This is a genomic window from Bradyrhizobium sp. cf659, from assembly GCF_900113725.1.
Classification (GTDB): domain Bacteria; phylum Pseudomonadota; class Alphaproteobacteria; order Rhizobiales; family Xanthobacteraceae; genus Bradyrhizobium.
In genome coordinates this window covers 173,015-218,667 of sequence record NZ_FOQJ01000014.1, presented here as the reverse complement: position 1 = coordinate 218,667, position 45,653 = coordinate 173,015, and the positions used below count along the sequence as shown (strand labels likewise).

The following is a 45,653-nucleotide window of genomic DNA, read 5'->3' as shown; positions in this document are numbered from 1 at the left end:
TGTGGTCTTTCAGGAGGTTGTCCATCTGGTCTGAACCGAGGAAGCTGAGGTTGCGAAGCTTCAGTGTTCCAAGGAGAGACCAGATGAACGTCCACAAGAATGCGCCTTTGACGCCCAAAAGGTCGAGAGGCGATGGTGCGAAGCGTGGTCGAGGGCGGGCTGAGCCAGGCCGACGCGGCTTTCCAGTTCAACACGACGCCGAAGACCGTTGCCAAATGGGTCAAGCGGTTCCGCGAGGAAGGCGTAGAAGGGTTGCGCGACCGCTCCTCCAGACCCCACTCATCGCCGAGCCAAACCCCGCCAGCCACGTGCACGGTTGTCGAGGTCTTGCGCCGCCAACGTCATACCGGCAAGCAGATCGCAGCTAAGGCCGCTGTATCACCGGCCACTGTCAGCCGCATTCTGCGCCGCTTGGGACTAAACCGGATCCGAGATCTCGAACCGGTCGAGCCGGAACGCCGCTATGAACGCGAGACCCCAGGCGAGATCATTCACATCGACATCAAGAAGCTCGGGCGTTTCAAGCGTGTTGGCCACCGCATCACTGGCGATCCGAGTGGTCCGAACAAGAGCCGCGGCGCCGGCTGGGATTTCGTCCACGTCTGCATCGACGACCATTCCCGCGTCGCCTTCTCCGAGATCAAGCCCGATGAGACGGCGGACAGCGCTGTTCCCTTTCTCAAGGCCGCTGTGGCTTATTACAAAAACCTCGGCGTCACCGTCACGCGTGTCATGACCGACAATGGGAGTTGCTACCAGTCCTTCGCCTTCCGCGACGCTTGCCGGGACCTCGGCATCAAGCATATCCGCACCAAGCCTTACACGCCGAGAACAAACGGCAAGGCCGAGCGCTTCATTCAGACAGCGCTTCGCGAATGGGCTTATGCCAAAGCCTATCCCACATCAGATCGGCGCGCCCGGGAGCTGCCGATCTGGCTGCACCAATACAACTGGCACCGGCCCCACGGTGGTATAAAATCTCAAACGCCGATCAGCCGGCTCGGTTTGACCGAGGACAACCTCTTGAGGCTCCACAACTAGGCCGGGACGACACCGAGCTTGTTGAGGCGGCGGTTCACACGCTCGTCGTCCTGGACCAGCGAGCAAAGCGAGCGCCGATCCAGGACCCATAACCACAGGCTGCGGTTTGACGAGGGCTGTAGCTCCAAGCCGTTGCAGCAACTCAAAGCTGGGGTAATGGGTCCTGGCCTTCGCCAGGACGACGGCTTGGCAGGCGCTCCCCCCCAAACAAAAAGCCCGGCCAAACGGCCGGGCTTTTGATCTGTTGCGATCGACGCGACGAGAGGCTTACGCCGCCTCGTCGGCGACGGTGGTGTCGTCGCCATCGGTATCGTCGGCATCGCCCTCGGCATCCGCCTCGCCCTCGGCGGCTTCCGCCTTGGCGTTGCGGCGCGGGCTCTTGGCGAGCTGGGCCTCGATCTCCTTGACCGCTTCGGTCTCGGTCGAGTGCTGCACCACCGCGATCTCGCGGGACAGACGGTCGAGCGCCGCTTCATAGAGCTGGCGTTCAGAGTAGGACTGCTCGGGCTGCGACTCGGAGCGATAGAGGTCGCGCACGACTTCCGCGATCGCGACGATGTCGCCCGAATTGATCTTCGCTTCGTATTCCTGGGCGCGGCGCGACCACATGGTGCGCTTGACGCGGGCGCGGCCCTTGAGCGTCTCCAGCGCCTTCTTCACCAGCGCGGGCTCGGACAGCTTGCGCATGCCGACATTGGCGACCTTGGCGGTCGGCACGCGCAGCGTCATCTTGTCCTTGATGAAGTTGATGACGAACAGCTCGAGCTTCGCGCCGGCGATCTCCTGCTCCTCGATGGCCAGGATCTGGCCGACGCCGTGAGCGGGATAGACGACGAATTCGTTGGCCTTGAAGCCCTGACGCTGGGTCACGACCTTCTTTTCCTCGACCTTCGGCGCAGCAGCCGCCGGCTTCACGGCCGGCTTGGCAGCAACAGGAGCCTTGGCAGCAGCAACAGGGGCCTTCGGCGCAGCGGACTTGGCAGCGGGAGCCTTGGCAGCAGGCTTGGCAACGGTCGCTTTCGCGGCCGGTTTGGCAGTCTTGTTAGGCATTGCGCTTCTTTTGTTCTTCGAGGACTTTGCAGCCGGCGCCTTCGTCGCGGTCCGACCCTTGGATGCGCTACGGCTGGCCGCGGCGACTTTTTTGGCCTCCTTATGGGAAGCCCTCGCTGAAGTACTCTTTTTACGCGTTTTCTGTGACACAGCCTGCGCGCGGAAACTGCCACGCCCCTGTTCGACATTTGGTTTCACGGGAACCCAGAAGGGCCAACGGGGCTGACGGGGTTCGGCTTAATGTGCCCAATATAGCACATTTCCCGCAAAAATCAATGATTTAGGGGTCTTCAGGCCTGGTTTTCGGCGGTCACGCCGCTATTAGGGTTAAGTTTGCGGCCGAATTAGTCTCCGGAGCCGGGGTTCGGAGAAAAATATTTCTCGAACTTTCCCTCCATGCCGTCGAATTCCTTGGCGTCGGCGGGTGATTCTTTCTTCTGGGTGATGTTCGGCCAGCTCTTGGCGTAGTCGGCGTTGACCGACAGCCACTTTTCCAGGCCCGGTTCCGTGTCCGGCTTGATGGCGTCGGCGGGGCATTCCGGCTCGCACACACCGCAGTCGATGCATTCGTCGGGATGGATGACGAGCATGTTCTCGCCCTCGTAGAAACAGTCGACCGGGCAGACCTCGACGCAGTCGGTATACTTGCACTTGATGCAGGCTTCAGTGACGACGTAAGTCATCCAACGCTCCGAAAAGCTCTTTCAAAAGTCGCGGCTTGCGTAGCGCGGATGGCCCGGCGCCGCAAGGTCGGGGACGGTCGATCATGACGGCTTTGCGCGATTGATCGACCAAGAAATGAATTCAAAGCGCAATTAATTGCGCTTTCCTTCGCCGAGCTCCTCGTAGAGCACGCGCGCCGAGGCGGCATCGCCGCGGCGCTCGGTGAACGCGATGACTTTCAACACGCGCACAGTGCGGTCGAGCGCGATGGTGAGCACGTCGCCGGCCTTGATCGCATGCCCCGGCGAGGTCTCGCGCACGCCGTTGACGCGGACATGGCCGGACTCGACGAGTTCAGCGGCGGAGGTGCGCGCCTTCACCACCCGCGCGTGCCACAGCCATTTGTCGATGCGCTGCCGCTCGGTCGTGGGCTACTCCTTGCGCCCCGCGAGCTGCTCCTTCAACGCAGCGAGCTTTGCGAAGGGCGAATTGGGATCGACCGGCCGATCGCGCTCGCGCGGGTTCGCGCTCGAGGCGTAGGGGCGCAGCGACGGCCCGCCCTGGCGGTCACGGCCCTTGTCGCGGTCGCGGCCGCGATTGTCGCGGCCCTTGTCGCGATCGCCGCCGAACTTGCCCTTGTTGCGATCGCGATCCTTGTCGCGGTCCTTGCCCTGGAAGCTGCGGTTCTTGTCGTCGCGCCCTTCGGGACGCGGCGCGCCCTCGGCACCACCTTCGCGGCCTTTGCGGAAATCTCTGCCGCCATCCCTGCGACCGCCATGGCGATGACGCTCGCCGCGCTTCTCGCCGTCGGCTGCTTGCGCGGCCTCGCCTTCCGCGGGCGCAGCACCCGCCTCGGCGCCTGCCTGGGGACGGGGCTGGTGATGGTGACGCTGGTGGCGATGACGCTCGTGGCGCGGCTTGCGATCCTCGTGACGGCCGCCGGGACGCCAGACCTCGACCAGCTCGGGCTCGGCGGGTGCGGCCTCGACAGGCGCAGCAGCATCGGGCGATGCAGCGGCTTCGACCGCGGCGGCTTCGGCAGGCGCGGCTTCAAGGCCGGCAGCCTCCGCAGGCGCAGCGGCTTCTTCGGCCGGCGGCGCGATGCCGGGAGCATCTTCGGGCGTGACGGGAGCCTCGGGCGATGCTTCGAGCGCCGGCTCGTCCTGCGCGGGCTCGTCGTGCTGCTCCATGCCGGGCGCGTCTTCGACGGTGACTGCGACCGCAGCGGCTTCGATCGGCGTGTCTGCGGCGGCGGAGTCCTCGACCGGTGTTTCGGTCGCCGGCGTCTCGGCGGGCGCCTCTGCGCTGGAAGCTTCCGCAACAGGCGCCGCCACAGGCTTCGGCGGCAACGGCGGACGCTTCTCCATGCGATAGCCGAGCGCACGCAGCACCGAGGCGAAATCTTCGCCGGCGGAGCCCGTGAGCGAAGTCATCGCCTGGGTCACCACGAAGCTGCGGCCGTCGAACGCGCCGGCGGGCTTTTCGCCGGGCGAGTTATCACGCCACGCCAGCGCCGGACGGATCAGATCGGCAAGGCGCTCCAGGATGTCGACGCGCACGGCACGCTCGCCGGCCTGCTTGTAGCCGAGCACGCGATAGGCATCGCGCGGCAGCTGCTTGTCGACCGGGAACGAGGTGCGGCCCGAAGATGCCAGATGCTGCGCGCCCGAAAGCGAGGACAGATCGACATTGTCCTGCTTCAGCGCCCACAGCAGCGCGGCGAGCGCGCGCGCGGCGGGCTTCAAGAGGCCGGGGAAATAGAGGTGATAGGCGCCGAAGCGGACGCCGTATTTGCGCAAGGTCGCGCGCGAGGGCTGGTCGAGATCCTTCAGCTCGTTGGCGATCTTCGGCCGCTCCAGCACGCCGAGCGCCTCGACGAGCTGATAGGCGATGCCGCGGGCAATGCCGGTGACGTCCTCGGCCTTGCTGAGCTCGAACATCGGCCCGAGCAGCTTTTCGATATGCGTCTTGAGCCAGAGGTCGAGCCGCGTCTGCACCTTCTCGCGCGGGCTGCCGGTCAGGCGCTCGTCGGAGATGATGCGGATGCGCGGATGCAGCGCGTCCTCTGCGGCGGACAGTCGCGCCACGGCATCGCCGGTCCAGCGGATGGTGCCTTCCGAGGTCAGCACGAACTGCTCGTCCGGCGCGTTGCCCAGTTTTTCGGCGCGCGTGTTGATCTCGCCGGCGAGCACCGCTTGGGCCGCAGCCTGCAAGGCTTTCGCATCGGAACCGGCTTCCGCCGCATCCGGTGCAAAGGTGAAGCCATCGAGACGGCCGATGACATGGCCTTCGACGATGACTTCGCCGGTCTTGCCGATTTCAGTATTCAAGCTCGTGTTCTCCCGCAGGCGGCGCATCAATACACTGGTCCGGCGATCAACGAAACGCTCAGTCAAGCGTTCATGGAGCGCATCTGACAATTTATTTTCGACCTCCCGCGTAATCCCCTGCCAGTGTTCGGGGTCGGCGAGCCAGTCCGGCCGGTTGGCGACGAAGGTCCAGGTGCGGATCTGCGCGATCCGGCCCGACAGCGTGTCGATATCGCCGTCGATGCGGTCGGCCTGGTCCACCTGGGCCGCGAACCAGGCATCGGGAATGCGGCCTTTCTGCATCAGGAAGCCGTACAGCGTGGTGACGAGCTCGCCATGGGCCGCCGGCGACAATTTTCGGTAATCGGGGACCTGGCAGGCCTCCCACAGCCGCTCCACGGCCAGCTTGCCATGTGCGGTATCGCGCACATCGGCGTCGCGGGCGACGTGGTCGAGCACGCGCATGTCCTCGGCGATCGGCGCCCGCGTCAGCACCTCATGGCCGGGGGAGAGGTTCAGCGACACCTGGAGCGCGCCGAGCGAGGAGAAATCCAGCCTCGAATTGCGCCATTGCAGCATCTTCACGCTGTCGAAGGTGTGGTTCTGGAGCGCGTTGACGAGCTCGGGCTCGAACGGCGCGCAGCGGCCGGTGGTGCCGAACGTTCCATTCCGCGTGGCGCGGCCGGCACGGCCGGCGATCTGCGCGAATTCGGACGGCGTCAGGCGGCGGAACTGGTAGCCGTCGAACTTGCGGTCGGAGGCGAAGGCGACGTGGTCGACGTCGAGATTGAGGCCCATGCCGACGGCGTCGGTGGCGACGAGATAGTCGACGTCGCCGTTCTGGAACATCGACACTTGCGCATTTCTGGTGCGCGGCGAGAGCGAGCCGAGCACGACGGCCGCGCCGCCATGCTGGCGGCGGATCAGCTCGGCGATGGCGTAGACCTCGTCGGCCGAGAACGCGACGATGGCGGTGCGGCGCGGCTGCCGCGTGATCTTGCGGTCGCCGGCAAATTCAAGCTGCGACAGCCGCGGCCGCGTGATCATGGACACGCCGGGGAGCAGCCGCTCGATGATCGGGCGCATGGTGGCAGCGCCCAGCAGCAGCGTCTCGTCACGGCCGCGGCGGTTGAGGATGCGGTCGGTGAAGACATGGCCGCGCTCGAGATCGGAGGCGATCTGGACCTCGTCCACGGCGAGGAAGGAGACGTCGAGATCCCTCGGCATCGCCTCGACGGTGGAGACCCAGTAGCGCGGGTTCTTCGGCTTGATCTTCTCCTCGCCGGTGATCAGCGCGACGCTCTCCACACCCTTGCGAGCGGCGATCTTGTTGTAGACCTCGCGCGCGAGCAGCCGCAGCGGCAGGCCGATCATGCCGGAGGGATGCGCGAGCATCCGCTCGATGGCGAGATGGGTCTTGCCGGTGTTGGTCGGCCCGAGCACCGCAGTGACGCCGGCGCCGGGTGCGCGCTCGGAGGCGAAGGGGAAAGGGGGAAAAGCCATTCTGGGGATTAGGTAGTGCCGATTTGGGCGAATGTCAGTGCTGTTTGGGGCGGCGCGGCGGCTGGGCGCGGTCAGGGCAAGGCGCGAAGCGCTTGGAAGTCACCTCGCCCCGCTTGCGGGGAGAGGTCGGATCGCGAAGCGATCCGGGTGAGGGGGACTCTCCGCGAACCAGCTATCACCGAATCCGCGGAAGCAGCCCCTCACCCCAACCCTCTCCCCGTAAGAACGGGGCGAGGGAGAAGAAGGAGCCGCCCGAACCTCGCGCAACTGTCTCACTTTGCGACGCTTTTCCCTGTGTCCTTAAGCATCGGAACGACTCTAGAACGAATCGCGGCCGAATCGCTGACTCCTGCCAGAGTCCTGTTCCGTTCACGCAACATGTCGCGGCGCCCCGTGTTTGATTGCACTAGATGGAGTTTTGGGCTGCCGCACAAGCGACGTTTCGGTGGCGGGTTCCTTAAAATTGGGGACGGCGCGGAGTCGAATCAGAATCGGGGAGGAGTCAAATGGATTCACGGGCCCCGTCATGCGCGGGCCTGAGCCGCGCATCCATCGACAGACGAGCTTTTCCCAAGCGGGATGGATGGCCGGATCAGGCCCGGCCATGACGGGCATGGGCACCCCAAAACTCATTTTCGCGAAAACAACCCCATGCACAGTAGAAACGGCGCGCGGGTGAGTGGCGGGGTGGCGGCGGTTAAGGTGTTGAGGTTGTGCGCCGAATCGCTCCGCTCGTCATTCCCCGGCGCGACGCTAGTCGCGTGTCCGGAATCCATCAGGGCGCAGCGTTTGTCTCACGATGGATTCTCAGGTGCGCAATTGCGCACCGTAGTTCGCGCCGAGGGGCGCGCCCCGGAATGACGGAGAGAATTACTGCGTCTTCGCGACCCGTGGCGGCTGGGCTGATGTGATGAAGCTGGTCGCTTCCAGCATCGCGGGTCCCAGCGGCGTCGGCACTTTCAGCCAGAACGGGACCAGGATGCGCGTGCCGGCCACGGGTGCGAAGGCGATCTCGATGTTGCGCTGGGCGGCGAGATATTTGATCACGGGGCGGTCGGGGATGTAGCCCGCCACAGGCACGAAATAGAGCGCGCAGACGACGACGGGGCCGTGATAGCCCTTCTCCGCCTTCACCGTCTCCATGCGCTTGAAATCGAGCTTGAGGTCGTAGCGCATGCGGCCGTCGAACACCGGCGCGGCGTTGTGGCAGGCGTCCGGCGTCACGGGGTCGCCGGTGCCGGGCACGCGCAGCAGCGAAGCCGTCATCGGGTCCCAGACGCCGCGTCGATGCGCGTCGGTGACGACGATACGATCAGGGTCGACCGGCGGCTCCGGCACGATGCCGAACTCCTTCACATTGCCCTTGTCGAGCGTGATGCGGATCTCTTCGGTCTTCTTCGAGGTGGTGGTGGAGGCCTGGTAGCCGGTCGCAACCAGCGCGCCGTTGACGACCCGCCCCTGCGAGGCGCCGGTGCCGGACCCGCCCGCGAACGACTTCAGCAGCCCCGTGGTGCCGCCGGAGGCGGCCGCGGCGAACACGTCGTCCTGGATGTCGATGTTCCAGGCGCCCCTGCCGACCGGAATGCCCGCCAGCGTCGCCTCATACTGCGCCTCGAGCTTGCCTTGCGCCGCAGCCGGCTTCGCCTCCCAGGCGAAGGCCAGCCCGCACAGGGCCGCCATGGCCAGCCGGGCGGCAAACCGCGGACTGGCGATGCGCGGCCTGGGCGCAAGTCGGGGGAAAATGAGCACGAAACAATCCAATCGGGGCGCGACGGTTGTTATTTAAGCCAAAAACCGCGGCAAACAATGTGTCCGGGCGTAACAGGCGCGGAACTCCACCGGAGTCTTCGGGGGCGAATACGCCCTTTATGTGATGGTAAGGCACTTCAAACACTGCCGTTTTGGTGATCGTCTTCGCCTCTCCCCGCATGCGGGGAGAGGCCGGAATGCGCGCTGCAAGCGCGGATTCCGGGTGAGGGGGAGTCTCCGCGGGGGCGCTGCCAGACAGTCGCCCGCCAATTCTCACCACCCCCCGCGGAGAGCCCCCTCACCCCGACCCTCTCCCCGCAAGCGGGGCGAGGGGGAACTGTCAGCCGCGGGGCCCAAAACCCCGCCCCAAAAACTTGACGTCCCGCCGCTTCCCCCCTATACGTCCGCCGCTCCCTGCAAGGACAGAGAATTTGCCCCCGTGGCGCCCCGAATGGCGGCCGCAACTCGTTGGGGGCTTAGATTGAGGATTTGTGACATGTCTCGCCGCTGCGAACTGACGGCCAAGGGCCCCCTCGTCGGCCACAAGGTCAGCCACTCCAACATCAAGACCAAGCGCCGCTTCCTGCCGAACCTCGTCAACGTGACGTTCATCAGCGAAGCCCTGGAGCGCAACGTGCGCCTGCGCGTCTCCACCAACGCGGTCAAGAGCGTCGACCACAATGGCGGCCTGGACGCCTTCCTGCTCAAGGCCAGCGCCGACGCCCTGTCGCCGCGCGCCCTCGAGCTGAAGCGCGCCATCCAGAAGAAGGTCGGCGACACCGCGCCGGTCAAGAAGGCCAGCTAAGCGAATTTTTTCGAATTGGGCGGGGGCTAAGTAGCGTCGCGTGGCGTAGGCTTAGCCAAGTAGAGTTTTGTGTAGCGGCCGGATCGAAAGATCCGGCCGTTTTGTTTTTGGGGGGCGCGCCCATGCACTCCCGCTTTCACAAACCTGTGCCTAATCGCCTCGCCCTAAAGTTATACCGCACCAACTCGCTCGAAAAGGTTGTACTCGTCCTTATTGCTCGTTTTTCATTTTGTGAGCTGAGGATTTGCATCGATGTCAGCTTCGTTTTCGGAAGTGACAAAAAAACTCCTAGCCGGCCAAAGCGTGGCTTGGCAGAAATTCGGCGAGCACAAAGCAGGGAGTATAAGGCTAGAAAAGCCTGAACAGCGCCGCCTGCTTGAGCTCCTATTAAGCGCTGACACTGACAAAGTTGCTAGCGGTGACGAAAGTCTCTTCACCGGCCTAGTCGCGGCGTGGGAGAACAACCAACACGATCCGGCGAATGTGGTGGCAGCAGCGCCGACCTCATCCGGCCATAAGTCTTGGCGTCTCACCCGCGTCGAGGCTTCTGGCTTCGGCGGCCTCACTATTTTTGGCGGCAAACCTTTCGATCTATATGTCGGCGGGTACAATTGGTGTCTAGAAGGCCAAAATGGATCCGGCAAAACATCGCTAGTGAGCGCAATTCTGTGGGCACTGACGGGCTATCGCATTCGAGAGCACGAAGGACCCGTGCTCGAACAGGGATTGCGCGAAGACGTCGACGGCGACGACGGGAAACGGATTGGGACGTGGCCTCCTCTAGCGGCTTACCCGACCGAAGCCGCAGACCTGCAGAAATCTGCTGATGTTTCGGTTCGCCTAACCTTCGCTTCCAACGATGGCAGTACCGCAACGGCTTTTCGTCGCATCGTTAGCCCAACCCAAGGAACTCCAACATTAGAAGAGCAACTCGATCCTGCGATTGTTGATGCACTTCGACTCGCCGAAATCGGCATACTTATGCCAGCACGCATCACCAAAGTCGGCTTCGGCAAAAGCAGCCTAACCCTCTATGAGGCCGTCAAACAACTTACTGGCCTCGATCGGTTATCTGACATCGCGGATGGCTGCGCGGCATTCGGAGCTGCCAACCGAAAATTCATGAAATATGCAAAAGATAATCGCATCGATCTGCACGAAAATCGATTCTACGAAAACATCGAGAAGGCAAAGCAACTCGCAGGCGAGTTTGATTTTGCGCTGCCATCTCCGTTGACGCTCGAGGATGAAATAGATGTTTCACTCAAAGAGTCGGCGCGATTGGCGTCCGAATCTGCGGGCAAACATCTCGAGACGTTGAAAAGTGAGATATCACCGAACGTAGATATCAACACTTCTCAAGGACGCACTACCGTCAAGACAGCCGTTTCCGATGCGCGGGGGCTCGTTACCCAGGGAACCAAAGCGATACCCTTGTTTCGAATATGGAGGGCTTTAACTAGTGCCCTTAGCGATCCTAACTTTTCCAAATTTGTCGATGCTATTCCTGCGGCAAGGGCCAGCCTTGACCAGGCCCTAGGCTGGCACGAACGTCAGACTGCGGACGGCAAACTGCGTTTGAAGGCCATAGCGGCCCAGAGCTTCTTACCAGTGCGCTCGGGTGACGCCGAGTGTCCTCTCTGTGAGTCTCCGCTCAATGACGAAAGCAAGAAAGCGTTAGCCAGCGAACTTGAGGAGCTAAAGACAAATTCCGATGCGGCCGAGCGCAAGCTGGGCGATGCGTGCCTAAACATCCAAGAAACCACGGCCGCCTTTCTGCCAGCGGAGGTGTCCGCTTCGCGCGGCATCATCGATCAAATGAATCCGAGCGATTCATATTCAAAGGCTATGTGCGACGCGTTTACATCCGACAACTCGTTCGCAAGCATTCTCGTGGGCCTTACAAAGTCCGTCAGCTCGACGATTTCTGAGCAATGTAAGAGCCTCCCCATCTTCGCCTACCCGGACTTCAAAGCTCCCGATGGTGAACCGGAGGCGGCAATCAAATTGAGGCAAGAGCTCCATCTGTTAGAGCGGCTCATCGCACTTGTCGGATGGTGGGAGGCGAACCGACCGAAATTCTTGGAAGCTTGGATCAACCTAATTGGGAAGCAGTTGGAGGACGGCTCGTTTCCAAGAGGAAGCGTTGAGGGAAAGCTCTTTGAGTTAGAGCAAGCATTGAACCACGCGCGCCCCCTAGATGATCTATCCAGAAACTTGACCAGCGCAGCTGACGCGGCAGGGACCTGGTTAAATATCCAAAAAGTCCAACAAACCCGAGAAGCGATCCGCGATTCATTAGAGCCACTTAAGAACCTGAGAGCCCTCGTTGCAACTGAGACCACGAGCTCAATTGCCGCACTATCTCAGACAATAAATTCAATATGCGAGCGGGTCGTCCTGAGAGAGCGCTTAGCCTACCAGCAGACGACCATCAGCAGAAAGGAAGTAAGTGTAAGTGGTAGCTTCAGTCCCGGCATGCAGATTGACGCGGCCCTGGTTGCGAACACGTCATGGTTGCGGGCCATTTTGTGGTCTTTCATCCTCGCCTTACGAGAGGAAACACTTCGAGCGCTAGGATGGAATCCGCTTCCAATTGTAATCCTTGATGATCCACAGGCAACTTTCGACCCACGTAACAAGCGAAGATGGGCACAAGAGCTTGTTCGCTGCGCGAACCTGGCTGAATCTGAGTTGCTCCACTCGCAACTTGTCGTGACAACGCACGAACGCAGCTTCTACCAAATGCTTGTGGACCACGAGAAGTTTAGGGCGCAACAGGGATTAATCGGGGCGGTAAACAAGGTTTCAGGGGTAGCCACCGTCGCCAATGGCGGCGAGCTTCGTCGAATTTACGACGATGCAAAAGCCAACAATGACGACGCAATAGCACGCGATTACATTCGGAAGGTCCGCATATATTGTGAAGACCTGATCAAGTTCATGCTTAGAGGCATTAGCAGCCAAGTACCCGACTTGACCCTCAGCCAACTGAAGGAGGAGCTCAAGAGACTACGCCAAGATCACGTTGCTCCATTTGATCGAAGGCCGTTCGAGGCACTCATCAACGCCCTCAATGAGAGCCATAAGGCTATTCAATACATGAACGACCCTCATCACAAGGACGATGAGAGCTTCGGTGTCGCAGAGGCTGACGTTGTTAAAGAGTACTGGGATAAAACATTACTCGACAGAATACATACCGCATTCGGCGTATTCGACACGTTTGAGCGATACACCGGCGAGCCCCGGACGTTCCCCTGGGCAAAGAACGTCATAGACTTTCCAACGGGCCACAAAGATCGCGTCAAACAATGCGTCATGCGTCAGACTGGCGTCGCAGCTGCCGCAAAAACAGACGGGCGCGTCGGAGACGGAATTATCACTGTTACCGAATGGACTACAGGTGAAGAAGTCAGGCTACCCAATCACGACGTCTTCCAACTTGCCGCTGGGACGCTTGATCCCGTCGCGAGCATTGGCGATCTGATTATCGTAAGTAACTACGCAAAGGTGAATGCTCGAAACCTTGTGATCGCCGCATCCGGAAACACGTTGTTAGCTCGCCGCCTAAATCGACCCGAGAACCACGCCGAAATTGCCGTTTTGACGGGGCAAGCCGTGGACCCCTATTCTATTCCTGAACCTGTAATCGTGCCACCCGACACTGGCTTCCGAAAGATCGTTGGCACCCTATTTACGTCGCATCTTTTGCCGCTCCCGCCTGCCGATATCGAAAAGGAATTCCTGGAAATACCGGATCTAGACATCCTAGGCCGGACGCTGAAAGACTCGCGTCTCTTTAAAGTTAAAGGTCGCTCAGCTGAGCCCGTCGCACTCGACGGTCAATTTCTCATGACGAACAATAAGCCAGTCAAGGCAAACGAGATAGCGACGTTAGATGGGAGACTCATTGTGGCCATCGACGAGGATGGCGCGCGCTACTTCAAGCGGCTGCGGTGTCATGGCGCTCTAGTGGTCTTGGAGAGCCTAAATCCAGATGGACTGACACCCGCTGAACTACTCAGTTTGGATGGATCTCATTCCTTACCGAGATTAGCGGAAGTACTCGAAGTTGTCGGCATCCTCTTCGAATTACCAAACAACTAGTTCACGCCCGATCAGCATTCTTTGCGAGGCAGAACAAAATGGCCAACGAGGATGAACACAAGGTCATCTTATTTCAGGAAGCTCTTGTATTATCCGAGAATGTTGAGCGCTCGGTACTGATCGGCAACGGCTTCTCATACGCCTATTTCAACTACGCTAACCTTCTTAAGAATGCAGGGCTCGAGACGAATGAATGTTTATTGAGCTTATTCGATGCTCTCAAAACAGTGGACTTTGAATATGTAATAAAAACCTTAGAAGACGCTGCACTTGTCGAGGAGAAATACAACAAGGCTGCGCGGGCCCACGCATTGCGCAAAGAAGCTCAGAAGCTCCGACGCGCTTTGGTCCACGCGATACGCGCTGTACATCCGAACTTCCACACAGAGGTAGCGGGTCTCGCGCCTGCTCTTGAATTCATCGACCATTTCTCCAATTTGTTCACGTTGAACTATGACTTCTTACTTCATTGGATTCGGTTACAGGATACTGAATCATTCACTGACGGATTTGGCCTCGGCGAGGATGATGGGGAATTTCGGGGCCCTTTCAGCGAAGAGGCATGGTGCAATGTATACAACCTTCACGGTGGGCTTCATTTATTCTCAGATGCGGATGGAGCTGTACGCAAGCGCATTGGAGAACCAGCAATAATCGAGGCTATTGGCAAGACCATAGTCGAAGGCAAAAGGCTACCGCTCTATGTAGCTGAGGGAACTTCCTCGCAAAAGCTCGCAAAGATATTCGGTTCTCCGTACTTGCGGCACTGCTACGAACAAATCAAACTGTGCGAAGGCGCGTTTTTTGTTTTTGGCCATTCGGCAGATAGAAATGATGAGCACATCTACCTGCAGATTTTCCGAACCGGCATAGATCATCTATACTTTTGCGTCCATAACCCGACACCTGCCGGGCTTGCACAATTGAATGCAGAACTCGTTCGCTACAGGGCGCTTTCAGAATCCAACGTGGGATTCACCTTTGTGGATTCGGCTTCTGCCAATGTCTGGGGCGCGGCTCCGTAAGCCCGTCCCCCTACCCCCGAAAATCAATGCTCCGCAGCACGATCCCCGGCGGCTTGCCCTCGAACTCCGTCGCCCTGTACTTGCTCGCGGCGCGCGCCTCGATGCGGTCGCGCAGGCGGGTGAACTGGGCTTCGCGCTGCTCGGGCCTCGCCTGCGGGCCGCGCTCGAGATAGTCCATCGCGGAGGTCGAGATCGCGCAGGCGATCTCCTTCGATCCGTCCTGCATCAGGAACTGGACGATGCCCCGGTCCTGTTCGTAGCCGACGAAGCGGCTGCTCGTGAGTGTCATGGTTTACTCCCTTACGCGATTGCACCCTGGCGCGGTTGGCGCGTGGTTTCGGCGCCGCCGCGGCCCGTGAATTCGTCTCGTTGCCCGGCCTGATGCGCAATTGCGCATGGGGGCCGGGACTCATGAGTCCGGTCAGCGTTGTGGAGGCACGCTGTGGCCATGCTCATTCACAATAACTCAATTCGGTGGTTATGGGTCCTGGCTCCCGTGCGCAATGGCGCACTAGGCCAGGACGACGGCTGTGTTCCACGTGCACACCGTTGCTGCCGCGCTCCGGCCGGGATGGCCTTCAACTGTCGCCACTGAGCCTGGCAAAATCGTCGAACAGCGCCGTCACCAGCGCGCGGTGGCGCGTGTCCTCGGTGGAGAGGCTGGCGGCATAGAGGTTGAGCAGGTAGCGCGCCTTCACCGCGGCTTCGGGCCACGAGGTGGCGGGTACCGTCATCAGGCGGTTCTCGAGATCGGCCTCGCGCTCGCGCAGCTCCCTGACATTGTTCTCGACTTCGGCCAGCGCGCGGCGCAGATCGGTCGCCTTCTGGGCGGCCATGCCGCGATGCCTGTCGAGATCGACCGGGGTATCAGTCATGGGAGACGCTCTGGGCGACGCTCGCCTGCGCGGCCTGCGCATCCGCGGCTTGCGCGTCCGCGAGGTCAACCGAGCCGATCGACAGCATTTCCGTGATGCCGCCGCGCCCGCCTTCGGCCGGCACCGTGATCATGGTGGCGACGCGGCGCCAGCACGGGAATGACAGGCCCTCGATCATCTCCTCGTCGGTGACGACGTCATAGTGGCCCGCGGGCAGCACTCGGTCGATGCCGTGGATGCGAAACGGATGCCTGAACGTGACGGTTTCTCGCCGCGAACGGATGGTCATGCACGCCTGCCTTCCTGCGAAGCGGAGCCCCAACCGACGCAGGGTTGTTGCGAGCATGCGCTCCTTGGGCGGCAATAGCCAGCAATATCGTCGCCGCGCCGCGCGCGGCTAGGGCCGCAGCGCGCGGCGTTTTAGTCCTCGCTATTGGCGGGGGGCAGGCGTAGGCTCGACCCTATCACCGCACTTCCTGCAACGGCATCGACCGGTGACTGAGGGTCACGTGCGCTCCCGCCGATAGACCAGCTATCAGGGCATGGTGTTGTCATGCTCTGGCAGGAGCGTGCGATGCCGCGGTTTCGCGTCTCGGAATGGATCGTTCCACAGGTCGACGTCGCGCTGTTCCTTCTGCTTCTGGTCTGCGCGGCGGCCATCCTCAATGGCTAGGACAATGCGCGTGCCCTATCTGGTCAGCGGTACCAACGAATATGGCTGCTCCAATCTCGGCCGCGGCAGCGCGACCGTGGCGCTGCGGCTGGCGCGGAAGCTGCTGCGCGAGGGCTACATGGACGTGCGCGTCTGCACGCCGCGCGGACGCGTGCTGCAATCGGACGAACTGGACGAACTCAAACCCTCACAGGAGACCTGCGCCATGGCCAAGGGACAGCAACGCGGCAATCGCGAAACCAAGAAGCCGAAGAAGGACAAGGCCAAAATCATCGCCGCGGCGCCGAGCCGCAAGGACGCGGTGTGGCAGCCGGACTTCGGACCGACGAAGAAGAAGTAGGCGGCGGCGAACCCTGCCTTCCCTTCTCCCCTTGTGGGAGAAGGTGCCTTGCCGAAGGCAAGGCGGATGAGGGGTGTCTCTCCGCACATTCGAAGAGAGAGATGAATACGCGGAGAGAGACCCCTCACCCGTCTCAATCGCGCTGAGCGCGATTGATCCACCCTCTCCCACAGGGGGAGAGGGTAAGAACCCCACCGTCTCCTTCCCGTCGCGCTTTTTTGCTATACTCGCCCCGGTAGCATTACCGGGAGGGGCCGACCTGTGGAGCACGAGCGCAAGATCGAAGCGAAGACCGAACCGAAGAACCTCGTCATCTGCTGCGACGGCACCGGCAACGAGATCAGCGAGAACATCTCCAACGTCCTCAAGCTCTATCGCTGCCTGCGCAAGACCGACAAGACCTCGCCGCGGCAGATGGTGTTCTACGATCCCGGCGTCGGCACGGTGACGGAGCCGACGACGTGGCACCGCCTCAAGGCCAACGTCAATCTGGTGCTGGGGCTCGCCACCGGCTACGGGCTCGATGACAACGTGCTGTCAGCCTATAGCTTCCTGGTCGAGCACTACGCGCCCGGCGACAAGATCTACCTGTTCGGCTTCTCGCGCGGCGCCTACACCGTGCGGGTGCTGGCGGGGCTGATCCACAAAGTGGGCCTGATCTCGCCGGAGCAGGCCAACCTCGCAGGCTCGGGCCTCGTCGCCTACAAGCAATATTCCGGCTCGGGGCGCGGCAACGACATCGCGGACCTCAGGGACGCCGGCTCCGACGACGACGGACCGCTGCCGCAGGACAAGTTCGACCTCGCCGCGCAGTTCGCGCGCATCACCTCCTCGCGCTGGCCGACCATCCACTTCATCGGGGTGTGGGACACCGTGGCGAGCGTGATCGTGCCGCGCGCCGACCGGCTGTACTGGCCGAGCATCGAGGAGCTCGCCTTCACGCTGCGCAATCCGAGCGTGAAGATTTTTCGGCAGGCGATCGCGATCGACGAGCGGCGCTGCATGTTCCGCCTCAAGCAATGGCGGGAGCCGCAGGAATATTGGAGCAACCGCTTCGTGCCCGACGACAAGAAGGAGCCGCAGGACATCATGCAGGTGTGGTTCGCCGGCGTGCACAGCGACGTCGGCGGCGGCTATCCGGAGACCGAGAGCGGGGAGTCGAAATATCCGCTGATCTGGATGATCGACGAGGCGGGGAAGGCCGGCCTCAACTTCAACCCGCGCACCGTGAACCAGCTCGCCTGGGGCGTCCAGCGCAAGAACTCACCGTTCCAGTATGTTGCGCCCGCCTACACCGGCAAGACCGGCGAATTGCACAATTCGATGACGGCGGCCTGGCGGCTGCTGGAGTATGTCCCGAAGAGCGCGAAGTACAAGGAGTGGCCGGAGCGAAAAGTGTTTCTCGGCTTCTACATCCCCGATTGCGAGCCGCGTCCCATCCCCGAAGGCGCGCATGTGCACGAGAGCGTGGTGAAGCGGATGGCGGTGGAGCCGGACTACCGGCCGGTGAACCTGCCGAAGACGTACGAGACAGTGCCGATGCCGGTGCCGCCGCATGTGAGGGTGGCGGCGGAGGCGGAGACGGTGTGAGGGGCTGCGCTCAAGACGACGGTGATGGAGCGGCAGGCTCGCGCAACACTTTCCGCCGTCGTCCCGGCGAAGGCCGGGACCCATAACCCCAGGGAGTGGTTTGGCGAAGACTCGCCGTTCGGGACTGCCACCGTCCACAGCCGACAGATCACGCGGTATGGGTCCTGGCTTTCGCCAGGACGACGGCGGAGCTTGAGGCAACGCCGCCGCACCCCGCTACCGCCGCTTTCTCCAGTCGCCGCTACTTTTCATTAAAATTCTCGCGCCGACCTTAGCCGGATCGCATCATCTCCCGTGGATCATCGGAACCTACCACCGCGCTATCCGCGGAATTGGAGGAGATGTGCCAATGCATCCGCGAAAGTTCGCCCGTGTGAAGCCCGCAGGACTGGTGTCGCGCCAGGCCAAGATCATCACCGACCCGCGCGCGCCGGTGATCCCCTGCACGCTGATCGACTATTCGCCCGGCGGCGCCTGCGTCGATCTCGGCGGCCAGGTGAGCATCCCCGACCGGTTCGAGCTGCTGCACGTCAACACCAAGAAGCGCTGCCGCATCGCCTGGAAGCGCGGCACGCGGGTCGGCGTGGTGTTTTGAGGGGGATCGCATTCAGCCGTCTAGACTGAACGCCGGCCGCGCCCTCCATCGTCGTCCTGGCGAAAGCCAGGACCCATAACCACAGGGAGCAGTTTGGCGAAGACTGGTTGTTCGGTACGCCTGCCGTCCGCAATCGATAGACCTCGCGGCATGGGTCCTGGCTCCCGTGCGCAATTGCGCACTAGGCCAGGACGACACCAGAATTTGCGGCGACGACTTTGCCTACTTCCGCATCCGCGCCTTCGCACCCGCGACGATCTGCATGGCGACGCCGGCGATCCAGCCGAACAGGACGAGCCAGGTCCAGGTCATGTGCGGCTCGAGCCGCAGCACGATGACGGCGACGGAGGCGAGCGCGGTGAGCGTGGCGCAGAGCGTGCCGGCGGAGCTCAAAAATTCCGCAGCGTCGATGGCGCTGTGCGCCTCGTCGAAGGGCTGCTGCGGCGTGTCGATGCCGAGATAGAAACCGACCGCACCGAGCCCCATCATCACCAGCAGGAAACCCTGCGTGGTGAGCGGAGCGATCGCCGATCCGACATAGGCGCCGACGAACAGCCCGCACGCGGCCCCCGCCATCGCGAGGCCCACGCGCTCCAGCACGTGAGCAGCGTTGCGAATACGAAAATGCATGGCGGGCCTCCGTGAGGCGTTGAACGTGGAAAGGTTAGGCCAGTTTTGCGGGAGGTGGAAGCTGAGGGAGGTTACGGATGCGTGAGGGCGCGGCTGCGATCTCGCAACTTAAACCTATCGGGTTACTCCCTATGATCATGCCGCTGTCCTCGCGCATCACCCTCAGTCGTCGTCCTGGCGAAAGCCAGGACCCATTACCCCAGGGAGTGATTTGGCGAAGACTTCGTCATCCGGTACTCCTACTGCGCGCTATCGATAGACCTCGCGGTATGGGTCCTGGCTCCCCGTGCGCAATTGCGCACTAGGCCAGGACGACAGCGGTGGTTATGACGTCGTTCTCGCACTCACCTCGCCCCGAACGTCGTCTTGCCGAACAGCGCCTTCTGCGTCGACGGCTGCGAGCGCCAATATTGCGGCGGGGCTTCGACCTCGCCGCCGAGCTCCGCGGCGGCGTGCCAGCCCCAGCGCGGGTCGTAGAGCATGCCGCGGCCGAGCGCGATCATGTCGGCCTTGCCGGAGGCGACGATCTCCTCGGCGTGCTTGGCATCGGAGATCAGGCCGACGGCGATGGTGGGCAGTCCCGTCTCGCGGCGAATGGCGTCTGCGAACTGCACCTGATAGCCGGGGCCGAGCGGAATCTTCTGCAGCGGCGAGACGCCGCCGGAGGAGGCATCGATCCAGTCGATGCCGCGCGCCTTCAACGCGCTCGCGAATTCGATGGTCTGCGCCAGATCCCAGCCGCCCTCGACCCAGTCGGTCGACGACACCCGCATGCCGATCGGCTTGTCGTGCGGAAACACCGCGCGGACCGCGTCGTAGATCTCGAGCGGGAAGCGCATGCGGTTTGCGAGCGAGCCGCCATACTCGTCGGTGCGCCGGTTCGAGATCGGCGACAGGAACTGATGCATCAGATAGCCGTGCGCGCCGTGCAGCTCGATGGCGTCGATGCCGATGCGCTCGGCGCGTTGCGCAGCCTCGACGAAGGCCTCGCGGATGCGCATCAAGCCCGCGGCATCCAGCGCCAGCGGCGCGGCCTCGCCCTCCTTGTGCGGCAGCGCCGACGGCGCCACCGTCTGCCAGCCGCCTTCACTGACCGGGATCAGCTGGCCGCCGTCCCAGGGCCGCGCGCTGGAGGCCTTGCGGCCGGCATGGGCGAGCTGCATCGCGACCGCGGTGGAGGAATGCTTGCGCACGGAGGCGAGGATCTGCTTCAGCGCGGCTTCGGCGGCATCGCTGTAGAGGCCGAGGCAGCCCGGCGTGATGCGGCCGATCGCCTCGACATGGGTCGCCTCGATGCAGAACATCGCAGCGCCCGACAGCGAAAGATTGTTGATGTGGGTGAAGTGCCAGTCGGTCGGAACGCCGTCCTCGGCCGAATACTGGCACATCGGCGACACCACGACGCGGTTCTTCAACGTCAGGCCGCGCAGCTTGATCGGGGAAAACAGGGCGCTCATGCGGGGGAGTTCCGGGGGATAGAGGGATGAAAGCGATTGCATGGAGTTTAGTGGGCCGATGGCGAATTGCCAGTTGCGCAGGCGGCATGGCGGCCCGCGGCGCCATGCATTGCGGGCGTTATATGATCACGGGATCGGGATACAACCTCAACTGTCGTCCTGGCGAAAGCCAGGACCCATTACCCCAGGGAGATGTTTGGCGAAGACTGGTCGTTCGGGACGAGCACCAACCGCAATCGATAGACCTCGCGGTATGGGTCCCGGCCTCCGCCGGGACGACGACTGAGTGTGAGGCGCCGCCCTACTCCAGCTCCTCGAACTGGCCCGCCTTGGGCTTGCCCATGCGAAGGCGGCCGTCGGGTAGCAGCTCGCCGTCGGCCTCGACGGAAAACTGGATGGTGGTGCGGCCATCCTTCATCGCTGTCGCCTTGCCGAGCGGCCCGAGCTTGTCTGCGAGCGCGGTGTCGTCGAGCACGAACACGCGGTAGTCGGTGAGATGGAAGCGCCGCGGCGCCTGCCATGTCAGCGCGGGGACCGATGTGCGCATATCGCCGTCGGTCTTGCGATCGATGCTGCGGCCGGTCACGTCGCGAAACAGGTCCGGCGCATCGACGAGGCGCGCGCGGCGGCCGTCGATGGCGTAGAGGTTCAGCGTGACGATATGGCGCTCGCTGCGGAAGGAGACGGCGACGGTGCGCGAATCCTGCGACCAGGCGGCGTGGAACGCATCCGGCGCGGTGTCGAGGATGTTGTCGCTGCTGACGTCGTCGAGCACCGCAAGGCGGCGGTGGCCGGGCTCGGCCATCAGATAGAGGTGGAAATCGTCGTTGCCGAACTCGCCCTCGCCATGGGCCGCGATCGACAGTTTTCCACTCGGCGCGCGGCCGCCCGTGATGATGGCGTATTCACCCTTCGCGTATTGGTGCTCGGCCGTCGCAAAGGCCGGCGACAGCGCGGCGAGCGTGAGGGCAAGGGCGAGGATGGCGCGGCGGAAGGGCATGAGGATGTGTCGCGGCATGATGCTCGGACGTTCACTTCATCGTCGTCCTGGCGAAAGCCAGGACCCATTACCCCAGGGAGCAGTTGTTGCGCAGATTGATAACTACGACTCCTCGCCAAACTCCTCCCTGGGGTAATGGGTCCTGGATCGGCGCTCCGCTCTGAGCAACGCTACGCGTTGCCAGGAGCTCCGCTTGTCCAGGACGACAGCGGAGATTGAGGCGCCACCAGCGCGCCCTACTCCACCAGCGTGAACTGGAGCAGCAGCGTGCGCTGGAGCATTGAAAAATTGTCGTCCGAGACCAGCGTCAGCACCGTCTCGCCCGCGGGCGTGACGTGGGCGTCGATGCCTTCCATGTTGTCGATCTCCTGGCCGAGATCGGCCCTGAACAACGCAGGGCCGTCGACCACCGCGCCCGGCGCGATGGATTTCAGGGGAATCGAGCGGATGCGGATGTCGACGCCGGTGAACCAGGAGAATTTGCGTTCGAGGATGAGCAGCTCGCCCGAGGGCAGCAGCACCGCGTCGCTGATGTCGAATTTCTCGGTGCGGCGGACGCTGAACTGGCCGGGCGTGGGACCGCCGATCAGGAACGCGACCAGATTGCCGTCGGCGTCCAGCCCACGCTCGGAGAAGGCGATCAGGGTGCCCGCGAGCGGCTGGCCCTTCGGGACGAAGACCAGCCCCTCGAGCCCCTTGTTGTGCGGTAGCCTGCGCAACGCGGGCGGCACCTCGATCACCTCGCCGCGGGCGCGCGTGCCGCCCTTCGAGAAATCGTAGCGCAGGATCTGGTTGACGCGCTCGAGCCCGACATAGACGACATTGCCGTCGCGCGTCAGCGACTCCGAATCCCACCAGAGGCGCTTTTCCGTGATCGGCCGCCCCTCGGCATTGAGCAGCGGCGCGGCCTCGACGTCGTCGAGCCCGGCCATCCTGCTGCCGGAATAGCGGATGGCCCCGGTGAACCAGCCGCCCTGGTCGGAGATCGCGAGGAAGCGCTCGCCTTTGGCGTCGAGCCGGATGCCGGACAGGCCGCCGAAGCCGCGATAGGGCGAGGTCAGCACCAAGCCGCCGCGATACTCCAGCGAACCGAAGCGCGTGCGCGAACGGTCGCGCGGCTCGAAACTGGCGATCGGCCGCGCGTTGACCTCGATGCTGACCGGCTCGGCGACGGCGCGCTCGACCTGGAGCGGGCGCGGCGGCGGCTCGGTCGTGGCTTGCGCCAGCGCCAATCGGGACAGTGCGAAAGTGGAAAATCCCGCCGCCGCGTGGCCAAGGAAGCTGCGGCGGGATGAAGCTGCGCTCACGAATGCAGTTTGCGACGCGGCCGGCCGGCCGGCTGGCTCGGCGCGGTGTTGGTCTCGCTGAACAGCTCGGCGAGCTTTTCGGTGATGGCGCCGCCGAGCTCCTCGGCGTCCACGATCGTCACCGCGCGGCGATAGTAGCGCGTGACGTCATGGCCGATGCCGATCGCGATCAGCTCGACCGGCGAGCGGGTCTCGATCTCCTCGATGATGTGGCGCAGGTGCCGCTCGAGATAGTTGCCGGGATTGACCGACAGCGTGGAATCGTCGACCGGCGCGCCGTCCGAGATCATCATCAGGATCTTGCGCTGCTCGGGCCGGCCGAGCAGGCGCTTGTGCGCCCAGTCCAGCGCCTCGCCGTCGATGTTCTCCTTCAGCAGCCCCTCGCGCATCATCAGGCCAAGGTTTTTTCGCGCACGGCGCCAGGGGGCGTCGGCCGACTTGTAGATGATGTGGCGAAGATCGTTGAGGCGGCCGGGATTGGCCGGCTTGCCGGCGGCAAGCCACGCCTCACGCGACTGCCCGCCCTTCCAGGCGCGCGTGGTGAAGCCCAAAATCTCGACCTTGACGCCGCAACGCTCCAGCGTGCGCGCGAGAATGTCGGCGCAGGTCGCCGCGACCGTGATCGGGCGGCCGCGCATCGAACCGGAATTGTCGAGCAGCAGCGTCACCACGGTGTCGCGGAACGTCGCCTCCTTCTCGTGCATGAAGGACAGCGGGTGATAGGGATCGGTCACCACGCGCGACAGCCGCGCGGGGTCGAGGATGCCCTCTTCGAGATCGAATTCCCAGGCGCGGTTCTGCTGCGCCATCAGCTTGCGCTGCAGCCGGTTGGCGAGGCGGGCGACGATGCCTTGCAGATGCGCGAGCTGCTTGTCGAGATAGGCGCGCAGGCGCTCCAGCTCGTCATGGTCGCAGAGGTCTTCGGCCGCGATGATCTCGTCGAATTTCGGCGCGAAGGCGTGGTATTCGGGCCCGCGCGGCTCGTTCCTTCCGTGCGAATTCGGACGCGTCGCCTCGCCCGGCGTCTCGTCGTCGCCGAGCTCGCCGTCGTCGAAGGTATCGGAGGTCGAGGCCTGCGCGCTTTCCATCGCGCTCTCGCTCATCTCCTCGCTCGACGCCTGCGCCTGGTCGGCGCTCATCTCCTGGGCGGCATCGGAATCGGGCGAGCCGTCGGCGCCGGACTGGTCGTTATCGCCGTCGCGGTTTTCGTCGTTTTCGTCGTTGTCCTCGCTGTCGGCGTTGCGCTCGTCGCCGAGCTCGAGCGCCGACAGGAGGTCATGCACGGCGTCGCCGAACCTGGTCTGGTCCTCGACCACGCCGTCGAGCCGGTCGAGCCGCTTGCCGATCTTGTCCTCGAGAATCGGCCGCCAGAGATCGACCATCTTCTTCGCAGCCGTCGGCGGCGCCATGCCGGTCAGGCGCTCGCGCACCAGCATCGCCAGCGCATCGGCCAGCGGCGCGTCGGCGCGGTCGGTGATCTCGTCGAACTTGCCACGATGGAAATGATCGTCGAGCATCGCGGTGAGGTTTTTCGCAACGCCCGCCATGCGGCGCGCGCCGATCGCCTCCACCCTCGCCTGCTCGACCGCCTCGAACACGCCGCGCGCCTGCGGATTGCCCGGCATCAGCTTGCGATGCAGCTTCGGATCGTGACAGGCGATCTTCAGCGCGATGGAGTCGGCGTGGCCGCGCACGACCGCGGCGTCACGCTTGGTCATCTTGCGCGCCGGCTCGGGCAGCCGCGCCTTGCCCGGCGCAAGGCCCGGCCGCTCGGCGGCAAAGGAGACCTCGAGCTCGGGCGATTTCGCGATCGCCTTGAGACAGGAGGCCACCGAGCGCTTGAACGGCTCGGTCGGCGCTTCCTTGCTGTTACGGAATTTGGAATTGGATGATGATGTGCTCATAGCGACTTCGTAAACGAATGGCGCGTCACGCCGCCGGGATAGCCCTTGAGAGTGCCGAATTCCTCGTACCCGCAGGAACGATAGAAGCCCGGCGCCTGGAAACTCATCGTGTCGACGTGGGCCTGGATCGCGCCCTGCCGTCTTGCCTCGTCCTCGATCGCCGCGATCAGCTTCGTGCCAAAACCCTTGCCACGCTGCTTCTGGTCGATCCAGAAATACTGGATGAACAGAACAGTGGCCCAGAGATGCCCGACGATGCCGCCGACGACCTTGCGGCCGTCCTTCAACGAGACCGCGATGCTCTTGACCCTCTGCTTCCCGAACTGCTCGTCATTATAGGCGCCGAGCCCGGCGAGCACAGCCTTCTTGGTCGTCCCAATGGTGCGCTCGACGGTGATGGTTGGCATGGCCTAGCTGAGCGCCACGTTGACCGCCGATTCCGGCAGCTCCGCGTTGAAGCAGCGCTGGTAGAACTCGGCGACCAGGGGACGCTCGAGCTCGTCGCACTTGTTGAGGAAGGTGACGCGGAAGGCGAAACCGATATCGCCGAAGATGTCGGCGTTCTCGGCCCAGGTGATCACCGTGCGCGGGCTCATCACCGTCGACAAATCGCCATTGGCGAAGGCGTTGCGGGTGAGATCGGCAAGGCGCACCATCTTGTTGACGATGTCGCGGCCTTCCTGGGTGCGATAATGCTTGGCCTTCGCCAGCACGATCTCCACCTCCTCGTCATGGCTGAGATAGTTCAGCGTGGTGACGATCGACCAGCGGTCCATCTGGCCCTGGTTGATCTGCTGGGTGCCGTGATAGAGGCCCGAAGTGTCGCCGAGGCCGACCGTGTTGGCGGTCGCGAACAGGCGGAAGGACGGATGCGGCTTGATCACCTTGTTCTGGTCCAGGAGCGTCAGGCGGCCGGAGACCTCCAGCACGCGCTGGATCACGAACATCACGTCCGGGCGGCCGGCATCGTATTCGTCGAACACCAGCGCGACGTTGTGCTGGAGCGCCCAGGGCAGGATGCCGTCGCGGAATTCGGTGACCTGCTTGCCGTCGCGGACCACGATCGAGTCCTTGCCGACGAGGTCGATACGGCTGATATGGCTGTCGAGGTTGACGCGCACGCAGGGCCAGTTCAGGCGGGCGGCGACCTGCTCGATATGGGTGGATTTGCCGGTACCGTGATAGCCGGTCACCATCACACGGCGATTGCGGGCGAAGCCGGCGAGAATGGCAAGCGTGGTGGCGCGGTCAAAGCGGTAGTCGGAATCGACTTCGGGCACGTGAGGATCGACTTCGGAATAGGCCGGCACTTCGAGATCGCTGTCGATCCCGAACACCTGGCGCACCGACACCTTCATGTCGGGCAAACCGGAAACTTCCTCAACTTTGGACAGAGCGGCGGTCGTCATCAATCCTCCGAGGTCCCGGGCGATCCCGAGACCAGTTATTGCACGGTGGCTGCGGCTGGGTGCACTTGCGAACCTATCAGAGACAACGTGCGGGCAGAAGCCCGCCCCGCAATCAAAGTTCCGTTGTCTTTTCATTTAGATAAGCAAGGAACGCGATTTTTGGAAGGCTGCCCTGCGAATCCCGCTCGAATTTCGGGCGGGTCAGCTGGCCTGCCCACGCAAATGGCAGTTTTGCCGCCGCACCTTACTTATGTAGGGTCTGAACTCACCTGGCCCCGCTCAACACGAAAGACGACGTGACGTCATTCCTCGATCCCTTCATCTCGTTCGTTGCGGCCCATGCGTGGCTGGCTTATCTGACCCTGTTCCTGGCGGCGCTTCTGGAAGCGGTTCCGGTGGTGGGATCGGTTGTCCCGGGCTCGACCATCATCCTGGCGCTCAGCGCCCTAATCCCGGGCGGCGAGCTGAAACTCGGCTGGGTGCTGCTGGCGGCAGCGACCGGGGCCATGCTGGGTGACGGCTCGGCCTACTGGATCGGGCACCGGCAGCAGCGCGAGATCCTCAACACCTGGCCGCTGACCAATTATCCGCGCGTGGTCGAGGAGAGCGAAAGCTTCTTCCACCGCTTCGGCACCTGGGCCGTGTTCTTCGCCCGCTTCGTGCCGCCGATCCGCGCGTTCGTGCCGGTGACCGCCGGCGCACTCGGGATGCCCCCTGCTCGCTTCTACGCGATCAACATCCCGGCCATCCTGGTCTGGGCCCCCGCGCATGTGCTGCCGGGCGTGCTGGCGGTGTCGGCCCTGCACGAATATGCCGGGCTGCATCATCACGCGCATGTCGGCAAGCACATCTGGATTTTGACCGTGGCGGCCGTGGCGATCGTGCTGGGCGTCGGGCTCTGGTTCATTCGCCGCCGTCACGTCGGCGGTGCCGCGGAAGCCAAGCCGCGGGCGTAGGTCGCCGCCACACACGTCGTCCTGGCGAAAGCCAGGACCCATACCGCGAGGTCTATCGATCGTGGACGGTCGCGTACCGGGCGACGAGTCTCCGCCAAACGGCTCCCTGGGGTAATGGGTCCTGGCTTTCGCCAGGACGACGGCGGAGAGGGCCGCGTGCACTGATGTTCTAGACTGACTAACCACCCCCCGCCCGCCGCCCCGGCGCCGGCCCCACATACCTTGCCCGTGGCCTGATCAGCTTGCCGTATTGCAATTGCTCGCTGGCATGGGCGATCCAGCCGACGCTCCGGGCCATCGCGAACAGGGCGAGCTCGCTGCCGGCGGGCAGCCGCAGGGCGCGCACGAGGACGGCGAGCGCATAGTCGATGTTGACGAATTCGCCGGTCGCCTCCGCAATCCGCTCCGGCACTTCGCGGGTGAATTTGCGCGGCGCGCCGGCGCGCGAGAGCGCATTCAGCAGCGATTGCGCGCGGGGATCGCCGCGCTTGTAGACGCCATGGCCGAAGCCGGCGAAGCGCTCGCCGAGCGCGACGCGTTCGCGCACCACGGGAGCGACGTCGCGGTCGACCAGCGTTTTCACCAGCTGCGAAGCCAGCACGCCGGCGCCGCCGTGCTTCGGCCCCTTCAGCGCGGCGAGGCCGGCGATGACGGCGTCGTAGAGATTGAGGCCGGTCGAGGCCGCGCAGCGCGCGGTGAAGGTCGAGGCGTTCAGCTCGTGATCGGCGAGCAGAACCAGGGCGCGGCGGATCAGATCGGGCGCATGCTTGTTGTCCGCCGCCCAGACGCGCGCGACCTGCTGGTGCAGCGGCTCGGCCGAGGCTTCCGCATTGAGCATGGTCGCAACCAGCAGCCGGACGATGCGCGCGCCGACCATGGCGCGGCCATCGGGGGCGCGGGTGAAGGCGCGGGGATCGGCGCTCGCGGCCAGCGCCAGCACGGCGATGGCGCGGTCGATCGGCGCCGCCCGCCGCGCGGCCCCTGCGATCGTGCGCATCTCCTCGGATATCTCGGGCTGATTATCAGGCGCAAACGGATCGACGTCGGAGACGTCCCAGAGCAGCGTCGCCGTGTGCTCCAGCGTGTCGTTCTCGGCGAGATCGACGCAATTGACGCCGCGATAGATCGCGCCCTCCTCGGTGATGGTCGAGATCTCCGTGTCCATGACCGGCAGGTCGGCATCGAAGCTGCGCAGGCCGCGCGGCTCCGGCGACGGCACCCGGCGCTCCTTCAGGGCGCGGACGTCCTCGGCGCGGTAGCGGTTCTTGCGCGAATCCGGCGTCGGCTCGGAGCGGATCAGGCCGCGGCTGACATAGGCGTACAGCGTGGCCGGCGAGATCGCGAGCTCGGCGGCGGCCTCCCGGGCGGAGAGGTAGAGCTCATCGGAATTATTCATATTGATTTATGTAATCAAGATTGATCAATCTGTCGAGAGGCCCGACCTTTCCCGTGCGTAGAACAGGAGATTTTGGGCCATGAACATCCACCTCACCAAAAGCCAGATCGGGCTGGACGGCGTCCCCGCGGCCGAGACCGTGCTGAGCCATGTCGACGGCGAGCGCGGCGAGCTGATCATCGCCGGCGAGCATGTCGGCCGGCTGGCCGCCAAGTCGAGCTTTGAGGGCGTCACCGCCCGGCTCTGGAACGGCGCCAGCAAGACCTCGCTGAGCGAGGCCAATGTGCGGGCGAGCCTGGGCGCCGCACGCGAGCGCGCCTTTGCGCGGCTCGCCGACCTGCTGCCGGCGACGCACGGCATGGGAATCGTCGACGGGTTCCGCGCGGCCGTTGCGGGCCTGCGCGCCGAGCACGGGCTGGAACATGAGGCAACCATCGTCGGCGCGTTTCCGGTGATATCAGGCGCGCTGGTCCGGCGCGCCAAGGGGCTTGAGCCGGTCGCGCCCGATCCGAGCGCGAGCCACGCCGCCGACACGCTCCGCATGCTGCATGGGCGCGCGCCGGCCTCTCGCGAGGTCACGGCGCTCGATGCCTATCTCGTCACCGTCTGCGACCACGGCATGAACGCCTCGACCTTCACCACGCGCGTGGTGGCCTCGACCCAGGCCGACCTGTTCGCGGCCGTCACCGCCGGCTATTGCGCGCTGACCGGTCCCTTGCATGGCGGCGCGCCGGAGCCGGTGCTGGAAATGCTCGATGCGATCGGCTCGCGCGAGCGGATCCAGCCCTGGGTGGATGCGGCGCTGGCGCGCGGCGAGCGCATGATGGGCTTTGGTCATCGCGTCTATCGCGTGCGCGATCCGCGCGCCGACGTGCTGAAGACCGCGATCGAGGCCCTCGCCTCCAACGGCGCCGACCTGCCCTTCGCCGGCGAGGTCGAGGCCTATATCCGCGCCGCGCTGCGCAGGAAGAATCCGGACCGGCCGCTGGAGACGAATGTGGAGTTCTTCACCGCGATCCTGCTCGATGCGCTGTCAATTCCAAGGCAGGCGTTCACGCCGATCTTCGCGGTGGCGCGCGCCGCCGGCTGGACCGCGCATGCACGCGAGCAGCAGCGCACCGGCCGGCTGATCCGGCCGAGCTCGTCGTATGTCGGGGCGATGCCGGAGGGGTGACGCGAGTAGCGTGCGGAAGAAACGCGACGGCGGAGCCAATCACTCCGCCGTCGTCCCGGCGAAGGCCGGGACCCATACCGCGTGATCTATCGATGAGCGAGGGTCTTAGTACCGCGGGAAGACTTTTCACTACCAGTCTTCGCCAAACTTCTCCCTGTGGTTATGGGTCCCGGCCTTCGCCGGGACGACATGGGAGAGTGTGGCGGCGGTTATCGCAACATTGACACGGTGCGAGGCACTACGCCTCCCGCACCACCGTCTTCAGATAGTTATACGCCTTGATGATCTCGATCAGGCGGTCTTCGGTGGAACGGTCGCCGCCGTTGGCGTCGGGGTGGTGCTGCTTGACCAGCGCCTTGTACTTGGACTTGACGTCGGCGAGCGTGGCACTGGGGCCGAGGCCCATGACCTGGAGCGCCTTGCGCTCGGCGTTCATCACCTTGCGCGTCTCGGCCTTGGGCTGGGCGTCCGGCCCCTTCCGCCAGTTGGCGCGGCCGTTGATCTCGCTGAACATGCTGAACGGATCGGACGCCATATCGATCTCGGCTTCCGCACCCTTCTTGCCGCCATTGGCACCCATCTTCCAGGTCGGACGGTGGCCGGTCAGCGCATCCTTCTGGTAGCGCGCGACGGCGTCGGCATTCATGCCGGAGAAGAAATTGTAGTTCTGGTTGTACTCGCGCACGTGGTTCAGACAGAAATGCCAGTACTCGCGCTGGTTCTCACGCCCCTTCGGCGCGCGGTGTGCACCCTTGTTCTGGCATCCGGCCCATTCGCACGCGACCGCGGTGTCGCGCGGCTTCACCTCGGGCTGCTTGCCCCGCGGCTTGACGCGGATGGAGTCGAAGAACTTTGATGAATCGATCGGCATGGCTGACTTTGACTACGCAATGCAAAAACCTTCAAGTCTTGACATTGCAATTAGCTGCGAACCCGGCAAATAACGGAGTGCGATCTCTGCACCTGAATGGCACACACATGGCTATGAGAGACACTATCAGCAACAAGTTGCAGGAAGCTTTCACGCCGGAAAGCCTGCAGGTCGTCGACGAGTCACATCTGCATGAGGGCCACGCCGGCCATCGGCCGAGCGGCGAGACGCACTTTCGCGTTTATATTGTGTCTCAAGCCTTCAAAGGGAAGAGCCGGGTCGATCGCCATCGCATGATAAATGCGGCACTGGCCGCGGAACTCTCCGGCAGCGTGCACGCGCTCGCCATCCAGGCGCAGGCGCCGGGGGAAGGCGAGACCTAGCTCGCCAATTCGGCTGTCATGCCCCGCGAAGGCGGGGCATCCAGTAAACACTGCTGGCGAGATTCAATCGATGGGCCGCGGCGTACTGGATCGCCCGCCCCAGTGCGCAAGCGCGCACAAGGCGGGCGATGACACCGTGCGTCAAAACGACGTCCCGGCCCGCCTCGGCTTTGCCTCCTCCAGCTCCGCCTCGCGCGGCACCGGTGAAATACGGAGCGCGGTGATGCGGTTGCGTTCGCGGCGCAGGACGCGGAAGCGGAAGCCGTGGAACGTGAAGCTCTGGCCGCGATCGGGGATCGAGCGCGCCTCGTGAATGACGAGGCCGGCAACCGTGGTTGCCTCTTCATCGGGCAGATGCCAGTCCATGGCGCGATTGAGATCGCGGATCGGCACCGAGCCGTCGACCACGACCGAACCGTCAGGCTGGGCGCGCACGCCGGCGACCACGACGTCGTGCTCGTCGGAAATGTCGCCGACGATCTCTTCCAGAATGTCTTCCAGCGTCACGAGACCTTCGACTTCGCCGTACTCGTCGACGACGAGGGCGAAATGGGTCTTGCGGCGGCGGAAAGCCTTGAGCTGCTCGGACACCGGGCGCATCTCCGGTACGAACCAGGGCGGCAGCGCGATGGTGGAGACGTCGATGCGCGAGGTGTCGCCTTCGGAGGCGCGGATCGCGCGCAGCAGATCCTTGGCGTGGAGCACGCCGATGATGTTTTCCGGCTTCTCGCGCCAGAGCGGAATGCGGGTGTATTCGGTCGCCAGCACCTCGCGCACCAGCTCCTCCGGCGGCAGGTCGGCGTTGATCATCATCATCTCGGTGCGATGGATCATGACGTCGGAGACCTGGAGCTCGCGCAGGTCCAGGAGGCCGCCGAGCATGTCGCGGTCCTGCTTCTCGAACTTGCCCTCGTGATGCAACAGGTCGACCGCGCCGCGCAGGCGCTCGGTCGGCGACAGGATGGCCTGGTGCTCGCCGGCGAGGCCGAACAGGCGCATCAGGAGGCGCACGATGACTTCGACGATCTTGAGCAGCGGCCCCAGCACATACATGGTCAGCCGCATCGGGCGCGCGACCGCAAGCGCCATGCGGTCGGGCGCGTTGATGGCGATGGTCTTGGGCAGCACTTCCGCGAAGATCACCACCAGCGCGGTCATCACGCCGGTGGCGTAGAGCACGCCGACATCGCCGAACCAGGACGTGAAGATGGCGGTGGCGAGCGCGGAGGCGCCGATATTGGCGATGTTGTTGCCGAGCAGCAGCGCGCCGATCAGGCGCTCGCGCATGTCGAGCAGCTGCGAGACCACGTCGGCGTCGTGATTACCCTGCTTGGAGAGCCGCAGCATGCTGGCGCGCGAGGCGCCGGTCAGCGCGGTCTCGCTCGCGGCGAAGAACGCCGAGACCAGCAGGCAGAGGACGACGATGGTGAATCCGAGCCAGTCCATGAACCACTCAAGTTTCTTGTCTTGACGCGTTTTCCTTGCGCGAACCGGTCCCCACTTCGCTCGAAAACGCTTTCACGAAGTTCAGCCGCGCATCAGGCCTTCTGCGCGAGCTTCTCTTTCAGGAAATCGCGCACCGGCGCCGGCTCGACATCCTTTGCGATCACGGCGCGCCCCACAGCCTCCAGCAGGATGAAGGTGAGCTTGCCGCGCTTGACCTTCTTGTCCTGCGCCATCAGGGCCATCAGCGCGTCGGCGTCGGCAAGCCCTTCCTGCGAAAAGCCCGCGATGTCCTGCAAGCGGGTCGGCAGGCCCGCTTCAATGAGATGCCGCTCGACGCGCGCCGCGTCGGCCTCGCCGATCATGCCGAGCCTGGCCGAGAACTGCGCCGCCAGCGTCATGCCGATCGCGACGCCCTCGCCGTGGAACAGGCGATCGGAGAAGCCGGTCGCAGCCTCCAGCGCGTGGCCGAAGGTGTGGCCGAGATTGAGCAGCGCGCGCTCGCCGGTCTCGCGCTCGTCGCGCGAGACGACGCCGGCCTTGGCGCGGCAGGAGGTCGCGATCGCGTGCTCGCGCGCCGAGCCGCCCTTGAAGATGTCGGAATGGTTCTTTTCCAGCCAGGTGAAGAAGGCCTCATCGCCGAGCACGCCGTATTTGGCGACCTCGGCATAGCCGGCGCGGAATTGCCGCGGCGACAGCGTGTCGAGCACGGCGGTGTCGGCAATCACCAGCACCGGCTGGTGGAAGGCGCCGAGCAGGTTCTTGCCCTGCGGCGAGTTGATGCCGGTCTTGCCCCCGACAGAGGAATCGACCTGCGCCAGCAGCGAGGTCGGCACCTGCACGAAATCGACGCCGCGGCGCAGGATCGCGGCGGCAAAGCCGGCGAGATCGCCGACCACGCCGCCGCCGAGCGCGATGACGAGATCGTTGCGCTCGATCTTGGCCGCGATCAGGGCTTCGCTGACTTTTTCGAGGCCGGCATAGGTTTTCGAGATCTCGCCTTCCTCGACCACGATGCGCGAGGTCGGAATTCCGGCGGCCGCGAGCGATGCTTCCGTCGGCTCGAGCCAGTGCTTTGCGACGGTGCGATCCGTCACGATCGCCGTGCGCACGCCGGGGCGTAAACGCGCGACCCGTTCGCCCAGCGAGGCCAGCACGCCGCGGCCGATGACGATGTCATAGGCGCGATCGCCGAGCGCGACATCGACGTTGACGGGGTCGGAATGTTTCAAGGGCGCGGTCATCGTACGGCACTCGCAACGTCGGCAGGTGGCTGGGACGCCTGCTCACCGCAAAGATGCGCGCGCAGCGTCTCGATACATTCCTCGACGATCTTGTCGTGCGGCACGTCGCGGGAGGCGATGGTGAGGTCGGCATGGCTGTAGACAGGCTCGCGCTCGGTGAGCAGGCGCGTCACGGTTCCCTCGGGGTCGGCGGTCTGGAGCAGCGGACGATCGGCGCGGCGGCGGACGCGGCGCATGATGACGTCGTGGTCGGCCTTGAGCCAGATCGAGATCGCCTTCGCCGCGATCCGGGTCCGCGTCTCCTCGCGCATGAAGGCGCCGCCGCCGGTTGCCAGCACCACCGGGCCGCCGTCGAGCAGGCGCGCGATCACCCGCGCCTCGCCGTCGCGGAAATGGGCCTCGCCATGGCGCTCGAAAATCTCCGGTATGGTCATGCCGGCCGCCGCCTCGATCTCGGTGTCGGCATCGACGAAGGGCAGCTTGAGCCGGGCCGCCATGCGGCGGCCGATGGTGGATTTGCCCACCCCCATCATGCCGACGAGCACGATCGAGCGCGCCCCGAGCGCCGACAGGATGTCGGCCTCAGGCGAAGCTTGTATCGGCAACGCGGCGTCGGACATGGGTCTCGCTCTGGATCTCGCTCTGGGTCTCGCTCGATCTGCCGCCAAAAGCGGCCTGCTTTGGCCACCTATACGACCCCGAAGGGGGCCTCGCCAGAGGACTCTTGCCACGAAACGGCGAACATGTTGGATGATTTCATTGGTTAATTTGCCGGCCTGGACCTTTACCGAGACCTTGCACGATGCCCAGCCTGTTCCGCTTCCTGACGGTCGTCGCCGTGATCGCCGGCATCGTCTATGGCGTGGTCTTTGCGCTGGCCAACTTCGTCAATCCCAAGCCGCGGGAAATGTCGGTGACGATCCCGCCGGATAAGTTTCTCAAGAAATAGGAGCTAGCCTCCAGGGCATGCGTGCAAAGCCCTCAGACAGCAAGCTCACCGGCCTGTTCCTCGACATGCTCGCGGCGGAACAGGGCGCCGGCCCCAATACGCTCGATGCCTACCGCCGCGATCTCACGGACTTCTCCGAGTTCCTGGGCCGCGTCGGCCACAATTTTGCGGACGCCGAAACCCAGACGCTGCGCGACTATCTCGCCGATCTCGACACGCGTGGCTTCAAATCCACCAGCGTGGCGCGCCGCCTGTCGGCGATGCGGCATCTCTACCGCTTCCTCCTGAACGAGCGCATTCGCGGCGACGATCCCGCCGCGATCCTGTCCGGGCCCAAGCGCGGCCGCGGCCTGCCAAAGGTGCTGTCGATCGCGGATGTCGACCGCATGCTCCGCCGCGCCAAGGAATTGAGCGAGGCGGAGGATGCATCGCCCTCGAAGCGGCTGCGCGCCTTGCGGCTCTATTGCCTGCTCGAGGTGCTCTACGCCACGGGCCTGCGCGTCTCCGAGCTGGTGGCGTTGCCGCGCACGGCGGCCAAGCGCGACGCCCGCATGATCGTGGTGCGCGGCAAGGGCAACAAGGAACGGCTGGTGCCGCTGAACGAGGCCTCGCGGCAGGCGATGGCGGATTATCTCGCCGCGACCGAAGCCGCGAAGACGGAGAAGAAGAAGGACAGCCTCGCCGCCTCGAAATGGCTGTTCCCCTCGTTCGGCGAGAGCGGGCATCTGACCCGGCAGCATTTCGCCCGCGACCTCAAGGAGCTCGCAGTCGCCTCGGGCTTGCAGGCCCGGCTGGTCTCACCGCACGTGCTGCGCCACGCCTTTGCCAGCCACCTGCTGCACAACGGCGCCGACTTACGCATCGTGCAGACCCTGCTCGGCCACACCGATATCTCGACCACCCAGATCTACACCCATGTGGTCGAGGAGCGGCTGAAGAGCCTGGTGCGCGACCTGCACCCGCTGGCGGAGAAGTAGCTTGTCGTCGTCCCGGCGGAGGCCGGGACGACAGCGGTGGCCGAAACCGCCTTGACTTCGGCCACATCTCCGCAGAAAGAGCCGTGGCCTCACGATTGATTTGGCGGGCGGCCCAGAAGCCCACAAGCCAACTCATTGAAGAAGCTACACTTCTTTCCGCAGGTCCGAAACCGCTTCGCCGCCTCGCCCCGTCCTCCCTATATTGAGTTGATGCAAGACCAGATGCGCAGCTATCTCGACTTCGAAAAGCCCGTCGCCGAGCTCGACTCCAAGGTCGACGAGCTGCGGGCGCTCGCGGCCTCCGGGACCGACATCAGTGACGAGATCGGGCGGATCGAGGACAAGGCAGCGCAGGCGCTGGCCGACCTCTATACGAACCTGACGCCGTGGCAGAAGACGCTGGTCGCGCGCCATCCGCAGCGGCCGCATTTCAACGACTTCATCACGGGCCTGATCACCGAGTTCACCCCGCTCGCCGGCGACCGCAAGTTCGGCGAGGACGAGGCCCTGGTCGCCGGCTTCGGCCGCTTCCGCGGCGAGCCGATCTGCGTGATGGGCCAGGAAAAGGGCGATTCCACCGAGAGCCGCATCCGGCACAATTTCGGCATGGCGCGGCCCGAGGGCTATCGCAAATGCGTGCGGCTGATGGAGATGGCCGAGCGGTTCGGCCTGCCGGTGCTGTCGCTCGCCGATTCCGCCGGCGCCTATCCCGGCATCGGCGCCGAAGAGCGCGGCCAGGCCGAGGCGATCGCGCGCTCGACCGACGCGTGCCTGTCGCTGGGTGTGCCGAACGTCGCCATCATCACCGGCGAAGGCATGTCGGGCGGCGCCATCGCGATCACCACCGCCAACCGGGTGTTGATGCTGGAACACGCGATCTACAGCGTGATCTCGCCGGAGGCCGCCTCCTCCATCCTCTGGCGCGACGGCACCAAGGCGCAGGAAGCCGCCAACAACATGAAGATCACCGCCCAGGACATGCTCCGCTTCGGGGTGATCGACAGCATCCTGAAGGAGCCGGTCGGCGGCGCCCACCGCGACCCCGCCGCCATGATCGCCACCACCGGGGATGCCATCGCCAGGGCGTTTGAGGAGCTCCACGGCCTCGACGCCGACGCCATCCGCAAGCAGCGGCGGCAGAAATTCCTCGATATCGGTCGGAAACTGGGCTGATTCGGGCGGGTTTGGTCCCGTCGGACCCGTCGCCCTCCGCCGTCGTCCTGGCGAAAGCCAGGTTGGGGGCGCTGGAAGTACCGAACGACGAATCTTCGCCAAACCACCGCCTGGGGGTTATGGGTCCTGGCTTTCGCCAGGACGACACTGAATTTGACGCCCGGGCAGACCACCCCAGACTAACCCCGGTAACCCCGCATTAACCCTTTTTTTGCCCAAATCGGCGATCTGAGTCTGGATCGGGTCGGAAGGCCCAAGTAAGGCCCAAAGTCGCGTCCATTCAGTCTCTGTTGACCATGCCATTGGGCCAACGGGCTCGTGATCCCCGCTCGGGTTGCGACCACATGACCCAGAGGTTAGAATTTTAATTAATGGCTTCAGGGCATAAGCGCTGGAGCGTGGTTTGAAAAAGCCCGTCACGACGGGTCCGGATCTCCGGTCGGATCATGCTCCAAAGAATTGGGGTTCGCGCTGCTTGCCCGGCACGGTGTGGGGTCCATCTTGATTTCTCGTTCGCTTGCTCGCGCGCTCTTGGCTTCGGTTGCGCTGATGACGGCCAGTGTCCTGCTGACCGGCTGCGACACCGACCAGGTTTCGCTTGCGACCAACGCCAAGGCCAACCAGCCGGTGCCGCCAAAGCTTCTCGCCGCGATGGTCGAGAAGGACATGGATCTGCAATCCCCGATCCTGGTCCGCCTGTTCAAGCAGGAAGCCGAGCTCGAGGTCTGGAAGCAGACCCGCAACGGCCAGTTCGCGCTGCTCAAGACCTATCCGATCTGCCGCTGGTCGGGCGATCTGGGTCCGAAGGTGCGCGAAGGCGACCGCCAGGCGCCGGAAGGATTCTACTCGATCAATCCGGGCCAGATGAATCCGCAGTCGGCCTATTACCTCTCGTTCAACACGGGCTATCCGAACGCGTTCGACAAGGCTCTGGGCCGTTCCGGCTCGCAGCTGATGGTGCATGGCGACTGCTCCTCGCGCGGCTGCTACGCGATGACGGACGAGCAGATCGCGGAGATCTATTCGCTCGGCCGCGAGTCCTTCTTCGGCGGCCAGAAGGCGTTCCAGCTGCAGGCCTATCCGTTCAAGATGACGCCGGTGAACATGGCCAAGCACCGGAACAATCCGAACATGCCGTTCTGGAAGATGATCAAGGAAGGCTATGATCATTTCGAGGTGACGCGGCAGGAGCCGAAGGTCGATTTCTGCGAGAAGAAGTACGTCTTCGACGCGGCGAAGACGCCGGATGCCAAGCGCGATCCGGTGTTCGACGCGTCCGCAAAGTGCCCGGCCTATGTGATCCCCCAGGACATCGCGAGCGCCGTGCGCGAGAAGGACGCGCGCGACCAGGCCGAGTACGCCAAGCTCGTCGCCAAAGGCACGCCGGTGGCGCGCATGAACACCGGCATCGACGGCGGCATGAACAAGATCTTCGCCGCCAAGATTCCGGAAGGCTCGACCGGCCTGTCGGAGGGCGCCGAAGGCACCACGCTCCAGATGCTGGCGATGGCGAAGGCGCCGGGCACGATCCCCGGCCACGTCAATCCGCCCAAGCCGAATTTCGACGCCGCCGCGCCCACGCCGCAGGAAGAGCCGGTCGTCGCTGTCAGCGCGCCCGCGACCAGCACCCGCGTCGCGGCCGCTGCGCCCGCGGAGAAGTCTCAGGAAAAATCCCAGGGCGGTGGCTTCTTCTCGAACCTCGGCCGCAAGATGGGCCTCGGCACCGCCGACACGACCGCCACCGCTTCGGCTCCGCCGGCGACCGCCTCGGTTGCACCGGCCGCCACGTCCACGACGCCGCCCACCGCAGCGTCGCGGCTGAAAGCGGCAGTGACCCGTTTCGTGCCCGGCCGCGACTCGACCAAGGACGCGCCGAAGCCGGCTGTTGCCGCCGCCAAGCCCGCCGAGCCGGCGAAGCCCGACACGCGCCTCGCCGCAACGCGCCCGGCGCTGAAGCCGACGGTGTCGGATGATTCCGCCGGTGGCCCGCAGATGGCGGGCGCCGCGCCGGTGGTGTCGTCGAATTCGTTCGACAGCCGCTTTGGGGCGGTGAAGTAGGGACGACTTGATCGCTCGCCAAGAATAAGTCCCTTCTGCATCTTCGATGCCGACATTGCACCCAGCACCTTCCCTGATACTCTCCAAGTCCAAGAGGCTGAGACTTGGGCCGCGAGCAAACCGAGGGGATCACTGGAACGCCTTGGACGGAGAGCGAAATCTCCGCCGTGGTCGATAGCTATTTTCGGATGTTGGCCTCCGAGAGAGTGGGCGCGGCCTATAGCAAAGCGCAGAATCGGCGCCAACTCATGACGATCGTGCATCGATCTGAAGGCTCGATCGAACGCAAGCTTCAAAACATTTCCGCCGTCCTCGATGTGCTCGGAGCGCAGTGGATCAACGGCTACAAACCATTGGCGCACTATCAGGACGCCTTGGTGGCTGCCGTTGAACGCAACGTCGGACAGGCACCGGATTTTCTTTACCCCGCGAACATCGATACTCAGCCGCTGGCGCTCAACGACGATGCCGTCTTCGTTGCTCCACCATCTGTCGCAGACTTCGAGAAGACACTGACACCCGCCGTCCGCCGGCTGGTCGGAAAGTTCGACCCCGCCGAGCGCGACGCCAGAAACCGTCAATTGGGCAAAGCCGGCGAGAAATTCGTCGTGGAGTTCGAGCGCGACCGGTTGCGACGCGCTGGGCGTAACGACCTTGCGAATGACGTCCGCTGGGTTTCCGATCTGGACGGCGATGGCCACGGTTACGACGTCCGCTCCTTTGAGCCTGACGGCCAAGAGCGACTACTGGAAATCAAGACGACCTGCGGACACGAACGCACAGCGTTTTGGCTGACCAGGCGGGAAGTCGACGTTGCCGCAGAGAGAAGTGATCAATATCGAATCCGGCGCGTCTTTCACTTTCGTAACCGCGCTCGGATGTTCGAGATAGCTCCCCCGCTTGAGCATGCGCTCTTTATGACGCCAACCACCTACTCCGCCGAACCGAGATAACTCGGCCTTCGACCTTTTTTCGGTCGTCACGCAGGCGGTCCGGGCGAAGTACCCTATTTCCCCGAGCCGCTTGACTCCAATGATATACTCAATATGATATACATTTATACATGGGATATCATAGAGGCAGTCATGCAGGTCTCTAAATGGGGTAACAGCCTTGCGGTCCGGCTGCCCAAAGCGCTGGTAGAGGAGCTAGGTCTGAAGGAAGGCGACGAACTCGACGTGGTCGCCGCCCGTAAGGGCACGATCGAGGTCGAGACCAAGGAGGAGAGGCGCCGACGCGCGATCGCGAATATGCGCGCACGCAACTGGCCGCCCTTGCCCGCTGACTACAAGTTCGATCGCGACGAGGCGAACGAGCGGTGAGCGCATTTCTGGATACCAACATTCTCGTTTACGCGCAGCAGACCGGCACCAAGGCAACGATCTCGCAAGACCTGATCGACCAGGGCGGCACCATCAGCGTGCAAGTCCTGAACGAACTCGCAAACGTCTTGCGCAGGAAGCAGGGGCGAAGCTGGCGCGACATCGAGCTCTTGTTCGATGATATCGACGATACGCTCGATCCGGCGCTCCCGCTGACGGCGAACACCAGCCGTGCGGCCCTTGTGCTGGTGCAGAATGATGGCTTGGCTTTCTACGATGCGCTGATCGTTGCCGCGGCGATCGAAGCCGGTTGCGATATCTTATACAGTGAAGACATGCAGCATGGCCGCAGCATCGGCGGGCTCACGATCGTCAACCCGTTTCTCGGCAGTGTGCCGTGAGCGGCTACACCGAACATAGTCTAACGACGGTGGCGATCCGTTTGAAAACCGAAGTTGACGGTGCGCGAAGCAACAATCTCTCCCACCGTCACCCTGAGGTGGCCGCTTCTTCAGCGGCCCTCGTAGGGCGACGGCCCGACTGCTAGCTCGGCCGTCCATCCTTCGAGGCTCGCTACGCGATGCTACGCATCGCGCCGCTCGCACCTCCAGCGACGACGGCTTCGCCGTCGCGCGGGGATGACGAGACTGGCAGGATGCCTGCGGCGAGAGATAGCCGTAGAGCGGATAGTGAGAACCTACGGCGCCAGATACCGCAGCAGCTCCGGATTGCCCCTCACCTCGGTCGCCTCCCCCTGCAGCGCGACCCTTCCGCGGTCCAGCACGTAGGCATAATCGGCGACGCGGAGTGCGAGGTCGAGGTGCTGCTCGACGATGATGACGGCGATTTCCTTGGCGAGCTCGATCAGACGCTCGGTGATCTCCTCGATGACGCCGATCCAGACGCCTTCGGTGGGCTCGTCGAGCAGCAGCAGTTTCGGATCGCCCAGCATAGCGCGGCCGATGGCGAGCATCTTGCGCTCGCCGCCGGAGAGCGTGCCGGCGGGCTGGTCGAGGCGCTGGCCGAGTTTCGGGAAGATCGTCAGCACGTGGTCGACGGCGTCGGCCTTGCTGCTCGCGAGCGAACCGACGGCGAGATTGTCGCGCACCGACAGGCGCGCGAACACCGAATGCTCCTGCGGGACGTAGCCGATGCCGGCGCGCACGCGCTCCTGGGTCGCGCGGCGGCTGATGTCGCGGCCGTCGAAGGCGACCTCGCCCTTCCACGCCGGCAGCTCGCCGACGATGGTCTTCATCAACGTGGTCTTGCCGGCGCCGTTGCGCCCGAGCACGGCGACGCCGCCACGCCAGGGAATGCCGAGGTTGACGTCGAACAGGACCTGGCTGCGGCCATAGCCGGCGTCGAGATGCTTGATGTCCAAAAATTCAGGCACGGCGCAGATAAATCTCCTGGACGGATTTGTTGGCCTGGATTTCGGACACGGTACCCGAAGCCAGCACCTTGCCCTGGTCGAGCACGGTCAGGCGATCGCAGATGTCGCGGATGAAATCGAGGTCGTGCTCGACGATGACGAGCGAGCAATGTTTTTTGATCGGCTGGAGCAATTCGCCGGTGACGCGGCGCTCTTCCAGGCTCATGCCGCCGGTCGGCTCGTCCAGCAGCAACAGCTTTGGCCTGCCCGCAAGCGCCATTGCGATCTCCAGCCATTGCTGCTGGCCGTGCGACAGCGCCGCCGCCGCGTCGAAGGCGCGGTCGGCGAGGCGGAACTGCGTCAGCATGGTCATGACCTGCTCGTGCAGCGCGCCGCGCGTGCGCGAGAACAGGAGGTCGAACAGCGAGGACTGCGCCTGGAGCGCGAGCAGGATGTTGTCGTAGAGCGTCAGCGTCGGCAGCACGCTGGTGATCTGGAATTTCAGGCTCATGCCGGCGCGGGCACGCTCGGTCGGCGTGAACGCGGTGATGTCGGTGTTGACGAAGCTCACCTTGCCCTGCGTCGGCACCTCGGCACCGGCGATGCACTTCATCAGCGTGCTCTTGCCGGAGCCGTTCGGGCCGATCAGGCCGTGAAACTCGTTCTCGCCGACGGTGAGGGCTGCGCCGTCGAGCGCGGTGAGCTTGCCGAAGATCTTTTTGATGCCCGCGGCCTCAAGGAGCGGCATTGCGCTTCTCCTTTACGGTCTGCTTGTTGTTTTCCTTGGGCTTCGCACCGAAGCTGCCGACCCGTTCGCGCTCGCCCAGCACGAAGCTGATCAGGCCGAGCGGCCGGAACAGGATCACGAGCAGCAGCAGCAAGCCCAGGATGATCGGCCAGATTTCGCGGTAATTGTCGGACAGCCAGAAGCTGACGCCTTCGACGATGACGGCGCCGATGACCGCACCGATCAGCGTGCCGGAGCCGCCGAACAGCACGTAGAGCACCACCTGCGTCGAGACGACGACGCCGACCATGTTGGGCCAGACGAAACCTTCGTGGAAGGCATAGAGGCTGCCGGCAAGGCCTGCGATGGCGCCGCCGATGGTGAAGATGATCGCCTTGAGATGCTGCGCCTTGTAGCCGAAGAAGGCGATGCGCTGCTCGTTCTCGCGCAGACCGGCGAGCGCGAGGCCGAACTGCGAGCGCACCAGGAAGCGGCAGAGCAGATAGACCACGACGAGGATGCCGAGCACGAGATAGTAGAACGCCGGCCCTTCCGAGAACTCGTAACCACCGAGCGTCATCGGCGCGATCGAGGGAATGCCGTTCTGGCCGCCGAGATAATACCAGCCGCGCGCCAGACGATCGGCGGCGTAGGAGCCGGTGAGCGTACCCAGCGACACGAAGATCACGCTGGAGGGATGCCGGCCCAGCAGCAGGAAGCCGCCCAGCAGCAGCGCGAAGGTGAGGCCGATGATGGTGCCCGCGGGCAGCACCAGGAAGATATTGGTGATGTCCAGGTCGCGCGCGAGCAGCGCGACGCCATAGCCGGCCGAGCCGAAGAACAGGGCCTGGCCAAAGCTCATGATGCCGGCATAGCCCCAGACCAGATCGAACGACAGCGCGAACAGCGCGAGGATGATCACCCGCGTCGCGAACACCGTGAGATAGTCCTGCAGCACCAGCGGCGCGAGCAGCGCCGCGACAAGCACGACGCCCTCCACGATCGGCAGGACGTTTCGTCCCGACGTTCGTTCCGCCGGCGCGCTTCCGGTCACCGAAACTTCCGTCCCGCTGTCGATGTCGGCGCGAACGGCCTGCTTAGCTGCACCCATAGACTTCAACATTTCGAATTTGGCATCGTGAGAGGCAGTCCGATTGGTCGGGGTTCACCTCTCCCCATCGGGGAGAGGTCGGATTGCGCCCGGCGATGCGAAGCATCGTCCAGAGCAATCCGGGTGAGGGGCCGCAGCACCCAGTGAGACCGGATCCCCTCACCCGGATCGCATCTTGCGATGCGATCCGACCTCTCCCTACGGGAGAGGTGAAGAACGACGCGCCTCAGCATTCCTTGGGATCGACGAGACCGTCGCTGCGTCCGACGATCTCGTAGTTCCCGCCCTTGGCGACCGCGGTATACATCTTCATCTTGCAGTGCCGCTTGCCCGGCACCATCTCGGCCGGCCCCCCGGGACCTTCGGCGATCTTGGCATGGTCGAGCGCGGCGGCGACCGATTCGCGGTCGATCTTGCCGGCTTCCTTGACTGCAGCCTCCCACAGCTTCAGGCCGCGATAGGTGCCGGTTGCAGCGCTGCCGGCGGCGAACAGGAAGTTGCCCGGAAAGTCCTTCTCATAGGCCGCCTGGATTTTGGCGTCGAACGGGTTCTCCTTGGTCAGCACCTTGAAATAGTCGAGACAGCTCGCGAGCCCCTCGATCTCCGCGGCCTGGTTGATGTTGAGCGTGTTCTCGTCATAGTACACGCAGGCGAGACGGCCGCCGTTCTTGAGGAAGCCCGCTTCATAGAGCTGCTTGAAGAACGGGCCGACGCCCGGCGGAATGACGGTGTTGAAGACGACGTCGACCTTGTTGGAGATGATGCGGTTGACGGTCGAGGAGAAGTCGACCTGGTCGAGCGGATAGTATTCCTCGAACACGACCTCGCCGCCGTTCGATTCGATCACCTTGCGCGCATAGACGTTGAGCGTGTGCGGCCAGACATAGTTGGCGCTGGGCAACGCGAACTTCTTGCCGCCGTTCTTGATCAGCCAGGGGATGAACTCGTCGCACTGCTGCGCCGGCGTCGGGCCGGTGCAGAACAGATAGGGCGTGCACTCCTTGCCTTCGTAGAGCTGCGGATAGATGTAGAGCGTCTTGCCGCGCGCCACGATCGGGTCCTTGATCGCGTTGCGCATCGAGGAGGTGATGCCGCCCAGCACCATGTCGACCTTGTCGCGCTGGATCAGCTTGCGGACGTTGCCGACCGCGACGGATTCGTTCGAGGCGGTGTCCTCGATATAGAGCTCGAGCGGACGGCCGAGCATGCCGCCGGCGGCGTTGATCTCCTTGATCACCATCTTGGCGACGTTGGCGTCGGCATTGCCCGCGTAGGCGATCGGGCCGGTGAGATCGGTGGCGATGCCGACCTTGATCGGGGCTTCGGCCGCATTGGCCCAGGGGGCCGGGATCACCCAGCTGCCGACACCGGTTGCGACCGCGCCGGACGCAAAGGCGAAATTGGAGAGAAAGCGGCGGCGAGAGAGCTGCGTACGATCGAACATGTGACTAAACCCCTTTTCCAGCGATGAGGCCCTGCGGCCGGAATTTGATGAAGACAATGGCGAGCACGAAGACGAGGACGTCGGCGACGACGGGCGCCATCACCCATGGCAGCGCGGCACTGAGCGTGCCGATGACGCCGGCGCCCGCGACCGGCCCGATGAAGGAGCCGACGCCGCCGACCATGACCGCGACAAAGCCCTGGATCAGGAAGCGCAGGCCGAGATCGGCGAACAGGCTGAACACGGGCACGATCAGTGCGCCGGCGAGGCCGGCGAGCGCCGCGCCGAAGGCAAAGGTGGCGCCATAGATCAGCGGCGTGGAGATGCCGGAGGCGCGCGCCAGCGACGGATTTTCCAGCGTAGCGCGGACGCGAAGGCCAAAGCTCGTGCGTGAGAGCAGGAGATAACAACCGCCCATCACCAGCAGCGTGATGACGATGATGGTGAAGCGCCAGGCCGAAATGTGCATCGCGCCGATGTCGATCGAGCCACCGATCGGCTCCGGCACGGTGAGATAGAAGCCGCCGATCAGCCCGCGCACGGATTCGCGGATGATAAGGCCCAGCGCATATGTGCCGAGCATCGCCACGATCGGCGCGGCGTAGAACCGGCGGATGATCAGCGCCTCCAGCACGAAGCCGAGCGCGCCGACCACGAAGGGCGCCGCGACCATGCCGGCCCAGATCGGCAGGCCCTTGGCGTAGGCGAGATAGGTGATGTAGGCCCCGAGCAGAACGAACTCTCCCTGCGCGAAGTTGAAGATGCCCATCATGCTGGCGATGATCCCGAGCCCCAGCACGATCAGGACGATGATCGCGCCAAAGCTCAGGATCTCGAACGCCGCGACGAACGCGTTAGCCATGCGCCAGAGCCTTTCCCGTTCCGATGGAATCGGAACGGGGCTCCAGATTCTCGTTTTGACGCGTTTTCTTGACGCGAGCCGGTATCCACTTCGCTGGAAAACGCTTCAGTGTTCCGTCCGTCTGCATCAACGCCTCGCTCACATCTTCTTCCAGTC

42 protein-coding genes and 1 pseudogene (1 of these 43 cut by a window edge) are annotated in these 45,653 nt (G+C 64.0%); 17 read left to right on the top strand and 26 right to left on the bottom strand.

The window, feature by feature from the left end:
• Window positions 1-83 precede the first annotated feature (83 nt).
• Window positions 84-1,041 (top strand): annotated as a pseudogene (locus BM118_RS36305) (IS481 family transposase).
• A 267-nt stretch (window positions 1,042-1,308) separates the two neighbouring features.
• Here BM118_RS36305 and BM118_RS36300 read toward each other — a convergent pair.
• The 5 genes from BM118_RS36300 to BM118_RS36275 all read right to left on the bottom strand — a co-directional run bounded on the left by BM118_RS36300 (window position 1,309) and on the right by BM118_RS36275 (window position 8,246).
• A complete protein-coding gene (locus tag BM118_RS36300; RefSeq protein WP_177235006.1) occupies window positions 1,309-2,091 on the bottom strand; it encodes a CarD family transcriptional regulator in 783 nt (260 codons plus the stop codon).
• A gap of 344 nt (window positions 2,092-2,435) precedes the next feature.
• A complete protein-coding gene (gene fdxA, locus BM118_RS36295; RefSeq protein ID WP_027545217.1) occupies window positions 2,436-2,774 on the bottom strand; it encodes a ferredoxin FdxA in 339 nt (112 codons plus the stop codon).
• 132 nt (window positions 2,775-2,906) lie between these two features.
• Window positions 2,907-3,164 carry an RNA-binding S4 domain-containing protein gene (locus tag BM118_RS36290; protein WP_092192287.1) on the bottom strand — a complete coding sequence of 86 codons (258 nt, stop codon included), beginning with the start codon at window positions 3,162-3,164 and terminating at the stop codon, window positions 2,907-2,909.
• 21 nt (window positions 3,165-3,185) lie between these two features.
• Window positions 3,186-6,566, bottom strand: a complete 3,381-nt coding sequence (locus tag BM118_RS36285; RefSeq protein WP_092192285.1) for a helicase-related protein — start codon at window positions 6,564-6,566, stop codon at window positions 3,186-3,188.
• Window positions 6,567-7,436: 870 nt separating this feature from the next.
• Window positions 7,437-8,246: a DUF3108 domain-containing protein gene (locus BM118_RS36275; protein WP_177235011.1), complete on the bottom strand. Its 810-nt coding sequence runs from the start codon at window positions 8,244-8,246 to the stop codon at window positions 7,437-7,439.
• A 565-nt stretch (window positions 8,247-8,811) separates the two neighbouring features.
• On the opposite strand from BM118_RS36275, the gene rpmB reads away from it, so the two are divergent.
• The 3 genes from rpmB to BM118_RS36260 all read left to right on the top strand — a co-directional run bounded on the left by rpmB (window position 8,812) and on the right by BM118_RS36260 (window position 14,255).
• Window positions 8,812-9,120 carry a 50S ribosomal protein L28 gene (rpmB, locus tag BM118_RS36270; RefSeq protein WP_027545221.1) on the top strand — a complete coding sequence of 103 codons (309 nt, stop codon included), beginning with the start codon at window positions 8,812-8,814 and terminating at the stop codon, window positions 9,118-9,120.
• A gap of 252 nt (window positions 9,121-9,372) precedes the next feature.
• A complete protein-coding gene (locus BM118_RS36265; RefSeq protein ID WP_143099579.1) occupies window positions 9,373-13,230 on the top strand; it encodes an AAA family ATPase in 3,858 nt (1,285 codons plus the stop codon).
• 38 nt (window positions 13,231-13,268) lie between these two features.
• On the top strand, window positions 13,269-14,255 hold the full coding sequence (locus BM118_RS36260) for a DUF4917 family protein (RefSeq protein ID WP_092192281.1): 987 nt from the start codon (window positions 13,269-13,271) through the stop codon (window positions 14,253-14,255).
• A 10-nt stretch (window positions 14,256-14,265) separates the two neighbouring features.
• Here the strand turns inward: BM118_RS36260 and BM118_RS36255 are convergent, their stop codons facing one another.
• The 3 genes from BM118_RS36255 to BM118_RS36245 form a co-directional block, all read right to left on the bottom strand.
• Entirely contained in the window at window positions 14,266-14,544 is a 279-nt protein-coding gene (locus BM118_RS36255) for a DUF1488 family protein (protein ID WP_092192279.1), read from the bottom strand.
• A 289-nt stretch (window positions 14,545-14,833) separates the two neighbouring features.
• Window positions 14,834-15,130: a hypothetical protein gene (locus BM118_RS36250; RefSeq protein ID WP_092192277.1), complete on the bottom strand. Its 297-nt coding sequence runs from the start codon at window positions 15,128-15,130 to the stop codon at window positions 14,834-14,836.
• Entirely contained in the window at window positions 15,123-15,419 is a 297-nt protein-coding gene (locus tag BM118_RS36245; RefSeq protein WP_092192275.1) for a hypothetical protein, read from the bottom strand. The genes BM118_RS36250 and BM118_RS36245 overlap by 8 nt, the downstream gene beginning before the upstream one ends.
• Before the next feature lie 376 nt (window positions 15,420-15,795).
• Here BM118_RS36245 and BM118_RS36240 point away from each other — a divergent pair, with 376 nt between their 5' ends.
• The 3 genes from BM118_RS36240 to BM118_RS36230 all read left to right on the top strand — a co-directional run bounded on the left by BM118_RS36240 (window position 15,796) and on the right by BM118_RS36230 (window position 18,328).
• Window positions 15,796-16,143, top strand: a complete 348-nt coding sequence (locus tag BM118_RS36240) for a hypothetical protein (protein ID WP_177234984.1) — start codon at window positions 15,796-15,798, stop codon at window positions 16,141-16,143.
• 261 nt (window positions 16,144-16,404) lie between these two features.
• Window positions 16,405-17,733, top strand: a complete 1,329-nt coding sequence (locus tag BM118_RS36235; RefSeq protein WP_092192271.1) for a T6SS phospholipase effector Tle1-like catalytic domain-containing protein — start codon at window positions 16,405-16,407, stop codon at window positions 17,731-17,733.
• Window positions 17,734-18,082: 349 nt separating this feature from the next.
• On the top strand, window positions 18,083-18,328 hold the full coding sequence (locus tag BM118_RS36230; protein WP_161532589.1) for a PilZ domain-containing protein: 246 nt from the start codon (window positions 18,083-18,085) through the stop codon (window positions 18,326-18,328).
• Between the two features lie 222 nt (window positions 18,329-18,550).
• Here BM118_RS36230 and BM118_RS36225 read toward each other — a convergent pair whose 3' ends face one another.
• From BM118_RS36225 to cobS, 7 genes are all read right to left on the bottom strand, one after another.
• Window positions 18,551-18,958: a hypothetical protein gene (locus BM118_RS36225; protein WP_092192267.1), complete on the bottom strand. Its 408-nt coding sequence runs from the start codon at window positions 18,956-18,958 to the stop codon at window positions 18,551-18,553.
• Between the two features lie 344 nt (window positions 18,959-19,302).
• The gene (locus BM118_RS36220) at window positions 19,303-20,415 is read right to left on the bottom strand and encodes an NADH:flavin oxidoreductase/NADH oxidase (protein WP_092192265.1); all 1,113 of its coding nucleotides are present in this window, start codon (window positions 20,413-20,415) and stop codon (window positions 19,303-19,305) included.
• 301 nt (window positions 20,416-20,716) lie between these two features.
• Entirely contained in the window at window positions 20,717-21,433 is a 717-nt protein-coding gene (locus BM118_RS36215; protein WP_244550314.1) for a hypothetical protein, read from the bottom strand.
• Window positions 21,434-21,651: 218 nt separating this feature from the next.
• Window positions 21,652-22,722: an esterase-like activity of phytase family protein gene (locus tag BM118_RS36210; RefSeq protein WP_092192263.1), complete on the bottom strand. Its 1,071-nt coding sequence runs from the start codon at window positions 22,720-22,722 to the stop codon at window positions 21,652-21,654.
• A complete protein-coding gene (gene cobT / locus BM118_RS36205) occupies window positions 22,719-24,626 on the bottom strand; it encodes a cobaltochelatase subunit CobT (RefSeq protein WP_092192261.1) in 1,908 nt (635 codons plus the stop codon). The genes BM118_RS36210 and cobT overlap by 4 nt, the downstream gene beginning before the upstream one ends.
• Window positions 24,623-25,033 carry a GNAT family N-acetyltransferase gene (locus tag BM118_RS36200; RefSeq protein ID WP_092192259.1) on the bottom strand — a complete coding sequence of 137 codons (411 nt, stop codon included), beginning with the start codon at window positions 25,031-25,033 and terminating at the stop codon, window positions 24,623-24,625. The genes cobT and BM118_RS36200 overlap by 4 nt, the downstream gene beginning before the upstream one ends.
• Window positions 25,034-25,036: 3 nt before the next feature.
• Complete coding sequence (gene cobS / locus BM118_RS36195; RefSeq protein WP_008144548.1) at window positions 25,037-26,035, bottom strand: cobaltochelatase subunit CobS; 999 nt, start codon at window positions 26,033-26,035, stop codon at window positions 25,037-25,039.
• A gap of 296 nt (window positions 26,036-26,331) precedes the next feature.
• Here cobS and BM118_RS36190 point away from each other — a divergent pair, with 296 nt between their 5' ends.
• Window positions 26,332-26,991, top strand: coding sequence for a DedA family protein (locus BM118_RS36190; RefSeq protein WP_092192257.1), 660 nt, complete (start codon window positions 26,332-26,334; stop codon window positions 26,989-26,991).
• Between the two features lie 178 nt (window positions 26,992-27,169).
• Here the strand turns inward: BM118_RS36190 and BM118_RS36185 are convergent, their stop codons facing one another.
• Window positions 27,170-28,387 carry a citrate synthase family protein gene (locus BM118_RS36185; protein WP_092192255.1) on the bottom strand — a complete coding sequence of 406 codons (1,218 nt, stop codon included), beginning with the start codon at window positions 28,385-28,387 and terminating at the stop codon, window positions 27,170-27,172.
• A gap of 79 nt (window positions 28,388-28,466) precedes the next feature.
• Between BM118_RS36185 and BM118_RS36180 the strand changes: the two genes are divergently transcribed.
• On the top strand, window positions 28,467-29,561 hold the full coding sequence (locus BM118_RS36180; protein ID WP_092192254.1) for a citrate synthase/methylcitrate synthase: 1,095 nt from the start codon (window positions 28,467-28,469) through the stop codon (window positions 29,559-29,561).
• Between the two features lie 238 nt (window positions 29,562-29,799).
• Here the strand turns inward: BM118_RS36180 and BM118_RS36170 are convergent, their stop codons facing one another.
• Complete coding sequence (locus BM118_RS36170) at window positions 29,800-30,432, bottom strand: J domain-containing protein (protein WP_027545240.1); 633 nt, start codon at window positions 30,430-30,432, stop codon at window positions 29,800-29,802.
• A 107-nt stretch (window positions 30,433-30,539) separates the two neighbouring features.
• Between BM118_RS36170 and BM118_RS36165 the strand changes: the two genes are divergently transcribed.
• Window positions 30,540-30,815 carry a BolA family protein gene (locus BM118_RS36165; protein WP_092192252.1) on the top strand — a complete coding sequence of 92 codons (276 nt, stop codon included), beginning with the start codon at window positions 30,540-30,542 and terminating at the stop codon, window positions 30,813-30,815.
• A gap of 141 nt (window positions 30,816-30,956) precedes the next feature.
• On the opposite strand, the gene BM118_RS36160 is transcribed toward BM118_RS36165, so the two are convergent.
• From BM118_RS36160 to BM118_RS36150, 3 genes are all read right to left on the bottom strand, one after another.
• A complete protein-coding gene (locus BM118_RS36160; protein ID WP_092192250.1) occupies window positions 30,957-32,261 on the bottom strand; it encodes an HlyC/CorC family transporter in 1,305 nt (434 codons plus the stop codon).
• Between the two features lie 92 nt (window positions 32,262-32,353).
• Entirely contained in the window at window positions 32,354-33,502 is a 1,149-nt protein-coding gene (gene aroB, locus BM118_RS36155; RefSeq protein ID WP_092192248.1) for a 3-dehydroquinate synthase, read from the bottom strand.
• The gene (locus tag BM118_RS36150; protein WP_177235005.1) at window positions 33,499-34,122 is read right to left on the bottom strand and encodes a shikimate kinase; all 624 of its coding nucleotides are present in this window, start codon (window positions 34,120-34,122) and stop codon (window positions 33,499-33,501) included. The genes aroB and BM118_RS36150 overlap by 4 nt, the downstream gene beginning before the upstream one ends.
• A 182-nt stretch (window positions 34,123-34,304) precedes the next feature.
• On the opposite strand from BM118_RS36150, the gene BM118_RS36145 reads away from it, so the two are divergent.
• From BM118_RS36145 to BM118_RS36115, 7 genes are all read left to right on the top strand, one after another.
• Window positions 34,305-34,451 carry a histidine kinase gene (locus BM118_RS36145; RefSeq protein ID WP_092192244.1) on the top strand — a complete coding sequence of 49 codons (147 nt, stop codon included), beginning with the start codon at window positions 34,305-34,307 and terminating at the stop codon, window positions 34,449-34,451.
• Window positions 34,452-34,468: 17 nt separating this feature from the next.
• A complete protein-coding gene (gene xerD / locus BM118_RS36140; protein WP_092192242.1) occupies window positions 34,469-35,428 on the top strand; it encodes a site-specific tyrosine recombinase XerD in 960 nt (319 codons plus the stop codon).
• A gap of 210 nt (window positions 35,429-35,638) precedes the next feature.
• The gene (locus tag BM118_RS36135; protein ID WP_092192314.1) at window positions 35,639-36,601 is read left to right on the top strand and encodes an acetyl-CoA carboxylase carboxyltransferase subunit alpha; all 963 of its coding nucleotides are present in this window, start codon (window positions 35,639-35,641) and stop codon (window positions 36,599-36,601) included.
• 549 nt (window positions 36,602-37,150) lie between these two features.
• On the top strand, window positions 37,151-38,659 hold the full coding sequence (locus BM118_RS36130; protein ID WP_177235004.1) for a L,D-transpeptidase family protein: 1,509 nt from the start codon (window positions 37,151-37,153) through the stop codon (window positions 38,657-38,659).
• Between the two features lie 104 nt (window positions 38,660-38,763).
• The gene (locus tag BM118_RS36125) at window positions 38,764-39,612 is read left to right on the top strand and encodes a protein NO VEIN domain-containing protein (RefSeq protein ID WP_092192238.1); all 849 of its coding nucleotides are present in this window, start codon (window positions 38,764-38,766) and stop codon (window positions 39,610-39,612) included.
• A 132-nt stretch (window positions 39,613-39,744) separates the two neighbouring features.
• Window positions 39,745-39,981: an AbrB/MazE/SpoVT family DNA-binding domain-containing protein gene (locus BM118_RS36120; RefSeq protein WP_092192311.1), complete on the top strand. Its 237-nt coding sequence runs from the start codon at window positions 39,745-39,747 to the stop codon at window positions 39,979-39,981.
• On the top strand, window positions 39,978-40,382 hold the full coding sequence (locus tag BM118_RS36115) for a PIN domain-containing protein (RefSeq protein ID WP_092192236.1): 405 nt from the start codon (window positions 39,978-39,980) through the stop codon (window positions 40,380-40,382). The genes BM118_RS36120 and BM118_RS36115 overlap by 4 nt, the downstream gene beginning before the upstream one ends.
• A 296-nt stretch (window positions 40,383-40,678) precedes the next feature.
• On the opposite strand, the gene BM118_RS36110 is transcribed toward BM118_RS36115, so the two are convergent.
• The 6 genes from BM118_RS36110 to BM118_RS36085 form a co-directional block, all read right to left on the bottom strand.
• Window positions 40,679-41,374 (bottom strand): branched-chain amino acid ABC transporter ATP-binding protein, encoded by a 696-nt coding sequence (locus tag BM118_RS36110; protein ID WP_092192234.1) that lies wholly within the window; start codon window positions 41,372-41,374, stop codon window positions 40,679-40,681.
• Window positions 41,367-42,101: an ABC transporter ATP-binding protein gene (locus tag BM118_RS36105; RefSeq protein ID WP_092192232.1), complete on the bottom strand. Its 735-nt coding sequence runs from the start codon at window positions 42,099-42,101 to the stop codon at window positions 41,367-41,369. The genes BM118_RS36110 and BM118_RS36105 overlap by 8 nt, the downstream gene beginning before the upstream one ends.
• Window positions 42,088-43,203: a branched-chain amino acid ABC transporter permease gene (locus tag BM118_RS36100; protein ID WP_092192230.1), complete on the bottom strand. Its 1,116-nt coding sequence runs from the start codon at window positions 43,201-43,203 to the stop codon at window positions 42,088-42,090. The genes BM118_RS36105 and BM118_RS36100 overlap by 14 nt, the downstream gene beginning before the upstream one ends.
• Window positions 43,204-43,417: 214 nt before the next feature.
• Entirely contained in the window at window positions 43,418-44,635 is a 1,218-nt protein-coding gene (locus BM118_RS36095) for a substrate-binding protein (protein ID WP_027545254.1), read from the bottom strand.
• Between the two features lie 4 nt (window positions 44,636-44,639).
• A complete protein-coding gene (locus tag BM118_RS36090) occupies window positions 44,640-45,497 on the bottom strand; it encodes a branched-chain amino acid ABC transporter permease (RefSeq protein WP_027577047.1) in 858 nt (285 codons plus the stop codon).
• 138 nt (window positions 45,498-45,635) lie between these two features.
• Window positions 45,636-45,653, bottom strand: partial view of an amidase gene (locus BM118_RS36085; RefSeq protein ID WP_092192228.1) — the 3' portion only. It continues 1,497 nt past the right edge of the window; 18 of the gene's 1,515 nt are visible here — the last part of the coding sequence; its start codon lies beyond the right edge, outside the window; its stop codon occupies window positions 45,636-45,638.

What these genes read in the sequence shown, in the direction of transcription:
- BM118_RS36150 (WP_177235005.1), bottom strand. Translation starts at nt 34,122, where the DNA reads ATGTCCGACGCCGCGTTGCCGATACAAGCTTCGCCTGAGGCCGACATC.
- BM118_RS36120 (WP_092192311.1), top strand. Translation starts at nt 39,745, where the DNA reads ATGCAGGTCTCTAAATGGGGTAACAGCCTTGCGGTCCGGCTGCCCAAA.
- fdxA (WP_027545217.1), bottom strand. Translation starts at nt 2,774, where the DNA reads ATGACTTACGTCGTCACTGAAGCCTGCATCAAGTGCAAGTATACCGAC.
- BM118_RS36230 (WP_161532589.1), top strand. Translation starts at nt 18,083, where the DNA reads ATGCATCCGCGAAAGTTCGCCCGTGTGAAGCCCGCAGGACTGGTGTCG.
- cobT (WP_092192261.1), bottom strand. Translation starts at nt 24,626, where the DNA reads ATGAGCACATCATCATCCAATTCCAAATTCCGTAACAGCAAGGAAGCG.
- xerD (WP_092192242.1), top strand. Translation starts at nt 34,469, where the DNA reads ATGCGTGCAAAGCCCTCAGACAGCAAGCTCACCGGCCTGTTCCTCGAC.
- BM118_RS36170 (WP_027545240.1), bottom strand. Translation starts at nt 30,432, where the DNA reads ATGCCGATCGATTCATCAAAGTTCTTCGACTCCATCCGCGTCAAGCCG.
- BM118_RS36105 (WP_092192232.1), bottom strand. Translation starts at nt 42,101, where the DNA reads ATGCCGCTCCTTGAGGCCGCGGGCATCAAAAAGATCTTCGGCAAGCTC.
- BM118_RS36215 (WP_244550314.1), bottom strand. Translation starts at nt 21,433, where the DNA reads ATGCCGCGACACATCCTCATGCCCTTCCGCCGCGCCATCCTCGCCCTT.
- aroB (WP_092192248.1), bottom strand. Translation starts at nt 33,502, where the DNA reads ATGACCGCGCCCTTGAAACATTCCGACCCCGTCAACGTCGATGTCGCG.
- BM118_RS36285 (WP_092192285.1), bottom strand. Translation starts at nt 6,566, where the DNA reads ATGGCTTTTCCCCCTTTCCCCTTCGCCTCCGAGCGCGCACCCGGCGCC.
- BM118_RS36260 (WP_092192281.1), top strand. Translation starts at nt 13,269, where the DNA reads ATGGCCAACGAGGATGAACACAAGGTCATCTTATTTCAGGAAGCTCTT.
- BM118_RS36180 (WP_092192254.1), top strand. Translation starts at nt 28,467, where the DNA reads ATGAACATCCACCTCACCAAAAGCCAGATCGGGCTGGACGGCGTCCCC.
- BM118_RS36095 (WP_027545254.1), bottom strand. Translation starts at nt 44,635, where the DNA reads ATGTTCGATCGTACGCAGCTCTCTCGCCGCCGCTTTCTCTCCAATTTC.
- BM118_RS36250 (WP_092192277.1), bottom strand. Translation starts at nt 15,130, where the DNA reads ATGACTGATACCCCGGTCGATCTCGACAGGCATCGCGGCATGGCCGCC.
- cobS (WP_008144548.1), bottom strand. Translation starts at nt 26,035, where the DNA reads ATGACGACCGCCGCTCTGTCCAAAGTTGAGGAAGTTTCCGGTTTGCCC.
- BM118_RS36220 (WP_092192265.1), bottom strand. Translation starts at nt 20,415, where the DNA reads ATGAGCGCCCTGTTTTCCCCGATCAAGCTGCGCGGCCTGACGTTGAAG.
- rpmB (WP_027545221.1), top strand. Translation starts at nt 8,812, where the DNA reads ATGTCTCGCCGCTGCGAACTGACGGCCAAGGGCCCCCTCGTCGGCCAC.
- BM118_RS36245 (WP_092192275.1), bottom strand. Translation starts at nt 15,419, where the DNA reads ATGACCATCCGTTCGCGGCGAGAAACCGTCACGTTCAGGCATCCGTTT.
- BM118_RS36275 (WP_177235011.1), bottom strand. Translation starts at nt 8,246, where the DNA reads ATGGCGGCCCTGTGCGGGCTGGCCTTCGCCTGGGAGGCGAAGCCGGCT.
- BM118_RS36160 (WP_092192250.1), bottom strand. Translation starts at nt 32,261, where the DNA reads ATGGACTGGCTCGGATTCACCATCGTCGTCCTCTGCCTGCTGGTCTCG.
- BM118_RS36185 (WP_092192255.1), bottom strand. Translation starts at nt 28,387, where the DNA reads ATGAATAATTCCGATGAGCTCTACCTCTCCGCCCGGGAGGCCGCCGCC.
- BM118_RS36225 (WP_092192267.1), bottom strand. Translation starts at nt 18,958, where the DNA reads ATGCATTTTCGTATTCGCAACGCTGCTCACGTGCTGGAGCGCGTGGGC.
- BM118_RS36240 (WP_177234984.1), top strand. Translation starts at nt 15,796, where the DNA reads ATGGCTAGGACAATGCGCGTGCCCTATCTGGTCAGCGGTACCAACGAA.
- BM118_RS36255 (WP_092192279.1), bottom strand. Translation starts at nt 14,544, where the DNA reads ATGACACTCACGAGCAGCCGCTTCGTCGGCTACGAACAGGACCGGGGC.
- BM118_RS36265 (WP_143099579.1), top strand. Translation starts at nt 9,373, where the DNA reads ATGTCAGCTTCGTTTTCGGAAGTGACAAAAAAACTCCTAGCCGGCCAA.
- BM118_RS36135 (WP_092192314.1), top strand. Translation starts at nt 35,639, where the DNA reads ATGCAAGACCAGATGCGCAGCTATCTCGACTTCGAAAAGCCCGTCGCC.
- BM118_RS36145 (WP_092192244.1), top strand. Translation starts at nt 34,305, where the DNA reads ATGCCCAGCCTGTTCCGCTTCCTGACGGTCGTCGCCGTGATCGCCGGC.
- BM118_RS36130 (WP_177235004.1), top strand. Translation starts at nt 37,151, where the DNA reads ATGACGGCCAGTGTCCTGCTGACCGGCTGCGACACCGACCAGGTTTCG.
- BM118_RS36165 (WP_092192252.1), top strand. Translation starts at nt 30,540, where the DNA reads ATGGCTATGAGAGACACTATCAGCAACAAGTTGCAGGAAGCTTTCACG.
- BM118_RS36300 (WP_177235006.1), bottom strand. Translation starts at nt 2,091, where the DNA reads ATGCCTAACAAGACTGCCAAACCGGCCGCGAAAGCGACCGTTGCCAAG.
- BM118_RS36090 (WP_027577047.1), bottom strand. Translation starts at nt 45,497, where the DNA reads ATGGCTAACGCGTTCGTCGCGGCGTTCGAGATCCTGAGCTTTGGCGCG.
- BM118_RS36100 (WP_092192230.1), bottom strand. Translation starts at nt 43,203, where the DNA reads ATGTTGAAGTCTATGGGTGCAGCTAAGCAGGCCGTTCGCGCCGACATC.
- BM118_RS36200 (WP_092192259.1), bottom strand. Translation starts at nt 25,033, where the DNA reads ATGCCAACCATCACCGTCGAGCGCACCATTGGGACGACCAAGAAGGCT.